Here is a 57,538-nt window from a genome sequence, read left to right on the forward strand (position 1 = left end):
CTATAAAAATGATTCTATTATTAAGATTTGTCCAAACGGTATACTATCGCTCCAAAAGCCCATTTTTGACCGCCACTTTAAGAGAGCCGTCATAGATTATAAGTGGGCATTTTCTTGCATGAGTAGGCCAATAAACACTTTTGAATTTAAAAACAACGAATGGACTTTTATTGAAAATTAAAGATTGTAATACTAAAAGCAAAATGAAATTTATCGAAAAGTATTGGGTAGTATTTATAATAGTCTTTGCCTTTTTCGCATTTTATAAACCAGCCCTTAGTTTTTTACAATTAGGCTCCTTGGTGCTTTTTATGGGTATCCATTATTTCTTATTTTTAAAACACATTGGAAAAAACGGTATCCGATCTGTCGGCAGGATCTTGTCTTATGAGGCCGGAAATGAAGGAGGCAAAATACCGGTTATAGGGTTTGAAACACTAGAAGGCGAATACATCAAAAAGCAACCCTATTATTATGCCTCCTCTGATATAGACCTGATAACCTCCTTCAAAAAAAACATAGACAGGCCGGTAGCAGTTCTCTATGACCCTCTCCATCCAGAAAACTTTATACTCGCAAAAGAAAAGGACTCCAATTATGGCAGTTTGGTTTTGATGGTCTTTGTGGGTACCATTTTTATAATCGTGAGTGTTTCCTCTCTTTTAGGATATATCAAAATTGATTTTTAACTAATCTTGCCTTTAGTAACTATACGCCTATCATTTTTTTTTCTTAAAATCCACTGTGTCAACTTCCTATATGACAACATTTCAAAAATAATCTCTCACCTTTGTTTTCAAATATTTACACATGAAAACAATAGACCCAGCCCACGCCACACTCTTCGAATTTACCACACCTCACAGCCTACAAAAAAGCCTGCACTATGTGCTGTTTAATTACCTCAACCAAAAAGATTTGGTACTGCCCGATAACTTCCAGACTATTATCGAAGACATTTATTTTCTCTTGGCCTATCTGCAAGAAGTGCAAGAACAGCAGTTGTCTTCGGGCAATTGCTAAGATAAAATTTCACAAGAAGCAATCATTTTTAACATTACAAGGCTTGCATGTTACAAAATAAGTTCGTAAAATTGAATTGATTTTTACCCCTAAACGCCACAATAGAGTAGTAATTTTAAACATGATTAATAATGAGAAAGTTTATTTCTACAATTCCGCCACAAGAAGTAACCAACAACTTCACTACGGCAATCAATGCTGCCTTGGTTCCATTGTCAGGCTTTAGAGTCTACATGACAGACAGCGAAAAAGCAGGCCGTTCTATGGCCGAAGACCGCGAAGGCTATGTACGCCTAATTTCAAGAATCGCCAACCAGTTTCCAGATGCCCTGAGCCGTTCTGATGCTCCCGATGATCTCGTGACGCACCTAGACTATTATGACAGGCTCGAATCCAATCGCTTGGCTTTGCTGCAGGCACTAGAAGTGATACAAGAAATTAGCCTGGGCACTGCTACCGACATTATGACCTTTGCAGACCGCTACCATGCCAATCTCAAGATTGCCCGAAACCACGACGCTTCTATTGATCTGGCCATGAGAGAAGTTGACGACTGGAACGCCCGTTTTGGCAACAGGACTCCGCAAGAGCCAGAAAATCCCGAACCCACAAAAGAAGAAAAGAAACCTACAAAAGATGGAGAGCCACCGCTAGATTCGCCTCCTATAGAATAATACCTTGTTATCTTTCCCATATTTAATTTTAAGGTTGCCTGTCGTAGCAAATGCTGCGGCAGGTTTTTTTTATGTCTGCCTAAGAAAAATGGAGAAGCATTTAGCCCATCCCCTAAGCAGACCTTGCTATTGGGCTAGGTATAGCTTGGGGGCTAGGTAGGCATGCCTTGCCCTGCATCTAAGTATACCTTGCCTGTCATCTAGGTCGGCCTAGCTCTTAGGCAAGCTATGCCTAGGGGTATAGGTAAGAGTACCTAGCCCTACACCTAAGTTGGCCTAGCCTTTTATGTAGGGAGACCTTGAGGTTGGGCAAGGTAGGCCTGGGGTGGCATGTAGGTGTGCTTTGCCGTTTAGATAGCTGGAGTTTTGACAAGCCTAAAAAACACTTATCGGCTAAAACCGACCACTTACGCCGATATTCGACCACTTATTACTTCTCGCTATGAAATTAAGAGGATAAATGAAACATTTGTATTAGAACCACATCTTCTGTTGGGGTTATTTTGTAACAGTTTAAAAGAAACAAGATGAAACATTTTATCAAAATAGTAGTATTTATATTCATGTGCTCTGTGGCATTTAGCCTCAATAAATCACCTAATGCGGGTCCAATGTATTTAGTAATTGGCATCGTGGGCACAGCCTATTTTATCTATAAAATCAAATCAGATAAAGAAAAATAAAAACATGCTATTATTAAATCTGAATTCAATAAAAACCACTTCTTGAGTGGTTTTTATTTATCACTTTACAGATTACTTTACAAAAATAATTTACATTTAAGCCAATCCAAAGCAAGCTATGATTTACTACATCAAACACTTTTTTTCCTACGTCATTATAAGCGTGCTGAGCGTTGTGATATTTGGCGCATTCTTAGTTTCTCATCCAGAATATCCGGGCGGTGCAGCTGGGATGGCACCGCTCTTAATCATACTAAACTGCATAATAGCAGCCTGCATAGCATTTATCTTGCTGTTGCTGCTTCGTATCAAGACAAAAATAACATTGCCTGCAAGCACCACGATGTTTGCGCTATTCTACTTTTTGGTACTTATCTTTTATTTTGACTCAAATCCTCTTGAAAAAGGCGATGCTATGGCAAGAAATATCAACATCTGGGGCTATTTATGCTTGCTGTTATCATATGTCTTGTTTAATTTAGGTTTGGCCGTTAGGCGGGCCTACCATAGCAAAGAGAGCTTTCTTAAAGAATGAGCGAGACAACTTTATAGTCAAACCAATTTGCTAAAACTGTATACTATTGATAACTCCTATATTTCTAGCAGATATGATATTTATTACGTAAAATTGTGCAAAAAAAGTACTCCCCTATAAAAATAGCTAGGCCAAAAACCTAGAATTATCATTACAGACAACAACAAATTTAGAATAACGAACAAACTATAATGCACTTTAAAAAAAACCTCCTCTTCATAACCTTTCTTCTTTTCTCAGCCTTTGCTTATTCTCAAGAAAATTGCAATAATGGCGTTGATGATGATGGAGATGGAAAAATAGATCTAAATGATAGTGAATGTGCCTGCAACGGCACATCTGTATCAAGTTTGGTGAATAACCCTGGTTTCGAACAGATGAATTTTTGTCCAAATGATTGGTCGAAGTTTAACGCCGCATCAAGCTGGTTCGCGCCAAGTTCAGCCACATCAGATTATATTAATTCATGCGGATTCATACCGGCATCTGCTATAGGGGCAGGAGTTTATCCATTTCCAGCCTCAAACGGCAATGGCGTAGCCGGAATATTAGTTACAAAAGATTATAAAGAATACATAGCAACTTGCACAAATGCTCCGCTGCTAGCAGGCACAAAATATCAATTAAATTTTGATATCGCCTCTTCTACTTCGGGCAGAATTGTAAGCACGCAGCCTAATATAGGCGACACTTGCAATGACAATGTTTTAAACGCCGGAAAAATCGACATCACATTATACGGAAGGTCAGACTGTAATACTACGCCTTCAAATTCGAATTTTTTTCCTGTGGGATGGCAGCCTTTGGGAACGGCAACTTACATTCCCTCTAAAAAGTGGGGACAACTCTCGATAATCTTTACGCCTACCGCAAACATTAATTCAATAATGCTTGGCTCGCAGTATAATGCCCCAGAAAGCTATCTCAATGAACTCGATTATACTTTATGCTTTCCTTATTTTTACTTTGACAATATTATGCTAAACACAACGTCAAGTTTGGGCGTGCACGTTACTGCGGTCGGAAATTTTTGCGAAAATAGCCTAGTGCTTACCGCTGCTATAGAATCTGGCCAGCCCAGCCCCCCTTCTTATCAATGGTATCGAGACGGTATAGCTCTAGTAGGTGCTACTAATGCTGCGTTGCCAATTGCATATGGGCTCGCAAATACTGGCAATTATCAAGTTAAAATAAGTAGTAGCGGTTCTTGCAAGATAAGCCCAAAATACAACGTCAATACCGTTATGGATGTTCCCGAATATAGTTTTGTCCAATCTCCATGTTTTCCGGGCACTACTACAATAACCATCACTTCTCCTGCAGACGAGTTTAGTTTTGATAATGGGGCTACTTGGACAACTAATCCCTCAAAAGGAGATTTTACGGCCTATTACAATCCGATTAAATTGGTGATTAAGAAAAACGGATGTATCTCAAATGCAAGATATGTTTCTTTAATCTATCCGCCTCTATCAACAGTCTATACCGAGCCACAAGTCATAGTAGTACAGCCAGGATGCCAGACCAATGGTTCTATAACAGTCACGACTCCTGGCCAAGAATATAGTTTTGATGATGGAGTAACCTGGACAACAAACCCAGTACTGGATAACTTGCCTCCAAGCTATAATCATACGTATAAAGTAAGAGTAAGAACAGCGCTCGGATGTGTTACCATTCCCAAGTATATAACGATGTATCCTTTTCTTCTGCCAGAACCCGAATTTACTTTTACAAATCCCAGCTGCGGTGTAGGCGGAACTATAACGGTGACTACACCCGCACATGAATATTCTATAAATAATGGATACTCTTGGTCAACAAATCCTGTCTTTACTAATTTACCGGCCGGACCCTATAACGTCAAGATCAGAAATACGCAACTCTGCGTATCTCAAATTGGTGTAGTTGAACTATGGACCACTTTTTTACCAATGCCCCAAATTTCTTTTACCCAACCCTCTTGCGGAGCATTAGGTACTATTACGGTATTGACAGAGGCTTCTCAATATAGTTTTGACAATGGCGGCACTTGGACCACCAACAATACTGCTACCAATCTACCTGGAGGGTTTTATCAGATACGGATCAAGAATGCGCAAAATTGTATGTCGTATTCTGAGTTTGTATCTCTAAATGACTATATATGGGACGTTGATGTGAATTATACCGTACAGAATGCCTTCTGTTCTAACAATGGAAGCATTACTATTACTACTAATGCCCAAGAATACAGCTTTGACAACGGCATGACTTGGACCACAGATGCTACTGCATCTAATTTATCTCCAGGATATTATTTCATAAAAATCAGGAATGGCATTAATTGTGAATCAGATACGGCGTTAGTTGTTTTAATCGATAGCGGAAATGCTCCTCCCGATTATCAGATTGTAAATGCTGGATGCAATAGTTATGGAACTGTTACAATAACTTCAATAGCAGATTTATATAGCTTTGACAACGGCGTCACATGGTCTACAAACAATACTATTTCAAATCTATCGGGTAATTATACTTTTGACATAGTCATTAAAAACGGAAGCTGTATTTCGCAAGCAGCTAGTATCAATTTTAATTCGAATTATTCTACGAATCCTTTAGTAAATGACTACCAAGCCTTTATTTGCGATTTATCAAACAACAATACCGAAAAAGTAAATTTAGCAACATATAACAGCTATGTGGTTAATAATCCCTCAAATTATGAATTTCATTATTTCACTACTATAAGTGACGCGCAAAACTTAAATCTCAGCAATGAAATTCACAACTATACTGATTACGAAATATCAAGCACTAACAATACCGTCTTTGTTAGCATTGTATCTTCAGAAAACTGCTATAGTGTTGCCAAGATTACTTTCTCTCTCTTAAATGCTCCTGTCATTACAACTCTAAAGGATACAGTAATAGTATGCGAAAACAGCTTTGTTGTTGTAAATGGCGGCAACTCTTTTGATAGCTATCTGTGGTCAACAGGTGCCACAACAAGTTCTATTGTTATCTCCAATCCAGGCAGCTATTCGCTAACCGCTTCTTATGATTATGGCGGCCAGATTTGCTCTACGACTAAAACCTTTTCAGTAATACTATCCAATATTGCTACAATTACCAGCGTGCTTACTGAAGATTTTACAGACAATGATAATGTAATCATAATAAATGTAAGCGGTGTCGGAAACTATCAATTCTCAATTGATGGAGTTAACTATCAAGACAGCAATATATTTTCAGGCTTGGCAAATGGCGTCTATACCATATATGTAAAAGATAAAAATGAATGCGGAATTGTAAAAGAGGATGTTTTTTTATTAATGTATCCTAAATTTTTTACTCCAAATGCCGATGGGCATAACGATTTATGGAGCATCAAGCTTTCAAATTTCGAACCCGGTCTAGAAATAGTCATTTTTGACCGCTATGGAAAACTATTAAAAAAATTAGATCATAAAAATGCGTGGGATGGCAAGTATAACGGTAAAGATCTTCCGTCAGACGATTATTGGTTTGTAATAACAAAAGCAGATGGAAAAGAATATAGAGGGCATTTCTCATTAAAAAGATAGTATAATTTTAATGCTTCATTTAAAGTTTTTCTTATGATTGGCGTAAAAACACAAGTAAGTAATTAATACTATTCAATAACACGCAAGATTAGCATTCTTAGCACAAAACGCTTGCAGAATGAAAGAATTTTCTATCTTTAAAATCTTCTTTAAAAAAGTAGGCAATAAAATCCATGCAAGCCTGTTTGATATAAATAGTTTAGAATTTCTTAAGTGAAAAAATATATTTGTTTTAGATTCGATATAGATACTCATATCTGCCTGAGAGAAGGCGTCCCTAATTTGCTTAAGCTATTTGAAGCCTATGATGCAAGGGGTACCTTTTTTGTAAGTATGGGAAGATCGTTTGACCGCTCCCTATTTTTAAGAGAAAAGATCAAAGCACAATTTTCGGGCAAAAAAACAGCAAATGGAACTTTCTCTATGTTTAGCAAGCTGGGGGCCGCCAATAGCGCTACAGCGTTGCTGCTCAATCCTAGGATCGGAGCTGTTCATAAAACTATACTTCACGATATAATAGCGCATGGGCATGAATTGGGACTACATGGCGGAAAAAATCATGCCCTGTGGGAGAAAAATGCTAAAAATTGGAGTGAACAAAAAATCCTTCAAGAAATAGACTATGGCTTGGGCCATATCAGGCAGCAACAGCTTCCAGCTCCTGTTTCTTTTGCCTCGCCATGCTGGCAGTCGCCCATCGGAATAGAAAAACTGCTCAAACAAAGAGGATTCTCCATCTTAGCCGATGAGTATTCTGCTACCCACCAGCCCAATAAAGAAGTTTCGGGCTTTATCCATTTTCCAACCAATGTAATAGGAAAACACGGAAACGTTGGATTTGTCGAAAATTTGAGAGCATTAGGCTATTCATCCGAAGAAATTCTGTCTGAATTTAAAAGGCAGCTAGACACCGAAGGAAATTATAAGATGGTATTTGATCATCCGTTTTATATCGGTATTAAAGAACTAGAAATTCTTTCTCAAATGATAGAAATAAGCCTAAGTAAGGGCTATACAATAGAAAGCTTACAAAACATAAGCAGGCATATCTAATGAAAATTCTACATATTTATCGCGAAAAAAATGAAGGGCAGATAGGCGGCGTCGAATACCATATTAAATATCTGGTACAGCAACAGCAAAAACTAGGGCATATGCCTAGCGTGCTGACTTTTTCTTTATCGAACAGAAACCATCTGACTGTTGAAAACCGCAACGGTATTGATTGGCATATGTTAGAAGTCAAAGACCCTGTCTATAAGATAGCCCAGAAACTTAAAACTTTCGAAAGCGGAGGCCTGGGCTTTGTAATTACGCCTTTTGAAAGACTACGGCAAAATTTGAGGGTTTCTGGAAAACTAAAGCTGGTACAAGATATTAATCCAGATATCATACACCAGCACGATTATCTTTCAAGCGTTAGGCTGAGTCGGAAAATTTCAAAAAAATTCAAGATCATCTTTACGAATCATTACGGAGAATATTTGTTCCTCCAAAAAACCAGAATAACCCGTTATCTGCAAAGTCATTTCTTGGCACATTTTAATGCTATTATTGCCCCAAGCCAGAACCTACTGCCTCTCCAGAATAACAGTTATTTTATTTCTAACGGATTTGATACCGATGGCTTTAAAGAAATTGCGTCTGACGAAAAGATAAAATTAAAAACAGAACAGGGGCTAGAAAAAAAAGTAGTGTTTTTATGTGCTAGAAGATGGGCGCCTACAAAAGGAGTGCTATATCTAGCAAAAGCACTCAATTTATTAAGCGATGACATAAAGCAGAAATCTGTTTTTTTATTTGCCGGAAATGATGCCGAAGACTTCCAATTGTATAAAAAACAAGTCCAATCAGAATTAGACAGATGCATAGGCGTCGATTTTAGGCTCTACGGAAATCTAGACCACGATAAATTAATCCCACTTATAAACATAAGCGATATTGGGGTTATTCCGTCACTAATGGAAGGAATGAGCCTCTTTTCTATTGAGCTGATTTCTTGCGGCATACCCGTCCTGGCAACTGATGTCGGAGGGCTTCCCGAAATCATCAAAACAAATGAAAATGGCTGGCTGGTACCCCAAAAGGATGCTCAAAAAATAGCAGACGAAATTACCAGAATAGTCCATAATTGGCCTGATACAAATCTGCCAATCAATACCCTCGAATTCAGAGAAAAATATTCGTGGGAATCTATAGCACAACAAACTTTAGAAATTTATAAAAAAACATGAAAATACTAGTCGTTATTGGAACCAGACCAGAAGTAATTAAGACAATTCCTCTAGCAGTAAAATTACGCGAGATAAAAGGATTCGAAGTAGCCATATGTTCTACCGGCCAACATGCTGAAATAATGGATCAAGCCCTTGCTGTTTTTGGAGTAAAACCCGATTATAATTTAAATGTCATGTCGCCCAACCAAAGCCTTAGCGAGCTATCCGCAAAAATCTTAATCGGATTGCAAAAACTCATTGTCGAATTTAAGCCCGACTTGATGGTTTCGCAAGGTGATACGGCTACCTCGTTCACTACCTGTTTGGCCGCATTTTACGAAAAAGTAAAAGTAATTCATATAGAAGCAGGCTTGAGAACAGGTGATATCTATTCGCCTTTTCCAGAAGAAATGTCTCGAAGAGTAACCGCAATGATCTCCAACATAAATTTTGCTCCTACAACAAGAGCACAGCAAAATTTATTAAATGAAAACATTCCGAAAGAAAATATAGTTCTGTGCGGCAACACAGGTGTTGATGCCTTATTCTTTATAAAAGAAAGAATGCAGCAAGATCCTTCCTTGAAAAAAGAAGTACTGCAAAAATTTTCTTTCCTGCAAGAAGATAAAAAACTGGTGATAGTTACTGCCCATCGTCGTGAAAATCATGGCGAAGGAATTGAAAATATATGTAAGGCTATAAAAACGCTGGTAGCTACAGAAAATATTCAGGTATTATTTCCGATACACCACAATCCAAATAGCAAAAAACATATTGAGCAAGAACTTGAAGGTATTCCAAATGTATTTCTTGTCGGCCAGATTGATTACCTATCCTTTGTATACTTACTAGACAATTCTCACCTTATTATTACCGATTCTGGAGGCATTCAAGAAGAAGCTCCTTATTTAGGTAAGCCGGTTTTGGTTACCCGCTTTTCTACCGAAAGGCAAGAAGCAGTAGAGATAGGGTCTTCTATCTTAGTAGGTCCTGTTCATGATGCTATTGTCTCTGAAGCAAAAAAATTATTAAACGACTCAGAATATTATGAGAGCAAATGCCTGGTTAACAATCCTTTTGGAAATGGAACTGCAGTTGAAAAGATAATTGAAGAAATACAAAAAATGGATATAAAAACAGCCAAAGATACACCTCTTAATACTGCCTTTTCAGTACCTTTAGCTTAGATAAACAGCTCCTAAACACTCTTCAATACCAATGGAAAAAATAAAAGAACTCATCGGCCTGCTTTTGGCCGATTTTGAACTCGAAAACGAAGACGATATGTGGACGGCCCTGCAATTGGCAGTCGACAATCCAAAGCAGTATCTCGATGATAACGAAGCCGAGTGGCTGCTGGAAGCCGATCCCGAAGGCATTGTGCAGTATGCCGTTTCTAACGAAATTGGCGAGTTTATGATTATCGGCGACAAGATCGACGAGATTCATGAGCTGATTGTCGATGAGCTGGAAGGCGACCTTCCGGCCTATCCCTATGAAAAAAAGCTCAATGCCGCCGACTATATCCAGTGGGTTACGGCCGAGATCAAAAAAGAATATCTCGAGCTGGAACTTATCGAGATCGGCGACAGCTATGGCGACAACATCCAGCTGATGCTTGTATATGCCGAAGACGTGCCCCGCATTAAAGAACTGTGCGAAGCGCTCAACATTCGATGCAACAGTGCCGACGAGATTCTGAAATTTTAGAAGTCCGGCTCAAAAAAGAACAAACAAAATGCCCCTACATTATACCCTACAAAACGTCACAGAACAGGAATACGATAGGCTCGTGCAGGTCTGGGAATCGGCCGTTAAGGCCACGCACCATTTTTTGAAAGAAGAAGATTTTGAATTTTATAAGAACCTGATGCCGCAGTTCTTGAACGCTGTGACCCTAAAAAGCCTTAAGGATGAAAATGGACTGATACTCGGCTTTATAGGCACCGCAGACGGAAACCTCGAAATGCTTTTTGTGCATGCCGACACCCGCGGAAAAGGCATCGGCAAGACGCTGTTGCTGTATGCCCTGCAGGAACTCAAGATTACCAAAGTAGACGTAAACCAAGACAATGCGCAGGCCGTAGGCTTTTATGAACGCTTCGGTTTCCAGACCTACAAAGTCTCAGAAACAGACGGATTCGGCAAGCCCTATCCTATCCTGCACATGAACTTGATAAAAAATACGATATGAAACAATTTAGAGAAGCAAAGCTAGAAGACATCCCACAAATACAAAAAGTCAGGAATTCGGTCAAAGAAAACACCTTGTCCGACCCTGGCCTTGTTACCGACAAAGACTGCGAAGAATTTCTCTTTTCGAGAGGAAAAGGCTGGGTATGCGAAATCGACGGCGCTATCGTAGGCTTTGCTATTGCCGACCTTCAGGATAACAACATCTGGGCGCTGTTCCTGCATCCGGATTATGAACAGCAAGGCATCGGAAAAAAATTGCACGACGATATGCTCGACTGGTATTTCTCGCAGACAAGCCAAAAGGTCTGGCTCGGCACCTCCCCCAATACCCGCGCCGAAGCTTTTTATAGAAAACGCGGCTGGAAAGAAATTGGCTTGCACGGAAAAGGCGAAATTAAATTTGAGATGACAGCCGCCGATTGGAGAAAACGCAAAGACGCGGCATGACTTTTTCGACGATTATTTCCTTTTTGGCAAATATTTTCATACATTCATCGTTTTAGACTACAACCCTAAACTTAAAATGATGAAAAACACCTTTAGAATTTTAGGAATCGCCCTGCTCGCCTTTACAATGTCGTTTACGACACCTGGCAGTAAAAAATTAATCGTGATTGATGCCGGACACGGCGGGCACGACATAGGCTCTACCTACGGTTTCCACTCCGAAAAAGAAATCGTCTCAAAAATTGCCAAAAAGATTGCCACATTAAACCGAAACAGCGAGATCGAGATTGTACTGACCCGCGACAATGACGAGTTTAGCTCACTACAGGACAGGATTGACAAGATCAACCAGCTGCAGCCCGATCTGGTACTTTCGTTACATGTAAACCAAAGCAAAAACGAAACAGCCAGCGGCATTGAAGCCTTTGTAAGCGACGCTAACGAAAAGTTTGAAGACTCTAAAGCCAAAGCAGAAGAATTGGTCGCACTATTGTCTACCGACAAGCTGAAAAGCAGGGGCGTAAAGACTGCACCGTTTGCCGTATTAAAAAAGGCCAAGACTGCCGCCATAACTTTAGAACTAGGCTTTTTGTCTAATGCAGAAGACCGAGGCTATCTTACCAGCGACAGCGGACAGAAAGAAATTGCAGAAAAGATTGTAGGCTATCTGAACCGATAAGCAAAAATTATAAATAAAACATAAAATCCTCTTGCCAGCCCGCCGCCAGAGGATTTTTAATTTATATTTGAAATAAAAAAACATGAAAAAGCTACTTTATATCGTCGCCGTGCTGTTGGTCTCCTTTCAAGGATTCTCTCAAGACGCAGGCTCGCTAAAGGCAAATGCGCAAAAGTATTACGATATTACCGTCAAGCTCGACTATACCATGATGATGGAGATGATCTATCCGAAACTATTTGACATCGTTCCTAAAGAAACCATGCTCACTACCTTGAAGAAGACTTTTGAGGAAAACGAAGGCTTTAAAGTCAAGCTGATGCCCGTAGCGCCGAATTTTGTTTTTGGCGACATTAAGAAAATCGGCAACCAGTCGTTTTCTGTAATCAACCACGACACTGCATTTAAGATCATTTGGGACGAGCCGATTCCGGCAGAAGAAATACAATCCTACATCGATTCGTTCAAGGCTACCATGAATACGCAAGATGTTGTTTATGATGCACCAAACAAAACGATGGACATTAAGGCAAGATCAAAACTAATTGCCGTTGCCGACGAAACAACAAACAAAGAATGGAAGTACCTGACGTATAGCGACCAAATCTTTCCGATGATCTTTAATGAAAAAATAAAAACCGAGCTGGGGCTTGGGCCTGCAGCAGGAGAAGCTGTGATACAAAAAAATTAACCTCTAAAACTAAAAATTATGGCAAAGAGTCAAGACGCAAAGAAAAACGTAAAAAAAGAACCTCTAAAGACCGCTAAGGAAAAAAAAGAGGAAAAAAGAGAAAAGAAAAACAATCCAAAAAGAGATTAGTTAGCTATCCCCAATTCGTTGGGGATTTTTTTGCCAAAATTTTCTAAAAAAGAACCAATCCCTGCCCGTTTTAACCCTCGTTTTTTATATTTGTAAGAATGCCAAAATCATCAATATAATCAACTATGGAATTATACTACTCGTTCTCGGTACTCATCGTACTGGCCTCTTTTTTTGCCTACCTCAACATTCGGTTTCTCAAGCTTCCGGCCACCATCGGAATCATGATTATTGCCATGATCAGCTCGATACTGCTGGTAGTGACCGGTACTATTTTTCCAAAAACATTCATGAATTTCTCCAAACTCATTGCCGAGTTTGATTTTACGGAAGTATTGATGGGCGCCATGCTAAACTTTCTGCTTTTTGCCGGCGCCATCCACGTTAATCTTAAAGACCTGCGCGAGCAGCGAGGCCCTATCATGGTCTTTTCTACCATCAGCGTGCTGATCTCTACGTTTGCTATCGGGCTTATTCTTGACTTTGCTACCGACCTGCTCCATATCAACCTGCCATTTATCTATTGCTTGCTGTTTGGAGCCCTAATTTCGCCTACCGACCCGATTGCGGTACTGAGCATCCTAAAAGATGCCAAAGTACCGAAATCATTAGAAACAAAAATTGCCGGAGAATCGCTGTTTAATGACGGTGTAGCGGTCGTAATTTTTGCCGTAATCCTCAAGCTGGCACAAGACCCGGCGAGCGACTTTTCGCTGCCGCACGTTTCTTGGCTGCTCATACGCGAAGCCTTGGGCGGATTCTTGCTCGGAACTGTTCTGGGCGTACAGTCTAGCAAAGCCATGCGAAAAGTAGACGATTATAAAGTATCAGTATTGATTACGCTGTCTGTCGTAATGGGCGGTTATCTGATTGCCCAAGCCATGCACATTTCAGGTCCGCTGACGATGGTGGCTGCGGGAATCATTATCGGAAACTACGGAAAAAAGACAGCCATGTCGGCTACTACAAAAGATTACCTGAACAAGTTTTGGGAACTGATTGACGAAATCCTCAACGCCATCCTTTTCCTTTTTATCGGCTTTGAATTATTGCTTATCCCGAACATCTTAAGCTTTTGGTCTATCGGGCTTATCTGTATCTTTATCGTGCTGTTTTGCCGTTTTGTATCGCTTTGGATTCCGACCAAGATTATTCCTTTTAAAAAGAAATTTGAATCGTCTACCATAAAAATATTAGTCTGGGGAGGGCTGCGCGGCGGTGTTTCTATTGCCTTGGCCCTTTCGATAGAAGAAGGTCCGCATAAAAAAATCATCTTGGCGATTACCTATTTTGTAGTCGTATTTTCAATAATCGTACAAGGACTCACCATCGGCAAGCTGGCCAACAAGCTGCTGCCAAAAGCCAAGTCGGCCACACTATAAAAAAAGGAGCTTCGTTTGAAGCTCCTTTTTTTATAAGGAATCCGGCAATACTTTGCCCGGATTTAAGATGCCGTTAGGATCAAAAATAGCCTTTATGCCTTTCATCAGCTGTAATTGTACAGGCGAAAAAGCAATGTCCATATAATTTTTCTGTACATAGCCGATGCCGTGTTCGCCAGACAAGGTACCTTTTAGCGAAACCGTCAATTCAAAAATCTCGCGGATGCCTTTTGGTATTTCGGTCTTCCAGTCTTCGTCAGACATGGTGCCTTTGACTATATTTACGTGAAGGTTTCCGTCGCCTGCATGTCCGTAGCACACCGATTTAAAACCGTATTTGTTTCCTATGCTCTTGATTCCTTCAAGCAGTTTCGGCAGTTCATAGCGCGGTACGACCGTGTCTTCTTCTTTATAGATTGAATTCGACTTGACGGCTTCGCCTACCGCTCTTCTCAGCTTCCACAACGCATTTTTCTGGTCTTCAGAATCGGCAAAAAGAATTTCATCGATAGCAAACTGCTCCAACACTTCTGTGATTTTTTCAGCCTCAGAAAACAACACGTCAGGATAATTGCCGTCAACCTCAATCAGCAGGTGCGCCTGTACTTCGTCTTTTATATTCAGGCTGACACCATCCACAAACCGCAGTGTCCAATCGATCGCATCGCGTTCCATAAATTCTAAGGCACTTGGCGTTATGCCTGCCTTAAAGATTTGGGCAACCGCTTCGCAAGCCTGTCCCGAATTAAAGAAAGGAACAAGCATCAGTATATTATGAGAATTCTTTGGCAGCAGCTTCATGACAATTTTGGTAATGATTCCCAAAGTGCCTTCGCTACCTACCATCAACTGCGTCAGATTATAACCTGTAGAATTTTTCAGCGTATTGGCTCCGGTCCAGATAATTTCGCCTGTCGGCAGAACGACTTCCAGATTCAGTACATAATCTTTGGTCACGCCATATTTTACGGCTCTTGCCCCTCCTGCATTTTCGGCCACATTACCGCCAATAAAACAGCTGCCGCGACTGCTAGGGTCTGGCGGATAAAACAAGCCTTTTTCATGAACGGCTTCCTGCAACGTCTGGGTTACCACGCCTGGCTCAACAATAACCTGAAGATTCTGTTCGTCGATATGAAGGATTTTATTAAACCGTTCCATCGAAAGTCCTATACCTTGGTAGATGCTCAAGGCACCGCCGCTAAGGCCGGTCTTTCCTCCGATAGGCGTTACGGGAATAGCATACTGATTGGCCAGCTTTAGTATGGCCGCAATTTCTTCGGCAGAAGCGGGCTTTAAGACTACGCTGGGCGGAAAAACATAATCTTCCGTTTCGTCATGTCCATAATTATTTCGGGTTTCTTCATCTAGAAAAAGAAAAGGCTCGCCCACAATTTCTTGCAGCTGGCTGATCATTTCTTTAGAAAGCAGTTCGGTCTTCATGATAGCAGTTTCAAAAATCAATAAATGATTTTCAAAAATACTATTTATTTGATTGCGGCATTACGCCAGAAAAGGTTTTGTTTTAAATAAATCAAGGTTTTGCGGGCCTTGTATTTTTATAGATGAAATGGTCGACAGAGTATTTACCGCTGCCTGTGACCAACAAGAGTACATAGATCAAGAGGTAGAGTCCTCCTAATTCTTGGTTGTCAAATCCGTCGGCTCCATGAATCACAAAGACTGCAAAAAACATGGTGATAATGAGCGGAATGGTAACCAATCGTGTCGCGAATCCTACAAAAAGCAGACCCGAACATAAAACTTCTGCAAAAACGGCCAGCGATAAGGATGCCGTGGTTCCTACTCCCAAAGGATCGGGGAACTCAAAAGGCGCGCCGGCATAAAGCGTATCGAATTTTTCCACGCCATGAACCAGCATAAAACTGCTGACCGTAGCCCTCACAATAAAAAGCATGATGTTGGAAAGATTCTTGTTCTGTGCGGTACTAAAAATTTTCATCATAATAGCTGTAATTTATGGGTTCTACACCCTATAAATTTACAAAAATTAACAAGATAAAAATGGCAGCCGGAACTAAATTTTCTTCTTCTTGAGATTTGGAAGGAACAAGGCAATGATTCCGATCAATGGCAGATAGGCGCATATCTTGTACACTGCTTCGATACCAATATGATCTGCCGTATAGCCTAGCAAAGCCGAGCCAAGACCTCCCATACCGAAAGCAAAGCCGTAGAAAAGCCCAGAAACCATTCCGAGTTTTTTAGGCAACAACTCTTGTGCATATACTAAGATGGCTGGGAAAGCCGAAGAAATGATAATACCGATAACCACAGACAAGATTCCAGTCCAGAACAAATCGGCATATGGCAGGAACAAGGCAAAAGGTGCTGCTCCGAGAACCGAGAACCAGATGACGTATTTTCTTCCGAATTTATCGCCTAAAGGACCGCCTAGCAGTGTTCCTAAAGCACAAGAAGCCAGAAACAAGAATAGGTGGAATTGTGCATCTTGAACGGAAAGATTGAATTTTTCAATCAGATAGAACGTAAAATAGCTAGACATGCTTGCCATATAGAAGAACTTAGAGAAGATCAATACCAATAAAATGATTACTGAAATGACAATCCTTTTTTGCGACAGGTCCGGCAAAACGACTTCTACTTTCTTTTTGGATCTTAGCGTAAGATGGTTGTCATACCAGCGGGCGATGCTGCCCAAAACAAACAAAGCGATGACGGCAACGATTACAAAAGACAGGATGTATTTCTGCGAATTCGGCACTACAATCAAAGCGACCAATAAGGGTCCGATTGCCGTTCCTGCATTTCCTCCTAATTGAAATACCGATTGGGCCAATCCGCGCTTGCCGCCAGAGGCCAAGAAAGAAATCCTTGAGGCTTCGGGATGAAAAATAGACGAACCAATACCGACCAAGATTACCGAAAGGATGATGATATAAAAATTAGCGGCATACGATAGCAGGATAATGCCCGACAAGGTAAAGAGCATGCCGTATATCTGCGAATACGGCTGTGGTTTCTTATCGGTATAAAAGCCGACAAAGGGCTGCAAGATAGAAGCCGCCATTTGGTAGGCAAAAGTAATCAGTCCGATTTGCGTAAACGTCAGGCTATAGCTGTCTTTTAAGATTGGGTAGACAGAGGGTATGACGGCCTGCAGCATGTCGTTTAACAAATGCGCAAAGGCTATTGAAAAAAGAATCGGATAGACTGTTTTTTGAGTAAGGTCTCTTTTTTCTTGAGCTTCAAAATCTAGTTTTGTTGTATTCATGATTTTTTAAAATAATTAAATCAACTAATCAGACCCGCTTCCCTTTAAGCGAGTTCTGTCCTCCATTTCTTGACTTTCACGTTCAGCACCATGATGATAAAAAAGCACATCGTGCCGCAGAAAAACATTCCGAAGGTCATCGGAAATCTCGTGCCATCGTGCAAGACGCTCACCAATGCAGAAACTCCCGCACCTGTAATCATTTGGATAAATCCTATCAATGCTGAAGCGCTTCCTGCGTTGTATGTAAACGGTGCGAGAGCCAAAGCCGTACAGTTTGGAACCAATAGTCCGAGTGAAAACAAAAAGGTAAAAATCATCGCAATCAGTAGTGCCGGGGTCAAAAGGTCTAGGCCTAGCAGTGTCATTAAAAGTATTGAAACCATCAATAAAGTAAGGCTTGAGATCGTGATAACTTGTAGAGAAGTAAACTTGTTTAGCAACACCCTGTTGAGCTGACTGCCGATGATGAATCCCATGGCATTTGTACCAAAAACCCAGCCGTACTGTGCTTCGGTAAAATCATGGAATTTCATGAACACAAAAGGCGATCCGCTGATATAAGCAAACATGCCCGCCATGGCAATACTGCTGCCAAAAGCGTAAAACAAAAAGGTTTTTTCTTGTAGTACGTCTCTATAATCCTTTAAGATATCGCCTGCTCTAAGCGATTTGGCGCGATCGGGATTTTTGCTTTCTGGCAGGTAAAATATTACGGCTAAGATTAATATCAAGCTAAAAGCAGTCAAGAAATAGAAGATGGTTCTCCAGGTCGAAACAGTCAGTACCCAGCCGCCGATAGTCGGTGCCAAGATGGGTGCCACTCCTACAATCAACATCAAGATTGAAAATATTTTTGCGATTTCGGAAACCGGAAATAAGTCACGAACCACTGCCCTGCTTACAACCATTCCTACACACCCGCCTAATGCCAAAACAACACGCATGGCAATCAGCCAATTGATTGTTGGTGACAAAGCACAACCGATAGAAGCCAAAAGAAAAATCGTAAGACCAAAAACAAGTGGTTTTTTTCTGCCAAACTTATCGGTTATCGGACCGTAAAAAAGCTGTCCGATACTGATTCCGACGAAATAGCTTGTCAGTGAAAGTGCAACTTGAGAAATGTCAGTATCCAATCCTTTTGCTATGGCAGGGAAAGCAGGCAGGTACATGTCGATGCTGAATGGTGCTAAAGCTGATAATCCTCCGAGTATGAAAAGTATGGAGTATTTTTGTCTTGTGGTCATTAAGTAGGAGGAATAATTGAAGTGCAAATTTACGGCATTACCTACAATTAATTGGCAATTGCATTATCATAAAAAAAAGCCAAAATATTTTTTTCGCAATCCATATAGCCATACATTTGTAACATATTTTATTACAGTATGATTTCAGGCAAGTTTGCAATAACGCTTCATATCTTGACGCTCCTCTCTAAATTTCCAGATGAATATCTTTCTTCTGAATTTTTGGCAGGAAGCATGAACCTGCATCCTGTATTGATTCGCAAAGAGATCGCCAACCTGAAAAAGCATCATATTGTAGAAAGTAAAGAAGGAAAAAACGGCGGTACAAAATTGTTGAGACCGGCAGAAAACATCAGCTTAGATGATATTTTCAGGCTTACTTTTGAGAGAGTGACCTTAGGTTATTCTAAAAACGATCCAAATCCAGATTGTCCGGTCGGAAAAAACATCAATAAAAAACTGGACGAATTATACATCGACATCAATGACAAAATCAGCAAAGAACTGAGAGGCATTTCCCTTACAGAATTCTCTAATAAGTTCTAGCTATTTTTTTATTTAAAACTGTAACATTTTTTATTACTTTTAAATTTATATATTATGAAAATCGCAATTATCGGAGCTACAGGATTTGTTGGCTCAAATATTACAAACGAATTGGTAAATCGCGGCCACGAGGTGACAGCAATTTCTAGAAATGCAAAAGATTCAGGGAAAGAAAACTTGAAATCTATTTCGGCTGACATTTTTAACACAAAAGAATTGGCTACGATTTTAAAAGGTCATGATGCTGTTGTCAACGCTTATAATCCAGGCTGGACAAACCCGAACATCTACGATGATTTTATTGCTGGTTCCAAAGCAATCCAAGAAGCGGTCAAACTTTCAGGCGTTAAAAGATTTATCACTATCGGAGGAGCGGGAAGTCTATATGTAGCGCCGGGACTTCAAGCAGTGGATACACCCGATTTCCCAAAAGAATATCATGCCGGAGCTACAGCCGCAAGAGATTATCTCAACTTGATAAAAGAAGAAAAAGAATTGGATTGGGCCTTTTTTAGTCCTGCATTTGAAATGCATCAAGGCATCACGACCGGACGAACAGGTAACTATCGCCTTGGATTAGACAATCCCGTTTTTGACACTAACCAAAGAAGCATCCTTTCGGCAGAAGATCTTGCTGTTGTCATCGCTGATGAAGTCGAAAACCCAAAACACCACCAAGTTCGTTTCACAGCTGCTTATTAATTTTGCTTTAAAGTTTTAGGCATAAGACAAAAATTCATAATTCATAATTCATAATTCATAATTCATAATTCATAATTCATAATTCCCAAAAAACAGTTTCTTTAAGCATCGCCTTTTTGAAACTGTTTTTGTTTTCCTTACTTTTACTTCTCAAAACCGCTACTGTGTCCAAATCAAGCCCACATAAATCAGCCTTACAGGAAAAAGAAGGAATCAACCAGCCCGAAAGTATCGGCAAGGCTTCTGTTGCCCAGATTATACAATCGCGAAAGCGACAACCTTCAGCCCAAGAACTGATTTCAGGAATTTTGAAAGGTGATAAAACGGCTTTGAGTCGAGCTATTACTTTGGTGGAAAGTACGAATCCAAAACATCTGGAAAAAGCCAATGAGATTATCCAAGCCTGCCTTCCGTATGCGAATAATTCTGTAAGGATTGGCATTACCGGAGTTCCCGGTGTTGGAAAAAGTACTTTTATAGAAGCTTTTGGAAAATTCTTGACTTCATCAGGCAAACAAGTAGCCGTATTGGCCGTCGATCCGAGCAGTACCATCTCTCATGGCAGTATCTTGGGCGACAAGACCCGTATGGAAGAATTGGTCAAGGACGAAAAGGCTTATATACGACCGTCGGCTTCGGGAGAAACGCTTGGAGGCGTTGCCAGAAAAACCCGCGAAACCATTATCTTGTGCGAAGCTTGCGGATTTGATACGATTATCATCGAAACGGTCGGAGTCGGACAAAGCGAGACTGCAGTTCATAGCATGGTGGATTTTTTCTTGCTTTTGAAAATATCAGGAGCCGGAGACGAATTGCAAGGCATCAAAAGAGGCATCATGGAAATGGCGGATGCTATCGTAATCAATAAAGCTGACGGCGATAATATCAAGAAAGCTAATATGGCTAAAACCGAATTTAATCGTGCCTTGCACCTATTTCCTGCAAAGAGTTCGGGATGGCAACCTAAAGTCACGACTTGCAGCGCTATTACACATGACGGAATTTCCGAAGTTTGGACTATGATTTCAGACTATCTTGAGCTTACGAAAGGCAACGATTATTTTTACGAAAGAAGAAAAAACCAGAACCAGCATTGGCTTCTGGAAACAATCAACGAACAGCTCAAGCTCAATTTCTTTGAGCATCCTCAAATAAAAAATCTATTAGAAGAAAATAAAAAAGCGGTACAAAATAGCGAAGTTTCCCCGTTTGCCGCTGCACAAAATTTATTACAAATCTATCAAAACAGTAAGAATCTTAAATAAAAACCGCTTCAAAATAAATTGAAACGGCTTTCTTTGTTTGGGGTAAAAGTAATTTAATTTACTGCTATTGCAATGCCATAGAGCTCATCGTTTTCTTGAATTCTATAGTTTCCTGCACGCAACGAGTTTGAGCTAAAACCTAAAGCTTCCACAAGCTCATCGGGAATGATTTGCCCTTCAGGGATACTAAAAGAATTTCCGTTTCTTAGCAACATAGCTTTATCTTCCTCAGTTAAAGCACTTTTGTAAAACTTCATAACAAATGCTCCATTAATATTTGCAGCTTTCACTGGAGTACCGGTTGGTAATGGTTTATAAAAAGTTCTAATAATTGTCCATACATCAAGACAAAATCCATTTGGTTGACTGCAATCTATATTATGGGATCCCCAAGCACGTACAATAAAAGGGAATTCGTAACGTCTGGCCGCCGGATTGAAAGTGTCCGTAGAAGCTTCCTCGGTTTTAATATCCTGCTGATCGTCCTTGCTACAGCTTACCATAATAAAAGCTGTTAAAAAGAGTGTTGCCAATATCGCTTTTACCCCCGTAAACGATACAAGTTTGTTTGTTGTTTGTTTCGATTTTTTAAAATCTCCTTGTAAAAAATTCTCCATAATTTATAATTTAATTGTCCCTACTCTTGGATTGGCTTTTCGGGTTCCGCCAACTTTAGTGTATATCAATTAAATTGTTTTTTTGTTACCCCTTAGTTTTACATTTTCAAAAAAAAAAGTTGCAAAACGGTATAATTAACCGTCTTGCAACCTTTGTGTATTTGGATTTAGTGTTTACGCCAGAATTCTTATTCTTTCTCGTAACGCTCCATTTCTCTGTCGTAAAATTCATTGGCTTCAACAATCAAGCTTTCCATAACTTGATTCAATTCGCCTTCATCAAGATCTTCTGCTTCTTCGAGAAACTCGACCTCGTCGTCTTTTAGATTGATTATAAATCTTGGATAATCCATGTGGATGATAAAAATATCTTCCGGAAAATCGGTATTGTCACCTAGTAAAAATTTTGGTAGTTCCATTTTATTTTAGATTTATGATTTTAGATTGCAGCTACTGGAGCTGCCTCTTTTATTGATTTTTTTGTCAAATAATTAAAGCGAATATACAAAAATACTGCGGCAACTGTCAATCCGGCTAAAAGGCCGATCCAAATTCCAGTAGCTTTGAGTTCCGTATGTTTTCCTAAATAGTACGAAACTGGAAAGCCGACTACCCAATAGGCTGCAAACGTAATGTACATGGGTATCTTTACATCTTGAAGACCTCTTAAAGCTCCTAGCACAACGACTTGTATTCCGTCTGAAATCTGAAAGACGGCAGCTACAAGCAATAATTGTGCGGCTATCGCGATTACTTCTTCATTATCTATAACCAGTGCATTCTTCTCCATATTAAGGAACAGATGCGGCAGGTATTGGTGGAAAAGCACGAAGCAGATTGCAAAAATAATCTCAATAATAATGGCTAAAAGAAAAATAGATCGGGCAACCACCACAAGCTTCTTATAATCTTTAAGTCCTTTTTGGTTGCTTACGCGAATCATGGCGGTAACGCTCAATCCCATAGCAAACATAAAAGTAGCCGATGCTAAACTCAAGGCGATCTGGTTGGCCGCTTGGCTGTTTTTGCCTAAAGAGCCGGAAAGCCAGATTGCCGATGTAAAAAGTGCAACTTCGAAAAACATCTGCAAAGCCGATGGCAGTCCCAAACTTACAATCTTATTGAGCATCGCCTTTTTGATATCTTGGAAACTAAAATTTTGAAAATAAGCAGTCAGTTTTTTATTTCTGGATAAGATCAGGTGCATAAAAGCAAGCATCATAAGCCTTGAAATTACCGTTCCTAAAGCTGCTCCGATAATGCCCATTTTTGGAAAAATCCAAATTCCGTAGATCAGAAAATAGTTTAAGATGACGTGCACGACATTGGCCATGATAATTGCATACATGGAATATTTTGTCATCGAAAGTCCATCGGCAAATTGCTTATATCCTTGATAGACAACTAGTGGAATCAAAGAAAAAGCGACCCAATCAATATAGGGTTTGGCCAAGACGATTACCTCTTCGGGCTGTCCCATATAATACATCAGCGGTTTGGCCAATACGATAACACCAAACAAGGTGAGGCCCAATATCCCGCATAAAAAAAGTCCATGATGGAAAGCCGACCTGATTTTCTGAGTATCTTTTTCCGCATCAGCCTGAGCAATGATTGGAGTTATGGCTGTAGAGAAGCCAATCCCGAGCGAAATGGCAACATAGATAAAGCTATTTCCTAATGAAACAGCTGCCAATTCGGTAGCACCCAGTTTGCCGACCATAATATTGTCGACAATTCCGATTAATGTATGCCCTAGCATTCCTAGTATGATAGGATACGCTAATTTTAAATTATAAGAAAACTCTTTGGTGTATTGATGTAAGCTCACGATATGTAGAAAAATGTGGGGCAAAGATAGCACCATATCCTACAATTCCACACTTTTAAAGATATTTAAATATTTTAAGCAAAAATTGAAACATAAAGCAAATCACTTGCTTTCAAAGCCTTATCATGCTACTAACCTTTTAACAATACTTTAAAAATTAACATTTGGAAGAGTGGCTTTATTATTGTTAATTTTATAGTACTAACTTTTAAAATCCTAATCTATGAAAAATTTGAAATCAATCACAGGCTTATTTGCAGTTTGCATGACGGTTTTAATGACATCGAGCATGTCAGCACAAGAAACCACCTCCGCTATTGGCGCAACCGAAAATTATGACCAAGGGTTTCGTTTAGGGTTTGGAATAAACGGAGGTTTTATATTTGACGATCCTTATGATTTTGCGCTAGGAGCCGATGCGCGTATCCAGTATGACTTAAACCAAAGGTATTCGATTACGTTCACTACTGGGTTCACTAATCTATTTGTGGGCGATGATATTCCTGATTTAGGATTCATTCCGGCAAAGGCTGGTTTCAAAGCCTTTGTATGGGAAGATCGTTTTTATGTGCTTGGCGAGCTTGGAGCTGCTATTCCTGTCACGAATGACTATAACGACACGAGTTTGTTATTAGCGCCAGGAATTGGATATGCCAATAAATATTTTGATGCCAGCATCCGCTACGAATATTACAACGATTTTCCGAGAGAAAATGGCGAAGGAGTCGGACAGCTTGCTTTGCGTCTGGCTTATGGATTTAGACTCTAAACTGAAAATATAAAAGAAAATGCCTTGAATTATCAAGGCATTTTTTTATTTCTCATTACTCAGTTCCTTCTTATAAAATGATATATTTTCCTGTACTTTATCCTCCAACTCAGGAAATTTTATGTCTTTATATTGCGAAAGCACATCCAAAATTGCCTTTGCCAAAAGAAAACGGCAGGCATTTTTGTCATCGGCTGGAATTACATACCATGGCGCTTTTTCTTTAGACGTCGCGTTAATCGCTTCTTCATAATGGTGTTGGTACTCTTTCCAAAAGCTTCTTTCTTTTAGATCGCCAGGCGAGAATTTCCAGTTGTGTTTTTCTTTTTCAAGGCGTCTCAAAAGTCGCTGCCTTTGCTCTTCTTTACTTAGATGTAGAAAAAACTTCAAGACTATCACACCGTTTTCGACTATATGCTTTTCGAAATTAACAATCTGTTCCATGCGTTTCTTCCAGAAATCTTTGGGAATGTCCTTTACGTCCTCGATTCCTGGCAAGCTTTCGTTCAAGATATATTCTGGGTGTACTCTTGTGACTAATACATTTTCATAATGTGTCCTGTTGAAAACTGAAAATTTTCCTTTTTCGGGTAGTGCTAGATAATGCCTCCACAGATAATCATGCTCCAGTTCGGTTGAATTTGGCGTTTTAAAACTATGAACTACAACTCCCCTAGCATTAAACTCTTTGAAAACCTCACGTATAAGGCTGTCTTTCCCCGAAGTATCCATACCTTGCAGGCAAATCAGCACGCCATAGCGGTTATGAGCATACATCTTATCTTGCAGATCGCTCAAAGCTTCACGGGTTTCATTTAGGGCTTCTTTTAATTCCTGTTTGGTAGCCTTCAAATCAACTAATGTCGGCAAATCTGAAAGCTTTTTAGGGCTCGTAATTTTAAAATCATCCGTATTTATCGTTTTCATAAGAATATTATTTTACATAAATGTATATATTTATCTCAGAAATTACGTTCTAAAAATTATATTTATTTTTTTCAGGAAAACGAATCCCTTTAGCCCGAATTATTCCATCAGGAACCTAAAACAGAAACTATGCAAAAATTTCAGCTCGAATTATTATTTCAGATTATCGGCATTGGCTCTGCCTCAGGATTGGTTTTTAAAGACAATTCTCTTTTTATAATTTCCGACAATAGTAGCGTCCTTTATGAATACAATATCGAAAGCAAAAATCTGGAATCGCATACGATTCTAGAAACAGCATCGGGGGCGCCAACAGAAAACATTCCAAAAGCGAAAAAGCCCGACTTTGAAGCTATTGCCAATTTCGGCGAAGACTGTTATATTTTTGGTTCCGGTTCTACCGAAAACCGAAATAAGATGGTTCATTTTGACACAAACCAAAAACAAAAAATAAAGGAAACGGATGTCACCGACCTTTATTTAGTGATGCAAAATTTCGGGAATACGAAACCTGAAGATTTCAATATCGAAGGCGCTGTTTATAATGGTGAAAATTGGTTTCTTTTTAACCGCGGCAACGGCAAGTCGGGCAAAAACGGAATTTTCACTATCGGTGGAAATAACTTGATTGATGATTTCTCTGTTTTGTATAACTCTTACAAACTTCCTAAAATAAAAGGAATCCAAAGTTCTTTTACAGACGCTGTGCGAGTGGATGGAAAGATTTATTTTCTGGCCACTGTTGAAGATACTAAATCTACTTATGACGACGGTGCCGTTCTCGGAACCTTCATCGGAAGGCTGGATATCGAAAAGATGAAAATCGATTTTACCGAAAAGATTACAACTACGCATAAATTTGAAGGACTTACGGTTTACAAAGAAAACGACAAGACCATTGAATTTCTTCTTTGCGAAGACAAAGACAACGACGACTTAAAGTCAGACATTTACAAGCTTACGCTTGATAAATAGTTTATGATTTTGGATTTTAGATTTAGGATTTCTGTTTGGGCATAAATCTAAAATCATAAATTTTCACATCGCTTTCCAACCTTTTTATCCTTTTCTCTCTCTATATAGGAAAGACATTCATTGTGATAGACAAAAAACTAATTACAGCCTGCAGAAAGATGCAACGAGACGCACAGCGTCAGGTGTATGAGCTTTTGGCTCCAAAACTGTATCGAACTTGCAAGCGATACCTAAAGAAAGAGGAAGAAATAGAAGAAGCGCTGGCCGATGCTTTCTATACTATTTTTACGAAAATCGAACAATTGAAAGAAGTCCGAGCTTTTGAAGCCTGGGCCAGAAAGATTGCGGTCAATCAATGCTTACTGTCACTCAAGAAAAACGTCAACTTCAACATGTATCTTGATGACGTGAAAATCATTTCACAGCCGATTACAAATCACGTGACCGATCTAGAGGAAGAAGATCTTCTGAACCTGCTGAATTTTATTCCCGAAGGATGCCGAACCATTTTCAACCTTTTTGCTATTGAAGGCTATTCTCATAAAGAGATTGCCAAGATGCTTGATATTTCAGAAGGAACATCTAAATCACAGCTGAATGTCTCAAAGACCAAACTGAAAGAATTGGTTAATAATTTGTATTATCAAAAAGCAAAGTAGCGATGGAAAATCAAGATAAAATATTCGAACAATTCAAAGATGCCTCGAAAAAGGCAGAAGCGAAAGACTTCCCAGCTATGGAAAAAGTCTGGGCTCGCGTAGAAGAAAAACTAGATAAAAAAGAAGACAAAAAAACAATCGCAATCTGGAAGAAAATCGGAATTGCGGCTTCGCTCCTTTTGTTCTTTTCTTTAGGCTACCAATTTCTGAAAACAGACGACAGCATAGAGACTCCTAAAAACCCGGTGGTAATTGAGGCAAATACGCCGATAATTTCTGAGTCTGAAAAAGAAGCTGTCGTTCAAAAAACGGGAACTGCTAAAGAACCCGAAGAATCTAAAAGTAAAAAAGCTACAATCATAAAAAGTAAGCCAGTAACGGTACAGGTAGAAAGTTCCGTTGCCGTTGCCGATAAAACGAAAGATGATTATGCTAAAGAAGAAGTAGAATTAATTCAAATTGAGCCTAAAAATTTGGCACTCAAAGATGCAAAAATCATTGCTGCAGAGGTAAAAACAAATCCAATCACCAAAGAAAGGACAGTTACCGGGACAGTTGTTGACAATCAAAATTTGCCTTTGCCTGGCGCGGTTGTGGCCGTAAAAGGAACATCTCGCGCAACTCAAACAGATTTCGACGGAAAATATACTATTGCTGTAGAAACTGGAGAAAAATTGGAATTTAGTTATATTGGCATGAAATCTTCAGTTGCTTCAGTTGAAAATAATGCAAGACTGGATATCGCTTTACAAGATGACTCTAATACCCTTGAGGAAGTAGTGGTGACAGCGTACCAAACTAAGAAGAAGCAATCAGCCATGGCTTCTGTAGCAATAATTGATAAGGAATCCATCCAATCCAAACGCAAATCTAAAAAAGAAAAGACATCAAATTCTATAGGCTATCTAGGTCAAGACATTAGAGCAAAGAAACAGAATTATAGAGATGGAGATATTAATAGCAATCCTGTTATTCAATCTTTGCAAGGAAAAGTTTCTGGACTAAATATTACTGAAGCAAAAAAAGAATACAGTGGTGAGCAATCAATTGTTTTGAGAGGAATTGGCTCTATAAACGGACAACCAGAACCTCTGTATGTTGTAGACGGTATGCCTCTTGATGAAAAAGGCTTTAAAAGTGTCGACCAAAATGAAATCGAAGAAATCAATGTTTTAAAAGATGCTACAGCAACTTCAATATATGGAAATAGAGGCTCAAACGGCGTGATTGTAGTTAAAACTAAAAAAGGGACAACTAAAAACCTTTCCAAAAGAGAAATTAGAAAAAAACTCAGAGAACTGAAAAGAAAGAAAAATACCGAAACTTACAGAATGGATGTCCAGCCGAAAGCTGAAACTTCCCAAGAAGACTACGATCCTTTTATCGAAAATCCTTTTGAAAGCCCAAAGAATGAACCGCTTTCTACTTTTTCGATTGATGTTGATAATGCTTCATATACAAATGTCCGCCGATTTATAAACAACGGCCAAACGGTTCCAAAAGATGCTGTTCGAGTAGAAGAAATGATCAATTTCTTTAAATACAACTATCCACAGCCGAAAGGAGATCATCCGTTTTCTATCAACACAGAATACAGCGATGCACCATGGAATCCAAAACACAAGCTAGTAAAAATTGGATTGCAGGGAAAAATAATTCCGACAGAAAAATTGCCTGCTTCTAATCTTGTCTTTTTGATTGATGTTTCTGGCTCGATGAGCGATGCCAATAAATTGCCCTTACTGAAACAATCCATGAAAATTTTAGTCAATGAGCTGAGAAAAGAAGATAAGGTTTCCATTGTCGTATATGCCGGAGCTGCAGGAATGGTCTTGCCGCCAACCTCTGGAGACAATAAAAAAACAATTATTGATGCTTTGGAAAAGCTAGATTCTGGAGGCAGCACGGCCGGTGGAGCTGGAATTGAATTGGCGTATAAGACAGCGCAAGAAAACTTTATCAAAAACGGAAACAATCGTGTGATTTTGGCAACTGACGGTGATTTTAACGTAGGAAGCTCATCGAATACCGACATGGAAACGTTGATAGAAGAAAAAAGAAAATCGGGCGTTTTCTTGACTTGCCTCGGCTATGGCATGGGCAATTATAAAGACAGCAAAATGCAAATTCTTGCCGATAAAGGAAATGGAAATTATGCCTATATCGATAATATCCAGGAAGCAAATCGCTTTTTAGGCAAGGAATTTAAAGGTTCTATGTTTGCGATTGCCAAAGACGTGAAAATCCAAATCGAATTCAATCCAAAGCATGTCCAGTCATATCGATTGATCGGCTATGAAAACAGAAAATTGCGTCCGGAAGATTTTACAAATGATGCTATTGATGCTGGCGAATTAGGAAGTGGCCATACGGTTACGGCTTTGTATGAAATTATTCCGACAGGGGTTGAAAGTGAGTTTCTCAACAAAACACCTGATTTGAAATACACGAAAGTGCAAGAAAACGGAACGGTTTATAATGAAGAATTGGCAACCATAAAATTCCGATATAAAAAACCTGACGGCGACAAAAGCATTGAGATGGTGAATGTTATCGAGAACAAAACAATCCCATTAAACAACACATCCGATGATTTCAAATTTTCTGCTGCTGTAGCATGGTTCGGATTAAAACTGAGAGATTCAAAACTAATTCCAAACAAATCGTCTGAAGACATCAAAAAACTCGCAAAAGACGGATTGACTAATGACGAGGATGGTTATAAAGCTGAATTTGTTCGATTGGTAGAAAGCGTAAGATGAAAAAGTATATTTTCTTTATGTTCTTGATCTCTTCTCTTTCTTTTGGTCAAACGGAAGATAGAATTGGATGCACTAAACATTTAGCAATTTCAGCCAAAATGAATTTTGAAGACGATTTAAAAAACAATCATGTTACGATTTATCTCCGAGGCGGAATTGTTTCTGTAATCAAGGATGCAGATTTGCTATTTCAAAAGAAATATGGAGTCAATTATCATGATTCTGGCTGTGTGCGATGGGAGATTTTGATTATTACAAAATGTATAATCATCTGGTGTTTGCTTATCTGTCTAAAAAATTTGGCGAAGATTGGAAGAAGGAACTAAACACAAATGCTTTTGGCATATAATAACTCAAGAATTACAAAACAAAAAACCGATAGTTTTTAAGCTATCGGTTTTGTTTATTTAAATGTCAGGCGTATTTCTGTCCCTTTCGATTCTTCACTGGCTATGGCTAGGCTACAATTTATTTTTTCGGCCAAGTTCACGACCAATTGCAATCCTACGCCTGTTCCCTGCTCGTTGTTTGTTCCTCTTCTTGACGAATTAGTGTTTCGTAGGATATCTTCAATCATTTCTTGTGACATTCCAATTCCATTATCTTTGATACTTAATTCATTTCCAAAAGATTCAATAACAATCACTCCATTTTGAGGTGTAAATTTGATCGCATTCGAAATCAAGTTCCTGATAATTATGGTCACGATTTCAATATCCGAATTTATTTTGAAATTTTTAATCGCCACCTTGACACTGATGTTTTTACTTTCGCAAGGAGTTTTATAGATTTCAAGAATATTGGCTATAAGTACTCGAAAATCAATTTCAACGAGATTTAGCTTGATGGTATTAAAGTTCAGTTTTGCCCAATTGAGCGTATTGTCTAATAATTCTAATACTTGTTTTGACTGCTCATTGATCATTTTAATTAAGGAAGCAAACTCGTCCGGCGAAATTTCTGTATTGGCCGCCATTGACGATATCGACATTAGATTGGCAACAGGGCTTCGCAAATCATGTCCTAAAATCGACAGCATTCTGTCATTGTTCTTATTGATATTTTTCAGTTCTTCCTGAAAACGAATCTCTTTATCGAGATCAATAAAAGCGACAATATGAATTTTATTGATGACACAAGCTTTTACTTCGTACCATCGGATCGTACCGTTTTTACAAGTAACATGCGACTTGCTTTTAACGAAAACCTTGCCTTCTTGCTGGGATAAAGTTTCTTCATCATCCCAAGTAGTAATTACATTATTTCTATAGTCGTAATCGGGATAAGCCTTGCCGTACCAAGCTTCTATGGTTGGGATTTCATCAAGAGTGTAGCCAATTTCTTCGAGAAACTTTTCGTTTAGGTATGTATTAAGATGTTGCCCATCGATAACTTCTGCAATAATAAACGGATACGGCAGAAAGTCTGCAACGCCTTGCAATTCTATTCTCGAATTTCTTAAACTGCTAATTTCTTCAGGAATCATATAGTTCTGATTTTGAAGGCAATTTAATCATTAAATACGTCAAATCAGAAATTATTTCTCAATCTCACGAAGACTTTCCATCTTTTTATGAGCAAGGAAACCAGCTATATCTTCGAAGTGTTCTTTGACTCTTTTATTACCAAACTCAAAAACTTTTGTTGCCAAGCCATCTAAGAAATCACGGTCGTGGGAAACCAAAATCAAGGTTCCGTCAAAATCACGAAGTGCATCTTTGATGATGTCTTTTGTTTTCATGTCTAAGTGGTTGGAAGGCTCATCCAGAATCAGCAAGTTTACAGGCTCAAGCAACAATTTGATCATTGCCAAACGTGTTTTCTCACCACCCGAAAGTACTTTTACTTTTTTTGTAGTATCATCTCCGTGAAACATAAATGCTCCCAAGATGTTTTTAATTTGCGTCCTGACTTCTCCAACTGCAATGTTATCAATAGTTTCAAAAATCGTAGCATTTTCATCTAATAAAGAGGCTTGATTTTGAGCAAAATAACCAATTTGTGCATTGTGACCTATTTCTACAGAACCACTATCGATTCCAATTTCTTTCATAATAGCCTTGATCATCGTAGATTTTCCTTCTCCATTCTTTCCAACGAAAGCTACTTTCTGTCCTCTTTCAATTACGATATTGGCATCTTTAAAAACTACGTGGTCGCCATACGATTTAGATAAATCTTTTACAATTACAGGATAATTTCCAGAACGAGCTGCGGGTGGAAATTTCAGTTTTAATGCAGATGTATCCACCTCATCAACCTGTACAATAACCAACTTCTCAAGCATTTTTACACGTGATTGTACGGCATCTGTTTTAGAAAAAGTCCCTCTAAAACGATCAATAAAAGCTTGGTTGTCAGCAATCATTTTTTGCTGTTCGTCATAGGCTTTTTGCTGGTGCACTCTTCGGTCTTTTCTCAATTCCAGATAGTGCGAATATTTGGCCTTATAATCATAAATCCTGCCCATCGTTACTTCAATCGTACGGTTGGTGATGTTATCGACAAAAGCTCTATCGTGGGAAATAACGACAACGGCTTTCGCAGAATTAATCAAGAAATCTTCAAGCCATTGGATCGATTCGATGTCCATGTGATTGGTTGGCTCATCCAGAAGAATCAAGTCTGGTTTCTGCAAAAGGATTTTGGCCAATTCAATACGCATTCTCCATCCTCCAGAAAACTCAGACGTTTGGCGCGTGAAATCTTCTCTTACAAAACCTAGTCCCATCAAAATTTTCTCGACTTCCGCTTCGTAATTTACTTCTTCAATCGCATAATACTTCTCACTCAAATCAGAAACTCTTTCAATCAATTTCATATAATCGTCTGATTCATAATCTGTACGAACGGTCAATTGTTCGTTCAGTTCATCAATCTCAGCCTTCATCTTAAAAATTTCGCTGAATGCTTTTGAAGCTTCTTCCATTACCGTAGCTCCATCTTTCGTCAATAAATGCTGAGGCAGATAGGCGATTACGGCTTCTTTTGGTGCAGAGATATTTCCTCCAGAAGGCTTGCTTTGCCCAGCAATTATCTTTAGGAGCGTTGATTTTCCGGCTCCATTCTTACCCATAAGGGCAATCTTGTCATTTTCATTTATCGCAAAAGAAACTTCGCTGAAAAGCGTTGTGCCTCCAAACTGGACTGAAATATCGTTTACTGTAATCATCTAGATTATTCGATTAATTGGATTGTGATTCTTCGACTGCTCGAATTTTTGAAGGTGCAAATATAGCGTAATTAAGGGATTAGGCAATCTGAAAAAATCTATATTAAACGCGATGGTGGAAAATAAAATTATTGGCTTATATTTATAGTAAAGATTTTCAATAATGGTTAAAACTACGCCTTTTTATACCCGGCTTGCCCACGTGCTGATTTCCATCATCTGCTTGTTTTATCTCGCAATTATCGGAGAAACCTTGCTGGCACCGCTTATTTTTGCTTTCTTATTTTCGTTACTTCTGCTTCCGTTTGCGAATTTTTTAGAAAGACGCTGGAAATTTCCTCGTTCTTTGTCTTCAGCAACGGTACTTATGACATTAGTGCTTGGAATTACGGCTATTACCTACCTCCTTTTAAACCAGTTGAGCGACCTTACGAACGACTTGCCTGCATTTAAGGAACAGCTTTTGGCTACGTCTACAATTATTCAAGACTGGATTTCGGATACTTTTCATATTGACAATCATGAGCAGATAAGCTATATCAATTCGGCTACTAGCGAAGCTTTAAGCCAAGGGACATCTTTATTGGGACAGACGTTATTATCTGTTTCTTCTGTGATGCTTTTTTTGGTTTTTATCTTTTTATATACCTTTTTTATATTGCTGCATCGCCGCCTGTTGCTTTCTTTTTTAGTATCGCTATTTAGGGAAGAACATTCTGCCGTTGTGTACGATGTTGTTTTTAATATTCAATATATTGTCAAAAAATATATTGCAGGACTTTTTCTCCAGATGCTAATCGTATCGGTCTTGGCTTGCACTGCATTTGAAATTATCGGAATAAAATATGCTTTTCTTTTGGGGCTGATTACGGGAATTTTTAATGTGATTCCTTATATCGGAATTCTGACTTCATTAATACTTACCGTTTTGCTGACTTTTTCGACCATGAATTCTACAGCTGTACTATTGGTCATTTTTACTGTTTTCGTAATCCATTTAATCGACAGTAATTATATCATGCCGAAAATTGTCGGTTCGAAAGTAAAGATCAATACTTTGACAGCGCTTTTAGGATTGGTCTTGGGAGAATTGGTTTGGGGTATCAAAGGAATGTTCTTGTCCATTCCGATTATTGCAATCTTTAAGGTAGTTTTTGACCGTGTCGATGGATTAAAACCGTGGGGTTATGTTTTAGGAGAAGATGAAGAAATTTCAAAAACTGTTATCCCCGAAATTGAGAAAGCAGAAATTGAACAAAAAGAAAAATCCGAATAATTAATTATTCGGATTTTTTATTTCATACCAAGCTTCTTGAGTTCCTTCATCATCGAATGCATTCACAAAATGCATTCCTACTTTTTCCAGAACTCTTCTTGACGCAAGATTATCAAAATCGGCATAGGCATTGATTTTTTCGAGTTTCATGTCGTTAAAACCAAAATCGACAAAAGCTTTTGCCGTTTCATAAGCATAGCCTTTTCCCCAATGCTTTTGGATAAATCGATAGCCTAAATCATAGAACGTTTCGTATCCGTTGACATTTTTTTCTAATTTCAATCCGGACCAGCCGATGAATTCGTTGGTTTCTTTTAAGATTACTGCCCAACGACCAATTCCATTTTCAAGATATTGCTGTCGGATATTAGCAATGGCCTCTCGGACTTGTTCAATAGAAGTAACCGGTTTATTGCCTAGATAAATATGTACTTGCGGATTAGAGTCGAGCTCAAACATCCCGACATCATCGGTTGGCAGGAGTTCTCGCAATAGCAATCTTTCGGTTTCTATAGAAGTTCTCATACGCAAAATCTTTTAAAGGCTCATCTTAAAATCGGTAATGACCGGATCGGCTTTCCCGTATTTCGATTCGTCGATAAAAAGCTCGACAGCAATACTTCCATTCGATCCAAGAATAATATTGGACTGGTTGTTATTCTTCATAAGCGTCTCGATGCCTGCTTCTTCTAGTTTCGCTTTCAAAGCTGTTGCTAAGATCTCACTTCCCGAAAATACTTTCATTAGTCCCATTTTATTATTTTTTTAGTTTTTAATTATTCTGTTTCTTCTTCCTCTTCGCTATCGTCCATCTCAAAAAACAGCGGTTCAATCATAATTCTGTCAGCAAAATTGTCTATTCTTTCCGTAATGTTTTCAGAAAAGAAAATCCTTTGCGTCTTGCCCATCGCTTCCGAAATTCGCGCCAGCTTGGTATCAAAACGCAGCCTCAATAATTCGTCTGTATTTTCGATAATAAACATTTTCAGTCGGTTCACATCATATCCAGCCGAAGCAAACATATCGCTCAATCGGTTTGGAGTTCCAATCAGCACATCAATTCCAAGGGAAATATGGTTTTTATCGAAATCAATATCGCCTTTATCATGAACTCCGTACACTCTGAGATTCGTATAATTTCCTAGCTTTTCGAAAAGCTGTTTCATTTCAATCATTTTCTCCTTGCTTTCGACAACAATCAATGCTCGAGGAGATTCTTCAAATTCTTTTTCAAGCCTTTGGATTACGTTCATCACCAAAGTAGTCGTTTTGCCTGATTTGGCAGGAGCAATGATGACGCAGTCCGCGCCACTTTTTATGGTCGAAAACGTTTCGCGTTGCAATTCATTGGCTTCTGTAAGTCCGTTTTCGGCTAAAGCTCTTTGAAGATTTTCGTTTATTTTTTTTAGTTTCATTTTAAATGCTGTAAGCTTTATTATTTGCTGGCGAAAAGCTTCACGTCTGTTTCAGAAATTTCATTTCCGCCTAAGATAATCAAGCGTTCAATTACGTTTCTTAATTCGCGTATGTTTCCGGTCCAATCATATTCTTTCAAAAGGGCAATGGCTTCTTTAGAAAATTGTTTTGGCACATTTCCGTGCTCCGATGCTATTTTTTCGGTAAAATGGTTGATCAATAACGGAATATCATCGCGCCTGTCATTTAATGCCGGTACTTTAATTAAAATAACCGCAAGCCTATGATACAAATCTTCTCTAAAACGGCCTTCTTCGATTTCCTTTTTTAAATCTTTGTTTGTAGCGGCTACCACTCGAACATCGACTTTTATGTCTTTGTCGGCACCTACTCTTGTGATTATATTTTCCTGCAAGGCACGCAATACTTTGGCTTGGGCTGAAAGACTCATGTCGCCAATTTCATCTAGAAAAATAGTTCCTTTGTCGGCAGCTTCAAATTTTCCAGCTCTGTCTTTTACGGCAGAAGTAAACGCGCCTTTCACATGTCCGAACAGTTCGCTCTCAATCAATTCTGATGGAATCGCAGCACAATTTACTTCAATTAAAGATGCGCCCGAACGTTCGCTTCTTTCATGAAGTTGGTGTGCGACTAATTCTTTTCCAGTTCCGTTAGGTCCGGTGATTAAAACTCGTGCATCTGTCTGCGCTACTTTTTCGATAATCTGCTTGATATGGTTGATGGCTTCGCTTTCGCCAATCATTTCATAGTTTTTGCTGACTTTTTTCTTGAGTATCTTATTTTCAACAACAAGCTGTTTTTTATCTAAAGCATTTCGAACGGTATTCAGAAGCCTATTCAAATCGGGCGGTTTGGATATATAATCGAAAGCACCAAGTCGCATGGTATTAATAGCTGTTTCTAAATCGCCATGGCCCGAAATCATGACCATTGGAATTTCCGGCTTGATTTTTTTAACAGCTTCCAGTACTTCGACACCGTCCATTTTTGGCATTTTGATATCGCAAAGCACCAAGTCGTAATCGTCGTTCTTGATCTTCTCAAGACCTTGCTGCCCATCTTCGGCTTCTTCTACTGTATACGAATCATTTTCTTCAGAAAGAATCTTTGTTAGGACTCTTCTGATTGCTGCTTCATCTTCTATGATTAATATTTTAGGCATATTTTATCTTTTTTGCGCTATTAGTATTTAAGCCATTTGTAAAGTTCTTTCCATGTCGGTTTTTTGCCATACATTAAGATTCCGATTCTGTATATTTTTGAAGCGAACCATACTACCAAAAAGAAAGTTCCAAACAATAAAACTAGCGAAAGTACAATCTGCCACCACGGCACTCCAAAAGGAATACGCATCAGCATCACGATTGGCGATGTTAGCGGAATCATTGAAAAAACAGTGGCTACCGTTCCGTGTGGGTCATTCAAGACGCTGAAGAAACCTACATAAACGCCAAGCATCAGCGGCAGAATAATCGGCAATAGAAATTGTTGCGAATCGGTTTCGTTATCAACAGCAGCACCAATTGCTGCATAAATCGAGCTGTATAAAAAGTAGCCTCCAATAAAATACACTATGAATGAAACCAATAAAGTCGCTATCGGAAGGTTTTTAAATTCATTGACATAAAGCTGGATATTTGCTGCAACTCCATGGTTTGCTGTTGCCATCATTTCAGATGAAACCCCTGAAGATGGACCAACATTAATTCCTAAAAAGGCAGAACCGATGAATAATAAAATACCTCCCAACAATGCCCAAATAACAAATTGAAGCACACCTGCTAAAGAAGTTCCTATGATTTTCCCCATCATCAACTGAAAAGGTTTTACGGAGGAAATAATGATTTCGATAATTCGGTTTGTTTTTTCTTCGATGACGCTTCTCATGACCATATTTCCGTAGATAATGATGAACATCATGATAAGGTATCCGAAAGCTGCTCCAATAAAAATCTTGATTTCGTTCAGGCCTTTTACGGTTTCTTCCCCGGAAGCTTTGGCCAAATTAATATCAACTTTTGCTTCTGCATTCTTAATAGCAAGCGTGTCAAGGTTGGCTTTTTCAAAATTTGATTTTGTAAGTTTTTGTCCAATTATAGTTTCCAAATCGTCTATATACGAAAGACTCGGGCTATCGTTTGAAATATACTGGATTTTTTTGGCCAGTTCTTTATTATCTTCAATTTTAGGGATATAAAGTATGGCTTCGTATTTTTCTGAAATAATGCTGTCTTTCAACACCTTCAAATCTACATCAGACTTATTGAGGTAATGATATTCATCGGAATTCTTAAATTCTTTGACAAAAAGATTCGATTCGTCGTGAACTGCAATTTCCTTTACGTCTGATTTCATCGTGCTGAGATAGCCCACAAAAGCGGCCAATCCAACCATCAGCAACGGACTCAAGAAAGTCATGACTATAAATGATTTGTTGCGGACTTTTGCAACGAATTCTCTTTTTATGATTAATTTTAGTATGCTCATTTAGATTTTCAATTTATGATTTATGATTCTGGATTTTCCCTCCAGAACAGATAATCTATACTTATTTGTCGCTTACTGTTTTGATAAAAATATCATTAACACTTGGAATTTTTTCTACAAAATGGGTCACTTGTCCCATTTGAGTTAAAATATTCAAAAGCTCATTTGGAGAAGAATCGCCAATCTGCACTTCCAGTTTCAGGTCATCATTAAGCGTCTTGAAATTAGTCTGACCAACAGTAAACTTCTGTGTCAGCTGATACATAAGCCCTTCGACATTAGATGTCATGATTCCGACTTCAAAGCTATTGGTTCTGTATTCTTTTTTGACGTCGTTGAGTTTTCCTTCTATCAGTTTATTCGATTTGTGAATCAAAGCAATATCGTCGCAAAGTTCTTCAACGCTTTCCATTCTATGGGTAGAAAAGATGATTGTAGCACCTTGTTTTTTTAATTCTAGAATCTCGTCTTTTATCAAATTTGCATTTACAGGATCAAAACCGCTGAAAGGCTCATCAAAAATCAAAAGCTTTGGCTTGTGCAGTACAGTAACTACGAACTGTATCTTTTGGGCCATTCCTTTTGAAAGCTCCTGAATTTTTTTATTCCACCAGCCTTGGATTTCCAACCTATCGAACCAATAATCCAATTGTTTTTTTGCTTCCGCTTTTGAAAGCCCTTTCAACTGGGCAAGATAAAGTGCCTGCTCACCAACTTTCATGGTTTTATACAAGCCTCTTTCTTCGGGCATGTAGCCGATGTGCTGTACATGTTCCGGCTGCAGCTTTTCTCCATCAAGAAGAACAGTACCGCTATCGGGCATGGTTATTTGATTGATAATTCTGATTAGCGAGGTTTTGCCTGCGCCATTTGGACCGAGAAGTCCGTAGATGCTTCCTTTTGGAACTTGTAGCGAAACATTATTCAAAGCAGTATAATCGCCATATTGTTTGACTACATTTTTAACTTCAAGTATGTTGTTCATTATGCTTTTTGATTTATTTCATCAGCTGGGCTATCGTAGCCACGAGTCTGTAAAAGTAAGGAATTGAGAGGTGAAATTTGTCAGAATTTCAAAAAAAACCCACCCCTATTTGCACAAGGATGGGAAAAATTGCTATGAAAAAGAAAATTACTAGTTGCCTAGTAATCTTCAAATATATAAAAAATTTAAATTACTACGAAAACATATCCTTAACTTTTTCAAAAAAAGATTTTTCACTCTTTTCAGGGTTTGGGATAAAGTTCTCTTCCGTAATTGATTTTTCAAAAAATTGCTTTTGTTCTTTGTTTAGATTTTTCGGTGTCCAAACATTGACATGTACCAGCAAATCGCCATTTCCGTAGCCATTGATGCTTGGTATTCCTTTGCCTTTTAAGCGGAGAATTTTTCCAGATTGGATTCCTTCTTCTAGCTTGATTCTTACTTTTCCGTTTACTGCTTCGATATCTTTTGAGATTCCTAGAACCGCTTCTGGAAAGCTTATATAAAGATCTAAATGAAGATTTTCGCCTTCACGTTTTAAAAATTCATGCTCGATTTCTTCAATCGCAACAATCAAATCTCCGGGGATACTGTTATTTCCTGGCGCATCGTTTCCTTTGTTTGAAACTTTTAGCTGCATTCCGTCCACTACACCTGCAGGAATTTTGATAGAAACAGTTTCATCAACCATTACCATTCCATGAGCATCTGCATCTTTTGGCTTGCTTTCAAGTACTTGCCCAGAACCGCCGCAAGTATGACAAGTGGTTGCTGACTGCATTCTTCCCAAAATGGTATTGGTTATTTTCATTACCTGGCCTTGACCATTACAAGTAGGACAGGTTTTATAATGAACGCCTTGGGCTTGGACTTTTCTTTTGACTTTTACTTTTTTCTCAACACCATTGGCAATCTCTTCTAAAGTTAGTTTGACTTTGATTCTAAGATTACTTCCTTTTACTCTACGTGGACCGGAATTTCCGCCACCGAATCCGCCAAATCCGCCACCAAAAGCACCTCCGAAGATATCACCGAATTGGCTGAAAATATCATCCATATTCATGCTTCCGCCCCCAAAACCTCCAGCTCCGTCAAAAGCTTGATGACCGTATTGATCATACTTTGCTTTCTTTTGAGGGTCGCTCAAAATCTCATAAGCTTCAGCAGCCTTCTTAAAGTTCTCTTCAGCTTCCTTATTACCCGGATTTTTGTCAGGATGAAATTCTATCGCTTTCTTTCGGTATGCTTTTTTAATCGCAGCTGCGTCAGCAGATTTTGAAATTCCTAATATTTCGTAAAAATCTTGTTTCATTTTTTCATTTTTAACATTGAAATGTTGCAAAGGCATCATTCATGCCACTACATTCTCATCGAATAATTACTGTCCGATTACCACTTTTGGGAAACGGATAATTTTGTCGCCCAATTTATATCCTTTTTCTAAAACATCAACAATCTTGCCTTTTAGCTTGTCAGAAGGCGCTGGAATTTGCGTAATAGCTTCGGCAAAATCGGCATCAAAAGCATCACCTGCTTTAGCGTCAACTTCTTCAAGTCCTTTTGACGCAAGAGTATTTTTTAGTTTTTCATGGATTAATTCCACGCCTTTTAAAAGACTTTGGTCTTCTGATTTTGAAATTTCAATCTTAGCTCTGTCGAAATCATCCAAAACTGGCAATAATGCCAAAAGAACTTCTTGGTTTGCTGTCTTGAACAGATCTATTCGTTCTTTTGCCGTTCTTCTTTTATAATTTTCGAATTCTGCGAAAAGACGAATAAATTTGTCTTTTTCGGCTGCCAAATCTTGGGCCAGTTGCTCTTCAACGCTTAACTCTTCTACGATTATTTGTTCTGCATTTGCATTTGCCTCTAAAGTTGCGTCATCGATTTCCTGCTCTTTGTCTTGGTTTTCAGCATTCATAGTATTTTTACTTTTAAATATATTTTTAAATTTCATTTTCTGCTTTTCGAGAGATTGCAAAAGTACTGCCAATTGTTTCAAAATGTCAAATTGTCACGCTTTTTTTCAAGTAATTTTCAATGTTAACAATCACAAACATTTTGATTTTAATATAATTTTAAGAGATTTTTAGCTTTGATTTGATATGTTTGCTAAGCTAAAAATTTAAGTCTTATGAAGAATCGTATTGCATCTCTACTAGTTTTGTCAGCCTTAACACTGACAGTTTCATGTAAAAATGACAAAGCTGCTGAAGCTGAAACAACAGAAGCCGGAACTGTAAAAGAAGTTTCTGGCGAAGCAGCAACTTATACTATCGATAAAGAAAATTCTAAAATTGAATGGACTGGATCTAAGCCTACCGGAAAGCATACTGGAACTATCAATCTTGCTGAGGGAACTGTTTCTGTTAAAGACAATGCTTTGGATACAGGAAAATTTACGATTGACATGAATACGATTACCGTGACCGATCTTAAAGCTGGCGACGGTAAAGAAGATTTGGAAGGGCACTTAAAAGGTACTGGCGGTACAGAAGCGGATTTTGACCACTTTTTCAACGTGAAAAAATACCCTCAAGCCAATTTTGAAATTACGAAAGCAGTTACTGAAAACGGGAAAACGTCTGTAGAAGGAAACTTGACCATGAAAGGCATCACAAAAAATGTAAAATTCCCTGCAACTGTAACGGTTAACGGCAATACGGTAACAGTAGTTAGCGATCCGTTTACTATAAACAGAACGCTTTGGAACGTCAACTACGGATCAAAATCTGTATTTGACAACCTGGGAGACAAATTTATTAATGACGATATTGAACTGAAGGTTAGCGTTACAGCTAAAAAATAATTGTTAATTCACCTCCAAAAAGAGCTCCATTTGTAGAAATGGAGCTCTTTTTATTTTAACGATCACCTAAAAAGGTCATCTAGTGCTTTATCTAAAGTCCTGAATTTAAAAACAAATCCGTTATCCTGTGCTTTCTGGGAACTAATATTCTGGCTAGCGACCAACAATATATGCATTTCTCCTAACATGAGCTTCAGCAAGAATTCAGGCACATTAGGCATAAAAAAAGGCTTTTCTATAGTCTTTGCTATTTTCTTTATCAGCTCATGATTATCGACAGGATTGGGAGCTGTGGCATTATAGACACCTTCCCATTGATGTTGTATCGCGAAATAATATAGATGCACCAAATCATGTAAATGTATCCAAGACTGCCACTGTTTTCCTGAGCCAAAAGCAGAACCAACGCCTAGTTTTATTGGTTTGAGCAGTTCTTTAAGCATACCGCCTTTTTTTGAGAGGACAAGCCCTGTTCGGATTTTACAGACTTTAATATTCAGCCTTTTGAAATTATCAACGGCTTCTTCCCATTTTACAACGACTTGTCCTAAAAAGGAATTGTCAACTAATTTATTTTCTTCGGTATAGACGTCCGAAAGACTGTCCGGATAAATTCCTATAGCCGATGCAGACACAATCTGCTTGACTTGATTCGGCCGTGACTTCACTATTCTGTAAAGCAGGTTGGTAGACAAGGTTCTGCTTTCTATAATTTCTTGTTTGTTTTTTGATGTCCAGCGCATTGAAATTGATGCGCCAGCAAGATGAATAATCGCGTCAACTCCTAGAATGCAATTTTCATCAATAATTCCCTGTTGCGGATTCCAGTAAAAGCCTTGATAATTGGGTTCGCTTTTAAGTTCTTTTTTTGAAGTCGTAAGATAATGTATTGAAACACCGTTTTGCAATAACAGGGAAACCAATTCTGTTCCTACCAGACCCGTCGCTCCTGTAATCAAAATTTTCATAGCATATAAATTTTCTATGTTTCAAATTTACGAGCGGATCAGTGTAATAAAATGTTAATTAAGTAAGGTTTAACGGCATAGTTTTGATTCGGAATTTACTTTACTCTTATACTCCATTCAAAATCCATCTCAGAAACCTGCTCTCCTTTTTCGTTTATTCCGATCGATTTCATCCAAAAAGTCTGTCCCTCGCCTGTTGCTATGGTTTGCTTGATGGCTTCTTCGATAAGATGTCCGTCTTGGCAAGTAAAAAGAATACGTCCCGTGGCCTTTTTCGTAAAATTTCCTTTGTTGTTGGCAACAAGCATAGAAATCTTCCTGTTGCTTTTCTTTATATGATACATTACCAATGCTCCTGTAGTCAATTCTGCCGCCATTGCCTGAACCGCAAAATACATCGAATTAAAAGGATTCTGGTTGATCCAGCGATGTCTTACAGCAACCACGCATCGCATGCCATCAATTTCTTTGACTCTGACACCGCACAAAAATGCTGAAGGCAATTTAAAAAAAAGAAACTTATTGAGTTTTCCGGCCGTAAATTCCATGATTATATTTTTCCGAAATATAGTAAATATTAATGGAATGGGGTAAATAATTAAAAAAGCGACTCCAGTAAATCCTACACCAAAAAGCCTTAAAAACTATCTTAATCACTAGAAAACAATGCTTTAGTTTATTTTCTAATATTTTACACTTGTTAATTTTTTGTTAAATATTAGTACTATGTAAAACAAGATACTGTTTTTTAGCCATATATTTGCATAGGATATTATTATATACTTTTAATCATGGAAACATCAAATCAAAAAACAACAGCCGCATTAGTACATTTAAGTATGTTAACACAATACTTTATTCCCTTTGGAAATTACATATTTCCGATCATCATTTGGGGAGCAAGTAAAAAGGATTCCGACTATATCGACCATCATGGAAAACAAGCCATCAACTTTCAGCTAAGCCTGCTTTTATATACCTTGATCCTAAGCCTAATCGCCATACCCATCTTCGTCTTTACCATTTTTAAAAACATTCCTATGAATGCTATCATCGATGGAGACGATTTTATTATCGAGAATTTCAGCCTTGAACATATTACAGGAATCGTAGTCGTTGCCATAACAGCAGTAGTTTTGTTCTTTACCTTAAAAGTGGCCGAATTCTTCTTAATCATTTATGCCACAGTAAAGGCGGCAAACGGAGAACGATACAAATACCCGCTGACAATCAACTTTATCAAAACCACAGACGAAAAACAAAACGTAAAAACAGAAGCTCCACAAGAACCAGAATCATCAATCAATCATCAATCAATCATCAATCAGAAAACGAAACAGTTTAATAATTGAAAAGCCATGAGAAAATTATAATACCAGGACTAATCACCCTAAACAATCATCAATCATCAATCAAAAAACGGACATTATGTTAAAAATCATCATCACAGCAGCTATGACCTTGGCAACGTTAGTAAGCAGTGCTCAGGTTTCAGAAAGCAGAAAAATCAACGATTTTTCTAAAATAGAAGTAGAATCGGGAATTGAAATGACCTATATGGAAAGCGACGAAAATTCAGTAAAAATTGAGACAGACAGTAAAATCGATCTTGCCAATGTTATTACTGAAACAAACGGAAAAACGTTAAGAGTTTATTATTCTAAAAAAAATAAGGCAAATGCAGAAGAAACTATTTTGAAAGTTTTTATCGCCGGAAAAAATGTAAATTCATTCAAGGCATCGTCAAAATCAAAAATTATTTTTGATAGACCAATCACCGCCGACGATATACAGATTGACATTGCATCAGGCTCTTATTTTAGAGGAACTGTTTTGGCGAATTCAAAGACAACAGTATATGTTAGCTCTGGTTCTGTTTTTAGCGGTAAATTTGAAACGGATTATTTTAAGGGAAGCTTTAAGAGTGGCGCCACTGTAAGTCTTACAGGATCAGCCAAAAAAGCAACGATCAACACAAGTTCTGGAGCTTATTGTAATGCCAAAAATTTCTTTGTAGACAACATGGAAGCCACAGCAAGAACCAAGTCTTCAGCTTTGCTGAACGCAAAAAAAATAGAAGCGAATGCAACGGATGCCTCGTCAATAACCTTTTTCGGAGAACCGGAAAACTTAAAAACAGGAAAAGATTCTTTTGCAATCGTTACTAAAAAACCTGCAAAACCTGTACAAATAGCAATGGAGTAGATCATGAATAGAAATCAAAAAACACAGTTTATTAAAAATTTAAAAGCACATATATGAACATTGAAAACACTAAAGCCCAGATGCGCAAAGGAGTGTTGGAGTTCTGTATCTTATCGGTCTTAAAAGAAAAAGATGCTTACACTTCTGAAATACTAGACACTTTAAAAAACGCTAAATTGCTTGTCGTAGAAGGAACTGTTTATCCGCTACTAACAAGACTGAAAAATGACGGATTGCTCAACTATCGTTGGGAAGAATCAACCTCGGGACCGCCAAGAAAATATTACGGCCTGACAGAATTAGGAAAACAATTTTTAAAAGAATTAAATGGCACATGGACAGAATTGTCTGATGCCGTAAACATAATAACCAGCCAAAAATAATCATCATGAACAAAACAGTAAATATTAACTTAGGAGGTATGTTCTTTCACATCGATGAAGATGCATATCAAAAATTAAATCGCTACTTCGATGCTGTAAAGCGATCCTTATCAAACTCTACTGGAAAAGACGAGATAATGAAGGATATCGAAATGCGAATTGCTGAATTGCTGACCGAAAAAAACCGTGGCGACAAACAAGTCGTGGGAATCAAGGATGTTGAAGAAGTAATTACGGTAATGGGACAACCTGAAGATTACAGAATCGATGATGATGGAGCTCCAGAACCTTCTTATAACTATAGCACATCTGCGAAAAAAAGCAGAAAACTATATCGCGACAAAGACAATGCGATGGTTGGAGGTGTTTTATCCGGATTTGGTCATTACCTTGGAATTGATGCTTTATGGCTAAGAATCATCATGGTTATTCTTCTATTAGGTTTTGGTACAGGTTTTTTAATCTATGTCATCCTATGGATCTTGATGCCAGCGGCAAACACTACAACTGAAAAATTAGAAATGACCGGCGAGCCTGTTACGATTTCCAATATCGAAAGAAAAGTTCGCGAAGAATTCGAAAATATTTCAGACAAATTCAAGAATGTGGACTATGACAAAATGGGAAACCAAGTTAGAAGCACAGGCGAAAAAATCGGAAGCAGCCTAAGTGATGTCATCCTAAAGATATTTTCAATCTTAGGAAAAGTTATCGGTGCATTCCTTGTTGTTTTTGCATCCGCAACGCTTGGATCCTTAATCATAGGAGTAATCACGGCAGGATCCATCTCAATGGTAGACTTCCCTTGGCAAAGCTATATCGATAACTTTACAGACGTGCCACTTTGGATAGTGGGAATGTTGATTCTAGCTGCTATCGGAATACCATTTTTCTTCCTTCTGATATTAGGTCTGAAATTGCTGATTACAAACATGAAATCTATCGGAAATCCTGCAAAATATACGCTGCTTGCACTTTGGATCATCTCAATAGGAGCTTTGACAGCATTAGGATTGCAACAAGCCACAGAAGTAGCTTTTGATGCTAAAGTGGTTCAGAAACAAAAAATTGACCTTAATCCGAATGATACGTTAAAAATCAAATTCACCTACAATGATTATTATGCAAAAAGCATCTATGACACAGAAGATTTTGAGTTTGTGCAAGATTCAACAAACACATTATTGATCTATTCTAATAATGTAAGTCTTCGTATCATGAAAACGGATGAAAAAACACCATACATCCAGATCGAGAAAAAAGCAGAAGGCAAATCATTCGCAGTAGCAAGAGAAAGAGCAGAAAAGATAAAATATAATTTCAAGATTGAAGGAAATCAACTAATTTTAGACAATTATCTGCTGACAGACATCAAGAATAAATACCGTAATCAAGAAGTAGAAATCTTCTTATACCTTCCAGAAGGAACGTATTTCAAGCCAGACATGTCCGTTCAAAATTATGACCACACCGACGACGGTTTCTTTAACCTATGGTTTGATTCTGATATCTATGTCTACAAAATGGAAGCTTCGCAAGTAAAATGCTTGAATTGTCCTCCTGAGGCAGGTGAAGGAGCAGGTGAAGAGGTAGCGTATGGAGTAGATGCCGAAGACATGAATATAGGAGCAAATGATTCTACTAGTACAACTGTAACAATTAACGAAAAAGGTGTACAAATAAAAGAAGGAGCAAACGCTCAACAAAATAAAAAAGTAAAAGGCTTAAAAATAGATAAAGACGGAGTAATCATTAAAACCAACTAATTATGATTCGAATTATAATTTATTTTATGAAATTAATCGTAGCTCTCTTAGTTTCGCTATTCTTTGCATCGTGCCAATTCACGACTGGAAAATCGGTAACCGGAAGCGGCAATATCACTACTGAAACTCGAAGCGTAGGCGAATTCAAAGGCATCAGCGTAAACAATGCTTTAGAAGTAGAACTAGAACAAGCCGATTCTTTTGGAGTAACTGTAGAAGCAGACGACAATCTGCAGCAGTACATCACTACAAGAGTAGAAAACGGAATACTCATCATAGAAACAGATGTCAACAATTTTAAAAATGTAGAAGCAAAAAGAATAAAGGTAAAAATGCCTATCATTTCGAGCCTTGAAGCTTCAAGCGCTTCATCAATCAAAAGCGTCAATACTTTAAAGACCGAAAAGCTTTTGGCAGACGCGAGCAGTGCTGCAGAAATCAACATCGACGTAGAAGCTGATGACTTGACCTGCAACAGCAGCAGCGCCAGTTCTGTCAATGTTAAAGGGAAAGCGCTAAAATTCAAGACAGAATCATCAAGCGGAAGCGACATAGAAGCCCAAGGATTATTGGCGAATGACATTACTGCAGAGGCTTCAAGCGGCAGTACTATCAGCCTCCATCCTATCCTGACATTAAACGCAGATGCTTCGAGCGGCGGTTCGATTACCTACAATACAGTTCCTCGAGATAATCTGACTCAAAAGGCAGACTCTGGCGGTAGTATCAGCAAAAATTAATAATCATAAATCCCGATAGTTTTATCGGGATTTTTTTTAATCCGCATTGCAATCTTTATTTATATTTGTGAAACAATCCTGACACAAATGAAAAGAGTAATCCTACTTGCCGTTATCCTCACAACTGCTTTTTCTTTTGCACAGAGCAAGGAAAAAATAAAAGGCACCAAAACAGTAACTATTGCACCACGAGAAATCCAAAATTTCGAAAATCTTGAAGTCGAAGACAACATTGAGATTTTTTTAGTCAAAGGCGACAACAATGCATTAGAAATTGAAGCCGATGAAAATCTCCACGAAGTAATCGAATCCAGCCTTAACGGTGGAACATTACGTCTAACGACAACAAAAAACGTGACCAGCTTTAAAAAATTGAGCGTAAAAGTAACGTATACGGATGATTTCAAAATGGTTACTGCCAAAAATGAAGCGACAATTAATTCACTTTCTGATATCGAATTAGACAATATCACGTTCAAGACATTTGATTATACCAAACTTTTCCTGAATGTAAAATCAAGGCTGTTTACCATTTTTGCCAACGACAAGTCGAAAGTAGAACTGAATGTCAAATCAGAAACAGCTGCAGTTGAATTGAGCAAAAGCGCAAACATGAAAGCGTTGATTTCTTCCGAATCCTTGAAATTCGATATGTACCAAAAATCTACTGCCGCTATAGAAGGCGATGTCGTGGACTTAAAATTAAGATTAGACAACAATGCTAATTTTACAGGAAAAAATCTTAATGCTAAAAATGCTGAAATCACAACTGAAGCCTATGCAACAGGAAGTATCTTAGTCAGTGTAAAAGCACTTATAGATGCTGGAGGAAAATCAGAACTACAACTGTATGGCGACCAAAAAATTGAAATCAAGAATTTTACAGACAGTGCTGTCATCATGAAAAAGCCCACAAAGTAATTCTTTTATAAACTAAAAAATCCCAAGTAAAAGCTTGGGATTTTTTATATGTATTATTTATAGAAATTTATTCTAATGTTGCCAAATAACGTTCTGCGTCCAAAGCCGCCATACAACCGGTTCCAGCCGCTGTAATTGCTTGACGATACTCTTTATCTTGAACATCACCGGCAGCAAAAACACCTGGTAAATTGGTTTTAGTAGTTTTACCGGCAGTTATCAAATAGCCCGTATCATCCATATCCAACTGTCCTTTAAAAATATCTGTATTTGGCTTGTGCCCGATTGCGATAAACAATCCAGTAATGGCAATTTCAGATTTTTCGCCAGTAACATTATTTACCATTCTCAAACCTTCAACGACTTGATCACCGATAACCTCATCAACTTCTGTATTAAAAAGTACTTTTAAGTTTGGCGTATTTTCAACACGATGCTGCATGGCTTTAGAAGCTCTCATAGCATCTTTTCTGACTAGCATGGTTACACTTTTGCAGATATTTGCTAAATACGTCGCTTCTTCTGCAGCTGTATCCCCTGCTCCAACAATAGCCACGTCTTGATTTTTATAGAAAAAACCATCGCAAACTGCACAAGCCGAAACACCGCCTCCACGCAATTTTTGCTCGCTTGGCAATCCAAGATATTTTGCAGTGGCACCTGTAGAAATAATGACAGTCTGTGCGTGAATTTCTTTATTCCCGTCAACAGTAACTTTATGCCATCCTCCTTTTTCTTTTGAAAACTCAACAGCCGTTGCCATTCCGATTCTTACTTCTGTACCGAAACGCTCCGCTTGTTGTTGCAATTGCACCATCATCGTTGGTCCATCAATACCTTCTGGATAGCCTGGGAAATTATCAACTTCTGTCGTGGTAGTTAACTGCCCTCCAGGTTCCATACCCGTATACATGACAGGTTTCATATCCGCACGAGCGGCATAAATTGCAGCAGTATATCCAGCAGGCCCAGAGCCTATGATCAAGCATTTTATTTTTTCAATTGTATCAGACATAATATATAGTGAGTTTGTTTTTTTCCACCGCAAAAGTACATTTTTATTGAAAGATTAAATGCAAAAACAGATTAGTTTTAACTATTCAAAAATAATATTCTCCTATTTCATTTTTACTGTTGCAAAATAAAAATATAGTCTTATATTTGCACTCACATTTTCGGGGTGTAGCGTAGCCCGGTTATCGCGCCTGCTTTGGGAGCAGGAGGCCGCAGGTTCGAATCCTGCCACCCCGACTTAAGAGGACAAAGTGAATTTAGTTTCATTTTGTCCTTTTTTATTTTCTTATAATTCGCAATAGCTGCAGGTGTGTCTATGTGAGTTTATTTTTGTTTTGTTTTTGCCCTGGGCCTGCCCAGCATCTGTAGAATGGATTCATAATATTCTTCAATCGGTTCTAGTCCTACTTCCTTTCTTCTTTTGTCTACTTGTTCTGGATCGGCAAGATCAACTGGATAGATGATGTTGTTTTTGTCATCAAACAGGTTGCCTTGTTCGTTATAGGTAGGCTGGGTGCCATAAAGTTGCTTTCCTCCAGTGTTCCGCTGTACGCGGTCATACAGGTAGGCATAATCCTTTCTTGATATATCTCCTTTTTTGGAAAGTTTGTCCAATATCGGAAGCATGGCAAGCTGAAAAGACGTATCCATATCGGCGTGCTGTATGAGTACGAAAAAATGATGGGAAGCATCTTCGCCTACCATTTTTTTGGTCGGATAGCCGAATTTTCCATAGATATCCTTTGAGAATTGTGCGCCCCTGAGATAGATTGCCTTTTTTAGGGAATCCTGCTGCTTCAGGCTATCCTGAGGTGCATTCCTTTCATACATTGCCTTTAGCTTGAGCTGAACGGACTGATCTTGTTCATATAGGCTGTCAATGGTTTTGGCGAGATTGTAATCCTCCTGTGCAGCTGCGCGGATAGAAAACAAGCAGAAAATTAGCAAACAGATTTCTTTCATGGTACAAACATAATCGTTCACCACCCTTTGATAATTGTATAAATGGAAACTACACAATCTTTTTTGGAATCTGATACCTTATTCGTTTATTTGCATATTGACAGAAATCACAGAAAATTCCTTAAACAATTAGTATGTCAGGAAACAGAAAACTCACGGAATTAACAATAGAAGAGTTAAAGATAAAGCAAAAAAGATTTAGAAGCTTTGTAAGCATCCTAAGTGTTGTAACGTTACTTGCGTTAATCACTTTCGCCTATTTCGCAATTAAAAACAATAACTATAATTTTCTTGTGCTTTTAGGCGGTTGCTCCATTGCCCTTTTGCTTTGTATAACAATCTTAAAACAAGTCGAAACTGAAATAAAATCACGAAATTCAGACTAATATTTTTTGTTTTGTTCATTGGACAAGGCTGAAAATTACTGTTTTGACAACTAAAATCGTTGATTATTTGGCAGATGATTTGTATTTTTGCATTCACTAATTAAAATTATTTCCTCAGTGTGAAAATTAATTTCTTCCGGATACGATAAACTGCAAGTCGCAATTGCGACTGCATAGTTATTAACTTCTAAGAAAGAAATTATGCTTATCTTACACAATATCTCCTACTTACATCCCAGTAAGGATTTGCTTTTTGCTGGCATTAACCTAAACATAAACAATCACGATAAAGTAGCCTTAATTGGCAATAATGGATCTGGAAAATCGACACTCCTTAAAATTATAGCAGGAGAATTAGAATTTTCTGGCGGACAATTGCATCTTAATTCCAAGATTTATCATATACCCCAGATTTATGGGCAATATGATGAACTTTCTGTAGCCCAAGCATTGAAAATAGAGGACAAACTAAATGCTTTAAAAAATATTCTCAATGGCAATGTTACAGAAGAAAATCTGACACTACTCGATGACGACTGGACAATTGAGGAGTGCTGTACTGAAGCACTGCAGTATTGGAATCTTAAATTAGAATTAACTCAAAAAATGAGCACCTTAAGTGGCGGCCAGAAAACAAAAGTCATGCTCGCTGGCATTTCAATCCACCAGCCTGACTTGGTATTGATGGATGAGCCCAGCAATCATCTTGATACAGCAGGAAGAGAATTATTATACCATTTTATTCGCACTTCATTTGCCAGCCTGCTTATCGTAAGCCACGACAGAAAACTTTTAAATCTTGTCAACACTATTTGCGAGTTACAAAAAGACGGAATCGCAATATATGGGGGCAATTATGATTTCTATTCTGAACAAAAAGCAATAGAAAACAATGTCCTAAATAACGATATTCGAGCTAAAGAAAAAGAACTGCGAAAGGCCCGCGAAAAAGAAAGAGAAGTAATGGAGCGCAAACAAAAACTAGATGCTCGAGGAAAAAAGAAGCAGGAAAAATCAGGTGTTGCCCGCATAGTGCTGAATACTTTAAAGAATAATGCTGAAAACAGCACGTCGAAAATCAAAGGAGTTCACACTGAAAAAATTGGCGAAATAAGCCAAAACCTAAAAGAGCTGCGTTTCTCACTTCCTGCCATCGACAAAATAAAAATGGGATTTGCTGATTCGTCTCTGCATAAAGGCAAAATATTATTTTCTGCCAAAGGCATTAATTTTAGTTATGATGATCATCTTATCTGGAAGGCAAATCTAAATTTTGAAATTCTAAGCGGTGAACGGATTGCGATAAAAGGATCAAATGGTTCAGGAAAGACTACGCTTATCAAAATAATTTTAGGCAAACTGAAAGCGACTTTAGGAACCGTTTATCATGCCGACAAAAAATCAATTTATATCGATCAAGATTATTCTTTAATAGACAATTCTTTAAGTGTTTATTTACAGGCGCAGCAATTCAATACTTCAGGTCTACAGGAACATGATATCAAAACCAAGCTTAACAGCTTTCTGTTTACAAGAGAAGATTGGGATAAGCCTTGTAATGCCTTAAGTGGCGGCGAAAGAATGCGGTTGTTGCTTTGTTGTCTTACGATAGACAATCAGCCCCCTGATCTTATCGTACTTGACGAGCCTACCAATAACCTTGACATTCAGAATATCGAGATACTCACAACCGCAATTAATCAATACCAAGGAACATTACTGGTAATCTCACATGACAATTCTTTTTTAGAACAGATCAATGCTGGAACTATTCTTTCGTTAGATTAAATAGGCTGCTGCCTAAAAATTATAGAGCCGGAAATTCTCCGGCTCTTTTATACTTGAATGTTTTGACAAAATACTTAACTTTCTTTCTGACAGTGATTGGGAAACGGATATCAAATTCTGGAAACTTCCTCTTTATTTCTTTTTTTCTTCCATCCTTCCGGAAGCTTCAGAGATAAAATAATTTGACATCTTTTTCGTGTCAACAATAGCTTCGAATACTTCATCTACTGGTTTCAGTACCTAATGAAGCCTTACTTTCAAACTCGCTTGTTTTCATATTCTTTTGAATGCTATTTCACTTATTTATTGGACATCCCAGTTTCTATTTAAAGAAAAAATGACGTTATTCTCATTATCTTCATCTTTCCTGTCTTTTTCAAGAACAAAGAAATGTTTTTTTAAAAGTTTTTTGGAACGCTCATTTTCTTTATGCGTATACGCCTCGATTTTTTTAAGTCCGAGCGTCACAAAACCATATTCCAAAACAGATTTTACCGCCTCGCTCATCAATCCTTTTCCGTGAAAAATAGGATTCATTTCATAACCCAATTCTCCTATTATTTTATCTTGAGTTAAATTCCAAAGACAAATCGTGCCAATCAGATTGGAACTGTCTTTTAACGAAATGGCCCAAAATACCGAACTCCCGTTTTCAACATTCTGCTGTATCCTTTTTATAAATGCATTAGCATCTCTGTTATTCGCAGGCTTATCTCTTTCAATATATTGATTTACGCTATCATTACTTCGGAGCAAGAAAATAGCCAGCTCATCCGTTTCTTCTAGCGGACGTAGGCGCAGTCGTTCTGTTGCTAATATGGGGAAAGTGGGCAAATTGCTTTTTTTCATGTTTCCGTTTTTCTTCCTTGAAATATAAAGCTTATTTACAACAAAGAATGCTCTTATCGAAGAATTTCGATTTATGCTTTGGAATAGGCTCTTAAACATTTCCAGAAAAAACAAAAACCACTCTCAATATAATTTCTATTTTTGCCAAAAGAAAACATAACACAACCCATATGCTCATTATTGGAATTGCCGGTGGAACCGGAAGCGGAAAAACAACTGTAGTTCAACAAATTATGAACGAGTTGCCTCAGACTGAAGTTGGAATCATCTCTCAAGACTCGTATTATAGAGAAAACCACAATCTTAGTTTTGACGAACGAGCCCTTATCAATTTTGACCATCCAAGAGCTATCGACTTCGAATTGTTAGTGGCACAGCTGAAAGACCTAAAAGCAGGAAAGAATGTTGAGCAGCCCGTTTATTCTTTCGTAACGCACAACAGGACAGAAGATACGATCAACACGCATCCTAGAAAAGTAATGATTGTGGAAGGTATCTTAATCCTTGCTAATCCTGAACTTCGCGACATGTTTGACATCAAAATATACGTACATGCCGATTCAGACGAACGCTTAATCCGTCGTCTAAAACGTGACATTGCCGAACGCGGCCGCGATATGGAAGAAGTCCTAAACCGTTACCAGACCACGCTAAAGCCGATGCACGAACAATTCATAGAACCGACCAAAGCTTTTGCTGATATTATTATTCCAAACGACAAATACAATACCGTAGCAATTGATGTAGTCCGGGCTGTTATTAATCAGCGTATTTTATAATTTAATTGCCTAATTTTATAGAATAGAAATTGCAGATGAAAAACCCATTCAAAAATATTACCAACCGCTATCCTTTTCTGAGATTCCTCGGAAACAGATATGTATTGGTATTGGCGCTTTTTATCGCCTGGATGGTTTTTCTGGACAATTATTCTTTTCTTGACCACCGAATCCTTAACAAGGAAATAAAAGAACTCGAAGACAACAAAAAATACTATCAGGACGAAATAAAGCTGGATGAAGAAAAAATAAAGCTTCTTAAAAATCCGGATCAGATTGAAAAATATGCTCGCGAAAAATACTATATGAAACGCGACAGCGAAGACATCTATATTATTGAATTTGAAGAAGATTTGCCCGAAGACGAACAAAGCAAATCATTATAATATTTTTGAAGCTGAAAATACTCCAACCGATTATTTTAGCCCAAAACAACATAACCTAAAAAAATGGCTGACCATCTATTTGACGACTTCAATCCCGTAACTTCCAAACAATGGAAACAGCAGATCCAGTACGAACTCAAAGGAGCAGATTATAACGAGACCTTAGTCTGGGAAAGTCCCGAAGGCATAAAAGTAAAGCCTTTTTACCACATTGACGAATTTGAAAACCCGATTACTGTTTCAGAAAAAACAGCACCTTTTAAGATCACGCAGGATATCTTCGTACATGACCTTGAAAAATCAGCAAACCGTGCTTTAGAAACGCTAAATAGAGGTGCAGAAAGCATCCGTTTTACTATAGAAGACGAAAATCTAGATGTTGCCAAGCTATTGGAAAAACTGCCTCTCGAAACGACAACGATTTATTTTCATTTAGCATTCCTTTCAATCGATTTCGTAAAAAAAATTGATGCCATTGCAAAAAACAGGAACGCACAGATATTTGTCCAAATCGATCCGATCGGGAAATTAGCAAAAGAAGGCAATTGGCATTCCAATCTCGATTCAGATTTTGACATCTTAAATACGATTTCTATTGCCTGCCAGAGCATTAATTTTCTAAGCGTTGATGGAAGCCTTTATCAAAATGCTGGAGCCACTATCGTGCAACAGATTGCGTATTCTTTAGCTCATGCCAATGAATACTTTAACCGACTGGCAACCATTTCGAGACCAATCGTATTTCAAATCGCTGTTGGAACCAATTATTTTTTTGAAATCGCAAAACTACGTGCCTTGCGAGTACTTTTTGACCTACTGGCAAAAGAATACGACCATAATCTAGGTTGCCATATTTTTGCCATCCCGACAAAAAGGAATAAAACGCTTTACGATTATAACGTAAATATGCTTCGTACGACAACCGAGTGCATGAGTGCTATTTTAGGCGGAGCCGATGCTGTTTCAAATTTGGCTTACGATGCGCTCTACCATAAAGACAATGAATTTGGAGACCGAATTTCGAGAAACCAGCTGCTTGTCTTAAAACATGAAAGTTATTTTGACAAAGTAGGAAATCCGGCCGACGGAAGCTACTATATCGAAAACCTTACACACCAATTAGCCGAAAAAGCCCTTGCTCTTTTTAAAGATATTGAAGCTAATGGAGGACTTATCACACAATTAATAGAAGGAACGATCCAAAGAAAAATTCAGGAAAGTGCCGCGAAAGAACAAGAATTGTTTGATTCTGGCAAAGAAATTCTTTTGGGAACTAATAAATATCCTAACAAAAACGACAGGATGAGCCACGATCTGGAATTATTTCCTTTTGTAAAATCAAAACCGAGAAAAACATTGGTGACGCCAATTATTGAAAAACGATTGGCCGAAAAAATGGAACAGGAACGTTTGGAAAGCGAGAAAGAAAAATAAGCCATGAAAAGAAAAGACATCCAACATATAAAAGTAAGCTCAGAATCCAACAACGAAAAAGCAATAGAAAGCACAGAAAACTTCCTAACTGCTGAAGGAATCGAGCTAAAGAAAATTTATTCTGAAAAAGACATTCAAGGATTGGAACATCTTGATTTTGGAGCAGGATTTGCACCAAATCTTCGTGGCCCTTATTCCACTATGTATGTCCGCCGTCCGTGGACTGTCCGCCAATATGCCGGATTTTCTACTGCCGAAGAAAGCAACGCTTTTTACAGAAGAAATCTTGCGGCAGGACAAAAAGGACTTTCGATTGCGTTCGATCTTCCAACCCACAGAGGCTATGACAGCGACCATGAAAGAGTTGTGGGCGATGTCGGAAAAGCCGGAGTAGCCATCGATTCTGTCGAAGACATGAAAGTGCTTTTCGACCAGATTCCGTTAGATGAAATGTCGGTTTCGATGACAATGAACGGTGCCGTGCTTCCAATCATGGCCTTTTATATCGTTGCCGCAGAAGAACAAGGCGTAAAACCAGAATTGCTTTCGGGTACTATCCAAAATGATATCCTAAAAGAATTCATGGTAAGAAATACCTACATCTATCCACCTACTCCATCAATGAAAATCATTGCTGATATTTTTGATTTCACGAGCAAAAAGATGCCGAAATTTAATTCGATTTCTATTTCTGGGTATCACATGCAAGAAGCTGGAGCCACCGCCGACATCGAGCTGGCCTATACTTTAGCCGACGGACTCGAATACATCCGAACTGGTTTGGCTGCGGGAATGAAAATTGATGAATTTGCCCCTCGCCTTTCTTTCTTCTGGGCCATTGGGATGAATCATTTTATGGAAATTGCAAAAATGCGCGCCGGAAGAATGCTTTGGGCCAAATTGCTAAAACAATTCAATCCAAAAGATGAAAAATCCTTAGCCTTAAGAACACATTGCCAGACTTCTGGTTGGAGCTTGACCGAACAAGACCCTTTCAATAATGTAGC

General features: G+C 38.3%; 60 protein-coding genes and 1 tRNA gene (2 of these 61 cut by a window edge). 38 read left to right on the forward strand and 23 right to left on the reverse strand.

The window, feature by feature from the left end:
* From OLM56_RS16550 to OLM56_RS16620, 15 genes are all read left to right on the forward strand, one after another.
* Positions 1-181, forward strand: the end of a protein-coding gene (locus OLM56_RS16550; protein ID WP_264527757.1) for a hypothetical protein. 353 nt of this gene lie to the left of the window's left edge; the window shows 181 of its 534 coding nt (coding positions 354-534); its start codon lies beyond the left edge, outside the window; its stop codon occupies positions 179-181.
* A gap of 22 nt (positions 182-203) precedes the next feature.
* Positions 204-689, forward strand: coding sequence for a DUF3592 domain-containing protein (locus OLM56_RS16555; protein ID WP_264527758.1), 486 nt, complete (start codon positions 204-206; stop codon positions 687-689).
* A gap of 121 nt (positions 690-810) precedes the next feature.
* Positions 811-1,023, forward strand: a complete 213-nt coding sequence (locus tag OLM56_RS16560) for a hypothetical protein (protein WP_264527759.1) — start codon at positions 811-813, stop codon at positions 1,021-1,023.
* A gap of 131 nt (positions 1,024-1,154) precedes the next feature.
* Positions 1,155-1,697: a hypothetical protein gene (locus OLM56_RS16565; protein ID WP_264527760.1), complete on the forward strand. Its 543-nt coding sequence runs from the start codon at positions 1,155-1,157 to the stop codon at positions 1,695-1,697.
* Positions 1,698-2,498: 801 nt separating this feature from the next.
* Positions 2,499-2,915, forward strand: coding sequence for a hypothetical protein (locus OLM56_RS16570; RefSeq protein WP_264527761.1), 417 nt, complete (start codon positions 2,499-2,501; stop codon positions 2,913-2,915).
* A 191-nt stretch (positions 2,916-3,106) separates the two neighbouring features.
* On the forward strand, positions 3,107-6,484 hold the full coding sequence (locus OLM56_RS16575) for a T9SS type B sorting domain-containing protein (protein ID WP_264527762.1): 3,378 nt from the start codon (positions 3,107-3,109) through the stop codon (positions 6,482-6,484).
* 213 nt (positions 6,485-6,697) lie between these two features.
* A complete protein-coding gene (locus OLM56_RS16580) occupies positions 6,698-7,537 on the forward strand; it encodes a polysaccharide deacetylase family protein (RefSeq protein WP_264527763.1) in 840 nt (279 codons plus the stop codon).
* Complete coding sequence (locus OLM56_RS16585; protein ID WP_182492491.1) at positions 7,537-8,718, forward strand: glycosyltransferase family 4 protein; 1,182 nt, start codon at positions 7,537-7,539, stop codon at positions 8,716-8,718. Before OLM56_RS16580 ends, OLM56_RS16585 begins: the two co-directional genes overlap by 1 nt.
* On the forward strand, positions 8,715-9,887 hold the full coding sequence (gene wecB, locus OLM56_RS16590; RefSeq protein WP_182492492.1) for a non-hydrolyzing UDP-N-acetylglucosamine 2-epimerase: 1,173 nt from the start codon (positions 8,715-8,717) through the stop codon (positions 9,885-9,887). Before OLM56_RS16585 ends, wecB begins: the two co-directional genes overlap by 4 nt.
* A gap of 31 nt (positions 9,888-9,918) precedes the next feature.
* Complete coding sequence (locus tag OLM56_RS16595) at positions 9,919-10,410, forward strand: hypothetical protein (RefSeq protein ID WP_264527764.1); 492 nt, start codon at positions 9,919-9,921, stop codon at positions 10,408-10,410.
* 28 nt (positions 10,411-10,438) lie between these two features.
* A complete protein-coding gene (locus OLM56_RS16600; protein WP_264527765.1) occupies positions 10,439-10,894 on the forward strand; it encodes a GNAT family N-acetyltransferase in 456 nt (151 codons plus the stop codon).
* A complete protein-coding gene (locus OLM56_RS16605) occupies positions 10,891-11,343 on the forward strand; it encodes a GNAT family N-acetyltransferase (RefSeq protein ID WP_264527766.1) in 453 nt (150 codons plus the stop codon). Before OLM56_RS16600 ends, OLM56_RS16605 begins: the two co-directional genes overlap by 4 nt.
* Before the next feature lie 79 nt (positions 11,344-11,422).
* A complete protein-coding gene (locus OLM56_RS16610; protein WP_264527767.1) occupies positions 11,423-12,022 on the forward strand; it encodes an N-acetylmuramoyl-L-alanine amidase family protein in 600 nt (199 codons plus the stop codon).
* An 82-nt stretch (positions 12,023-12,104) separates the two neighbouring features.
* Entirely contained in the window at positions 12,105-12,713 is a 609-nt protein-coding gene (locus OLM56_RS16615) for a hypothetical protein (protein WP_264527768.1), read from the forward strand.
* A gap of 254 nt (positions 12,714-12,967) precedes the next feature.
* Positions 12,968-14,224 carry a cation:proton antiporter gene (locus OLM56_RS16620; protein WP_121374890.1) on the forward strand — a complete coding sequence of 419 codons (1,257 nt, stop codon included), beginning with the start codon at positions 12,968-12,970 and terminating at the stop codon, positions 14,222-14,224.
* Positions 14,225-14,254: 30 nt separating this feature from the next.
* Here OLM56_RS16620 and OLM56_RS16625 read toward each other — a convergent pair whose 3' ends face one another.
* The 4 genes from OLM56_RS16625 to OLM56_RS16640 all read right to left on the reverse strand — a co-directional run bounded on the left by OLM56_RS16625 (position 14,255) and on the right by OLM56_RS16640 (position 18,730).
* Entirely contained in the window at positions 14,255-15,667 is a 1,413-nt protein-coding gene (locus OLM56_RS16625) for an FAD-binding oxidoreductase (RefSeq protein ID WP_264527769.1), read from the reverse strand.
* Between the two features lie 91 nt (positions 15,668-15,758).
* Complete coding sequence (locus tag OLM56_RS16630) at positions 15,759-16,190, reverse strand: DoxX family protein (protein WP_121374892.1); 432 nt, start codon at positions 16,188-16,190, stop codon at positions 15,759-15,761.
* 72 nt (positions 16,191-16,262) lie between these two features.
* Positions 16,263-17,480 (reverse strand): MFS transporter, encoded by a 1,218-nt coding sequence (locus OLM56_RS16635; protein ID WP_121374893.1) that lies wholly within the window; start codon positions 17,478-17,480, stop codon positions 16,263-16,265.
* A 44-nt stretch (positions 17,481-17,524) separates the two neighbouring features.
* Positions 17,525-18,730 carry a multidrug effflux MFS transporter gene (locus tag OLM56_RS16640; protein ID WP_264527770.1) on the reverse strand — a complete coding sequence of 402 codons (1,206 nt, stop codon included), beginning with the start codon at positions 18,728-18,730 and terminating at the stop codon, positions 17,525-17,527.
* Between the two features lie 138 nt (positions 18,731-18,868).
* Here OLM56_RS16640 and OLM56_RS16645 point away from each other — a divergent pair, with 138 nt between their 5' ends.
* The 3 genes from OLM56_RS16645 (at position 18,869) to meaB (ending at position 21,243) form a co-directional block, all read left to right on the forward strand.
* Complete coding sequence (locus OLM56_RS16645; protein WP_264527771.1) at positions 18,869-19,276, forward strand: Rrf2 family transcriptional regulator; 408 nt, start codon at positions 18,869-18,871, stop codon at positions 19,274-19,276.
* 54 nt (positions 19,277-19,330) lie between these two features.
* The gene (locus OLM56_RS16650; protein WP_264527772.1) at positions 19,331-19,978 is read left to right on the forward strand and encodes an NAD(P)-dependent oxidoreductase; all 648 of its coding nucleotides are present in this window, start codon (positions 19,331-19,333) and stop codon (positions 19,976-19,978) included.
* Between the two features lie 164 nt (positions 19,979-20,142).
* The gene (meaB, locus tag OLM56_RS16655; RefSeq protein WP_264527773.1) at positions 20,143-21,243 is read left to right on the forward strand and encodes a methylmalonyl Co-A mutase-associated GTPase MeaB; all 1,101 of its coding nucleotides are present in this window, start codon (positions 20,143-20,145) and stop codon (positions 21,241-21,243) included.
* A 53-nt stretch (positions 21,244-21,296) separates the two neighbouring features.
* Here the strand turns inward: meaB and OLM56_RS16660 are convergent, their stop codons facing one another.
* From OLM56_RS16660 to OLM56_RS16670, 3 genes are all read right to left on the reverse strand, one after another.
* Entirely contained in the window at positions 21,297-21,860 is a 564-nt protein-coding gene (locus OLM56_RS16660) for a hypothetical protein (RefSeq protein ID WP_264527774.1), read from the reverse strand.
* Positions 21,861-22,048: 188 nt separating this feature from the next.
* Entirely contained in the window at positions 22,049-22,279 is a 231-nt protein-coding gene (locus OLM56_RS16665) for a hypothetical protein (RefSeq protein ID WP_264527775.1), read from the reverse strand.
* A 20-nt stretch (positions 22,280-22,299) separates the two neighbouring features.
* A complete protein-coding gene (locus OLM56_RS16670; protein WP_182492504.1) occupies positions 22,300-23,691 on the reverse strand; it encodes an MATE family efflux transporter in 1,392 nt (463 codons plus the stop codon).
* A gap of 223 nt (positions 23,692-23,914) precedes the next feature.
* On the opposite strand from OLM56_RS16670, the gene OLM56_RS16675 reads away from it, so the two are divergent.
* The gene (locus OLM56_RS16675) at positions 23,915-24,460 is read left to right on the forward strand and encodes a hypothetical protein (protein WP_121374900.1); all 546 of its coding nucleotides are present in this window, start codon (positions 23,915-23,917) and stop codon (positions 24,458-24,460) included.
* Between the two features lie 45 nt (positions 24,461-24,505).
* Here OLM56_RS16675 and OLM56_RS16680 read toward each other — a convergent pair whose 3' ends face one another.
* The gene (locus OLM56_RS16680) at positions 24,506-25,387 is read right to left on the reverse strand and encodes a PPK2 family polyphosphate kinase (protein WP_264527776.1); all 882 of its coding nucleotides are present in this window, start codon (positions 25,385-25,387) and stop codon (positions 24,506-24,508) included.
* A gap of 129 nt (positions 25,388-25,516) precedes the next feature.
* On the opposite strand from OLM56_RS16680, the gene OLM56_RS16685 reads away from it, so the two are divergent.
* The 4 genes from OLM56_RS16685 to OLM56_RS16700 all read left to right on the forward strand — a co-directional run bounded on the left by OLM56_RS16685 (position 25,517) and on the right by OLM56_RS16700 (position 30,109).
* Complete coding sequence (locus tag OLM56_RS16685; protein ID WP_264527777.1) at positions 25,517-26,362, forward strand: DUF6929 family protein; 846 nt, start codon at positions 25,517-25,519, stop codon at positions 26,360-26,362.
* Positions 26,363-26,520: 158 nt separating this feature from the next.
* Positions 26,521-27,021: an RNA polymerase sigma factor gene (locus OLM56_RS16690; RefSeq protein WP_182493501.1), complete on the forward strand. Its 501-nt coding sequence runs from the start codon at positions 26,521-26,523 to the stop codon at positions 27,019-27,021.
* A gap of 2 nt (positions 27,022-27,023) precedes the next feature.
* A complete protein-coding gene (locus OLM56_RS16695; protein ID WP_319800572.1) occupies positions 27,024-29,783 on the forward strand; it encodes a YfbK domain-containing protein in 2,760 nt (919 codons plus the stop codon).
* Complete coding sequence (locus tag OLM56_RS16700; protein WP_264527778.1) at positions 29,780-30,109, forward strand: hypothetical protein; 330 nt, start codon at positions 29,780-29,782, stop codon at positions 30,107-30,109. Before OLM56_RS16695 ends, OLM56_RS16700 begins: the two co-directional genes overlap by 4 nt.
* Positions 30,110-30,186: 77 nt before the next feature.
* Here OLM56_RS16700 and OLM56_RS16705 read toward each other — a convergent pair whose 3' ends face one another.
* Positions 30,187-31,269 carry a PAS domain-containing sensor histidine kinase gene (locus tag OLM56_RS16705; protein WP_264527779.1) on the reverse strand — a complete coding sequence of 361 codons (1,083 nt, stop codon included), beginning with the start codon at positions 31,267-31,269 and terminating at the stop codon, positions 30,187-30,189.
* A 51-nt stretch (positions 31,270-31,320) separates the two neighbouring features.
* Positions 31,321-32,955: an ABC-F family ATP-binding cassette domain-containing protein gene (locus tag OLM56_RS16710; protein WP_121374905.1), complete on the reverse strand. Its 1,635-nt coding sequence runs from the start codon at positions 32,953-32,955 to the stop codon at positions 31,321-31,323.
* 163 nt (positions 32,956-33,118) lie between these two features.
* Here OLM56_RS16710 and OLM56_RS16715 point away from each other — a divergent pair, with 163 nt between their 5' ends.
* Complete coding sequence (locus tag OLM56_RS16715) at positions 33,119-34,231, forward strand: AI-2E family transporter (protein WP_264527780.1); 1,113 nt, start codon at positions 33,119-33,121, stop codon at positions 34,229-34,231.
* Here the strand turns inward: OLM56_RS16715 and OLM56_RS16720 are convergent, their stop codons facing one another.
* The 8 genes from OLM56_RS16720 to OLM56_RS16755 all read right to left on the reverse strand — a co-directional run bounded on the left by OLM56_RS16720 (position 34,232) and on the right by OLM56_RS16755 (position 41,097).
* Complete coding sequence (locus OLM56_RS16720; protein WP_264527781.1) at positions 34,232-34,756, reverse strand: GNAT family N-acetyltransferase; 525 nt, start codon at positions 34,754-34,756, stop codon at positions 34,232-34,234. It lies immediately after the preceding gene.
* A gap of 12 nt (positions 34,757-34,768) precedes the next feature.
* Positions 34,769-34,984 (reverse strand): DUF2007 domain-containing protein, encoded by a 216-nt coding sequence (locus OLM56_RS16725; RefSeq protein WP_121374908.1) that lies wholly within the window; start codon positions 34,982-34,984, stop codon positions 34,769-34,771.
* Between the two features lie 23 nt (positions 34,985-35,007).
* Positions 35,008-35,646: a DEAD/DEAH box helicase gene (locus OLM56_RS16730; protein WP_121374909.1), complete on the reverse strand. Its 639-nt coding sequence runs from the start codon at positions 35,644-35,646 to the stop codon at positions 35,008-35,010.
* A gap of 20 nt (positions 35,647-35,666) precedes the next feature.
* Positions 35,667-36,830 (reverse strand): sigma-54-dependent transcriptional regulator, encoded by a 1,164-nt coding sequence (locus OLM56_RS16735; protein ID WP_121374910.1) that lies wholly within the window; start codon positions 36,828-36,830, stop codon positions 35,667-35,669.
* Between the two features lie 20 nt (positions 36,831-36,850).
* On the reverse strand, positions 36,851-38,155 hold the full coding sequence (locus tag OLM56_RS16740) for an ABC transporter permease (protein ID WP_121374911.1): 1,305 nt from the start codon (positions 38,153-38,155) through the stop codon (positions 36,851-36,853).
* Positions 38,156-38,216: 61 nt separating this feature from the next.
* A complete protein-coding gene (locus OLM56_RS16745) occupies positions 38,217-39,140 on the reverse strand; it encodes an ABC transporter ATP-binding protein (protein ID WP_264527782.1) in 924 nt (307 codons plus the stop codon).
* A gap of 193 nt (positions 39,141-39,333) precedes the next feature.
* Positions 39,334-40,452 carry a molecular chaperone DnaJ gene (gene dnaJ, locus OLM56_RS16750; RefSeq protein ID WP_121374913.1) on the reverse strand — a complete coding sequence of 373 codons (1,119 nt, stop codon included), beginning with the start codon at positions 40,450-40,452 and terminating at the stop codon, positions 39,334-39,336.
* A gap of 66 nt (positions 40,453-40,518) precedes the next feature.
* The gene (locus OLM56_RS16755; protein ID WP_264527783.1) at positions 40,519-41,097 is read right to left on the reverse strand and encodes a nucleotide exchange factor GrpE; all 579 of its coding nucleotides are present in this window, start codon (positions 41,095-41,097) and stop codon (positions 40,519-40,521) included.
* A gap of 177 nt (positions 41,098-41,274) precedes the next feature.
* Between OLM56_RS16755 and OLM56_RS16760 the strand changes: the two genes are divergently transcribed.
* Positions 41,275-41,949, forward strand: a complete 675-nt coding sequence (locus tag OLM56_RS16760; protein WP_264527784.1) for a YceI family protein — start codon at positions 41,275-41,277, stop codon at positions 41,947-41,949.
* A gap of 62 nt (positions 41,950-42,011) precedes the next feature.
* Here OLM56_RS16760 and OLM56_RS16765 read toward each other — a convergent pair whose 3' ends face one another.
* Together OLM56_RS16765 and OLM56_RS16770 are read right to left on the reverse strand one after the other, a co-directional pair.
* Positions 42,012-42,917 (reverse strand): TIGR01777 family oxidoreductase, encoded by a 906-nt coding sequence (locus OLM56_RS16765; protein WP_264527785.1) that lies wholly within the window; start codon positions 42,915-42,917, stop codon positions 42,012-42,014.
* 95 nt (positions 42,918-43,012) lie between these two features.
* Positions 43,013-43,465: a DUF4442 domain-containing protein gene (locus OLM56_RS16770; RefSeq protein WP_121374917.1), complete on the reverse strand. Its 453-nt coding sequence runs from the start codon at positions 43,463-43,465 to the stop codon at positions 43,013-43,015.
* Between the two features lie 243 nt (positions 43,466-43,708).
* On the opposite strand from OLM56_RS16770, the gene OLM56_RS16775 reads away from it, so the two are divergent.
* The 6 genes from OLM56_RS16775 to OLM56_RS16800 all read left to right on the forward strand — a co-directional run bounded on the left by OLM56_RS16775 (position 43,709) and on the right by OLM56_RS16800 (position 48,932).
* Entirely contained in the window at positions 43,709-44,269 is a 561-nt protein-coding gene (locus tag OLM56_RS16775; RefSeq protein ID WP_264527786.1) for a DUF4870 domain-containing protein, read from the forward strand.
* 76 nt (positions 44,270-44,345) lie between these two features.
* A complete protein-coding gene (locus OLM56_RS16780) occupies positions 44,346-45,122 on the forward strand; it encodes a DUF2807 domain-containing protein (RefSeq protein ID WP_264527787.1) in 777 nt (258 codons plus the stop codon).
* 53 nt (positions 45,123-45,175) lie between these two features.
* Positions 45,176-45,505, forward strand: a complete 330-nt coding sequence (locus OLM56_RS16785) for a PadR family transcriptional regulator (protein WP_056069700.1) — start codon at positions 45,176-45,178, stop codon at positions 45,503-45,505.
* Positions 45,506-45,510: 5 nt separating this feature from the next.
* Complete coding sequence (locus OLM56_RS16790) at positions 45,511-47,271, forward strand: PspC domain-containing protein (protein ID WP_264527788.1); 1,761 nt, start codon at positions 45,511-45,513, stop codon at positions 47,269-47,271.
* 2 nt (positions 47,272-47,273) lie between these two features.
* Entirely contained in the window at positions 47,274-48,011 is a 738-nt protein-coding gene (locus tag OLM56_RS16795; RefSeq protein WP_182492520.1) for a head GIN domain-containing protein, read from the forward strand.
* Positions 48,012-48,098: 87 nt separating this feature from the next.
* Entirely contained in the window at positions 48,099-48,932 is an 834-nt protein-coding gene (locus OLM56_RS16800) for a DUF2807 domain-containing protein (protein WP_264527789.1), read from the forward strand.
* Between the two features lie 67 nt (positions 48,933-48,999).
* Here OLM56_RS16800 and trxB read toward each other — a convergent pair whose 3' ends face one another.
* Positions 49,000-49,947, reverse strand: coding sequence for a thioredoxin-disulfide reductase (gene trxB / locus OLM56_RS16805; protein WP_182492522.1), 948 nt, complete (start codon positions 49,945-49,947; stop codon positions 49,000-49,002).
* A gap of 161 nt (positions 49,948-50,108) precedes the next feature.
* Between trxB and OLM56_RS16810 the strand changes: the two genes are divergently transcribed.
* Positions 50,109-50,183 (forward strand) — tRNA-Pro (locus tag OLM56_RS16810).
* A gap of 87 nt (positions 50,184-50,270) precedes the next feature.
* Here OLM56_RS16810 and OLM56_RS16815 read toward each other — a convergent pair.
* Positions 50,271-50,909 (reverse strand): DUF6624 domain-containing protein, encoded by a 639-nt coding sequence (locus tag OLM56_RS16815; protein WP_264527790.1) that lies wholly within the window; start codon positions 50,907-50,909, stop codon positions 50,271-50,273.
* Between the two features lie 134 nt (positions 50,910-51,043).
* Between OLM56_RS16815 and OLM56_RS16820 the strand changes: the two genes are divergently transcribed.
* Both OLM56_RS16820 and OLM56_RS16825 read left to right on the forward strand, forming a co-directional pair.
* Positions 51,044-51,295 carry a hypothetical protein gene (locus tag OLM56_RS16820; protein ID WP_264527791.1) on the forward strand — a complete coding sequence of 84 codons (252 nt, stop codon included), beginning with the start codon at positions 51,044-51,046 and terminating at the stop codon, positions 51,293-51,295.
* Positions 51,296-51,496: 201 nt separating this feature from the next.
* The gene (locus tag OLM56_RS16825) at positions 51,497-53,083 is read left to right on the forward strand and encodes an ABC-F family ATP-binding cassette domain-containing protein (protein WP_264527792.1); all 1,587 of its coding nucleotides are present in this window, start codon (positions 51,497-51,499) and stop codon (positions 53,081-53,083) included.
* Between the two features lie 303 nt (positions 53,084-53,386).
* Here OLM56_RS16825 and OLM56_RS16830 read toward each other — a convergent pair whose 3' ends face one another.
* On the reverse strand, positions 53,387-53,932 hold the full coding sequence (locus OLM56_RS16830) for a GNAT family N-acetyltransferase (protein WP_264527793.1): 546 nt from the start codon (positions 53,930-53,932) through the stop codon (positions 53,387-53,389).
* Positions 53,933-54,102: 170 nt separating this feature from the next.
* On the opposite strand from OLM56_RS16830, the gene udk reads away from it, so the two are divergent.
* From udk to scpA, 4 genes are all read left to right on the forward strand, one after another.
* On the forward strand, positions 54,103-54,711 hold the full coding sequence (gene udk / locus OLM56_RS16835; RefSeq protein WP_121374925.1) for a uridine kinase: 609 nt from the start codon (positions 54,103-54,105) through the stop codon (positions 54,709-54,711).
* A gap of 35 nt (positions 54,712-54,746) precedes the next feature.
* Positions 54,747-55,097 (forward strand): FtsB family cell division protein, encoded by a 351-nt coding sequence (locus tag OLM56_RS16840; protein WP_121374926.1) that lies wholly within the window; start codon positions 54,747-54,749, stop codon positions 55,095-55,097.
* 63 nt (positions 55,098-55,160) lie between these two features.
* Complete coding sequence (locus OLM56_RS16845; RefSeq protein WP_264527794.1) at positions 55,161-56,531, forward strand: methylmalonyl-CoA mutase subunit beta; 1,371 nt, start codon at positions 55,161-55,163, stop codon at positions 56,529-56,531.
* A 3-nt stretch (positions 56,532-56,534) separates the two neighbouring features.
* Positions 56,535-57,538 carry the start of a methylmalonyl-CoA mutase gene (gene scpA, locus OLM56_RS16850; RefSeq protein ID WP_264527795.1) on the forward strand. 1,126 nt of this gene lie beyond the right edge of the window, so only the first 1,004 of its 2,130 coding nucleotides appear in the window; it begins with the start codon at positions 56,535-56,537; the stop codon falls past the right edge of the window.

It is taken from the genome of Flavobacterium sp. N2550 (assembly GCF_025947265.1).
GTDB lineage: Bacteria > Bacteroidota > Bacteroidia > Flavobacteriales > Flavobacteriaceae > Flavobacterium > Flavobacterium endophyticum.

Excerpts from the sequence above, each read along its gene's own strand:
- OLM56_RS16555 (WP_264527758.1), top strand. The coding sequence starts at position 204 with ATGAAATTTATCGAAAAGTATTGGGTAGTATTTATAATAGTCTTTGCC.
- OLM56_RS16560 (WP_264527759.1), top strand. The coding sequence starts at position 811 with ATGAAAACAATAGACCCAGCCCACGCCACACTCTTCGAATTTACCACA.
- OLM56_RS16565 (WP_264527760.1), top strand. The coding sequence starts at position 1,155 with ATGAGAAAGTTTATTTCTACAATTCCGCCACAAGAAGTAACCAACAAC.
- OLM56_RS16570 (WP_264527761.1), top strand. The coding sequence starts at position 2,499 with ATGATTTACTACATCAAACACTTTTTTTCCTACGTCATTATAAGCGTG.
- OLM56_RS16575 (WP_264527762.1), top strand. The coding sequence starts at position 3,107 with ATGCACTTTAAAAAAAACCTCCTCTTCATAACCTTTCTTCTTTTCTCA.
- OLM56_RS16585 (WP_182492491.1), top strand. The coding sequence starts at position 7,537 with ATGAAAATTCTACATATTTATCGCGAAAAAAATGAAGGGCAGATAGGC.
- wecB (WP_182492492.1), top strand. The coding sequence starts at position 8,715 with ATGAAAATACTAGTCGTTATTGGAACCAGACCAGAAGTAATTAAGACA.
- OLM56_RS16595 (WP_264527764.1), top strand. The coding sequence starts at position 9,919 with ATGGAAAAAATAAAAGAACTCATCGGCCTGCTTTTGGCCGATTTTGAA.
- OLM56_RS16600 (WP_264527765.1), top strand. The coding sequence starts at position 10,439 with ATGCCCCTACATTATACCCTACAAAACGTCACAGAACAGGAATACGAT.
- OLM56_RS16605 (WP_264527766.1), top strand. The coding sequence starts at position 10,891 with ATGAAACAATTTAGAGAAGCAAAGCTAGAAGACATCCCACAAATACAA.
- OLM56_RS16610 (WP_264527767.1), top strand. The coding sequence starts at position 11,423 with ATGAAAAACACCTTTAGAATTTTAGGAATCGCCCTGCTCGCCTTTACA.
- OLM56_RS16615 (WP_264527768.1), top strand. The coding sequence starts at position 12,105 with ATGAAAAAGCTACTTTATATCGTCGCCGTGCTGTTGGTCTCCTTTCAA.
- OLM56_RS16620 (WP_121374890.1), top strand. The coding sequence starts at position 12,968 with ATGGAATTATACTACTCGTTCTCGGTACTCATCGTACTGGCCTCTTTT.
- OLM56_RS16625 (WP_264527769.1), bottom strand. The coding sequence starts at position 15,667 with ATGAAGACCGAACTGCTTTCTAAAGAAATGATCAGCCAGCTGCAAGAA.
- OLM56_RS16630 (WP_121374892.1), bottom strand. The coding sequence starts at position 16,190 with ATGATGAAAATTTTTAGTACCGCACAGAACAAGAATCTTTCCAACATC.
- OLM56_RS16635 (WP_121374893.1), bottom strand. The coding sequence starts at position 17,480 with ATGAATACAACAAAACTAGATTTTGAAGCTCAAGAAAAAAGAGACCTT.
- OLM56_RS16640 (WP_264527770.1), bottom strand. The coding sequence starts at position 18,730 with ATGACCACAAGACAAAAATACTCCATACTTTTCATACTCGGAGGATTA.
- OLM56_RS16645 (WP_264527771.1), top strand. The coding sequence starts at position 18,869 with ATGATTTCAGGCAAGTTTGCAATAACGCTTCATATCTTGACGCTCCTC.
- OLM56_RS16650 (WP_264527772.1), top strand. The coding sequence starts at position 19,331 with ATGAAAATCGCAATTATCGGAGCTACAGGATTTGTTGGCTCAAATATT.
- OLM56_RS16660 (WP_264527774.1), bottom strand. The coding sequence starts at position 21,860 with ATGGAGAATTTTTTACAAGGAGATTTTAAAAAATCGAAACAAACAACA.
- OLM56_RS16665 (WP_264527775.1), bottom strand. The coding sequence starts at position 22,279 with ATGGAACTACCAAAATTTTTACTAGGTGACAATACCGATTTTCCGGAA.
- OLM56_RS16675 (WP_121374900.1), top strand. The coding sequence starts at position 23,915 with ATGAAAAATTTGAAATCAATCACAGGCTTATTTGCAGTTTGCATGACG.
- OLM56_RS16680 (WP_264527776.1), bottom strand. The coding sequence starts at position 25,387 with ATGAAAACGATAAATACGGATGATTTTAAAATTACGAGCCCTAAAAAG.
- OLM56_RS16685 (WP_264527777.1), top strand. The coding sequence starts at position 25,517 with ATGCAAAAATTTCAGCTCGAATTATTATTTCAGATTATCGGCATTGGC.
- OLM56_RS16690 (WP_182493501.1), top strand. The coding sequence starts at position 26,521 with ATGCAACGAGACGCACAGCGTCAGGTGTATGAGCTTTTGGCTCCAAAA.
- OLM56_RS16695 (WP_319800572.1), top strand. The coding sequence starts at position 27,024 with ATGGAAAATCAAGATAAAATATTCGAACAATTCAAAGATGCCTCGAAA.
- OLM56_RS16700 (WP_264527778.1), top strand. The coding sequence starts at position 29,780 with ATGAAAAAGTATATTTTCTTTATGTTCTTGATCTCTTCTCTTTCTTTT.
- OLM56_RS16705 (WP_264527779.1), bottom strand. The coding sequence starts at position 31,269 with ATGATTCCTGAAGAAATTAGCAGTTTAAGAAATTCGAGAATAGAATTG.
- OLM56_RS16710 (WP_121374905.1), bottom strand. The coding sequence starts at position 32,955 with ATGATTACAGTAAACGATATTTCAGTCCAGTTTGGAGGCACAACGCTT.
- OLM56_RS16715 (WP_264527780.1), top strand. The coding sequence starts at position 33,119 with ATGGTTAAAACTACGCCTTTTTATACCCGGCTTGCCCACGTGCTGATT.
- OLM56_RS16720 (WP_264527781.1), bottom strand. The coding sequence starts at position 34,756 with ATGAGAACTTCTATAGAAACCGAAAGATTGCTATTGCGAGAACTCCTG.
- OLM56_RS16725 (WP_121374908.1), bottom strand. The coding sequence starts at position 34,984 with ATGGGACTAATGAAAGTATTTTCGGGAAGTGAGATCTTAGCAACAGCT.
- OLM56_RS16730 (WP_121374909.1), bottom strand. The coding sequence starts at position 35,646 with ATGAAACTAAAAAAAATAAACGAAAATCTTCAAAGAGCTTTAGCCGAA.
- OLM56_RS16735 (WP_121374910.1), bottom strand. The coding sequence starts at position 36,830 with ATGCCTAAAATATTAATCATAGAAGATGAAGCAGCAATCAGAAGAGTC.
- OLM56_RS16740 (WP_121374911.1), bottom strand. The coding sequence starts at position 38,155 with ATGAGCATACTAAAATTAATCATAAAAAGAGAATTCGTTGCAAAAGTC.
- OLM56_RS16745 (WP_264527782.1), bottom strand. The coding sequence starts at position 39,140 with ATGAACAACATACTTGAAGTTAAAAATGTAGTCAAACAATATGGCGAT.
- dnaJ (WP_121374913.1), bottom strand. The coding sequence starts at position 40,452 with ATGAAACAAGATTTTTACGAAATATTAGGAATTTCAAAATCTGCTGAC.
- OLM56_RS16755 (WP_264527783.1), bottom strand. The coding sequence starts at position 41,097 with ATGAAATTTAAAAATATATTTAAAAGTAAAAATACTATGAATGCTGAA.
- OLM56_RS16760 (WP_264527784.1), top strand. The coding sequence starts at position 41,275 with ATGAAGAATCGTATTGCATCTCTACTAGTTTTGTCAGCCTTAACACTG.
- OLM56_RS16765 (WP_264527785.1), bottom strand. The coding sequence starts at position 42,917 with ATGAAAATTTTGATTACAGGAGCGACGGGTCTGGTAGGAACAGAATTG.
- OLM56_RS16770 (WP_121374917.1), bottom strand. The coding sequence starts at position 43,465 with ATGGAATTTACGGCCGGAAAACTCAATAAGTTTCTTTTTTTTAAATTG.
- OLM56_RS16775 (WP_264527786.1), top strand. The coding sequence starts at position 43,709 with ATGGAAACATCAAATCAAAAAACAACAGCCGCATTAGTACATTTAAGT.
- OLM56_RS16780 (WP_264527787.1), top strand. The coding sequence starts at position 44,346 with ATGTTAAAAATCATCATCACAGCAGCTATGACCTTGGCAACGTTAGTA.
- OLM56_RS16785 (WP_056069700.1), top strand. The coding sequence starts at position 45,176 with ATGAACATTGAAAACACTAAAGCCCAGATGCGCAAAGGAGTGTTGGAG.
- OLM56_RS16790 (WP_264527788.1), top strand. The coding sequence starts at position 45,511 with ATGAACAAAACAGTAAATATTAACTTAGGAGGTATGTTCTTTCACATC.
- OLM56_RS16795 (WP_182492520.1), top strand. The coding sequence starts at position 47,274 with ATGATTCGAATTATAATTTATTTTATGAAATTAATCGTAGCTCTCTTA.
- OLM56_RS16800 (WP_264527789.1), top strand. The coding sequence starts at position 48,099 with ATGAAAAGAGTAATCCTACTTGCCGTTATCCTCACAACTGCTTTTTCT.
- trxB (WP_182492522.1), bottom strand. The coding sequence starts at position 49,947 with ATGTCTGATACAATTGAAAAAATAAAATGCTTGATCATAGGCTCTGGG.
- OLM56_RS16815 (WP_264527790.1), bottom strand. The coding sequence starts at position 50,909 with ATGAAAGAAATCTGTTTGCTAATTTTCTGCTTGTTTTCTATCCGCGCA.
- OLM56_RS16820 (WP_264527791.1), top strand. The coding sequence starts at position 51,044 with ATGTCAGGAAACAGAAAACTCACGGAATTAACAATAGAAGAGTTAAAG.
- OLM56_RS16825 (WP_264527792.1), top strand. The coding sequence starts at position 51,497 with ATGCTTATCTTACACAATATCTCCTACTTACATCCCAGTAAGGATTTG.
- OLM56_RS16830 (WP_264527793.1), bottom strand. The coding sequence starts at position 53,932 with ATGAAAAAAAGCAATTTGCCCACTTTCCCCATATTAGCAACAGAACGA.
- udk (WP_121374925.1), top strand. The coding sequence starts at position 54,103 with ATGCTCATTATTGGAATTGCCGGTGGAACCGGAAGCGGAAAAACAACT.
- OLM56_RS16840 (WP_121374926.1), top strand. The coding sequence starts at position 54,747 with ATGAAAAACCCATTCAAAAATATTACCAACCGCTATCCTTTTCTGAGA.
- OLM56_RS16845 (WP_264527794.1), top strand. The coding sequence starts at position 55,161 with ATGGCTGACCATCTATTTGACGACTTCAATCCCGTAACTTCCAAACAA.